The sequence below is a fragment of the Arthrobacter sp. 05N33_2 genome, from assembly GCF_056397425.1.
In genome coordinates this window covers 1-56,158 of record NZ_JBFTNJ010000011.1, presented here as the reverse complement: position 1 = coordinate 56,158, position 56,158 = coordinate 1, and the positions used below count along the sequence as shown (strand labels likewise).

General features: G+C 68.8%; 53 protein-coding genes, 2 tRNA genes and 1 pseudogene (1 of these 56 cut by a window edge). 31 read left to right on the top strand and 25 right to left on the bottom strand.

What is annotated here, in order from left to right:
- The 3 genes from AC1DHX_RS08225 to AC1DHX_RS08215 form a co-directional block, all read left to right on the top strand.
- Positions 1-1,318: the 3' portion of an MFS transporter gene (locus AC1DHX_RS08225; protein WP_223913762.1), read on the top strand. 44 nt of this gene lie to the left of the window's left edge; 1,318 of the gene's 1,362 nt are visible here — the last part of the coding sequence; the start codon falls outside the window, past its left edge; the stop codon is at positions 1,316-1,318.
- Positions 1,319-1,426: 108 nt separating this feature from the next.
- Positions 1,427-2,785, top strand: a complete 1,359-nt coding sequence (locus AC1DHX_RS08220) for a glycosyltransferase 87 family protein (RefSeq protein ID WP_476859373.1) — start codon at positions 1,427-1,429, stop codon at positions 2,783-2,785.
- Between the two features lie 82 nt (positions 2,786-2,867).
- On the top strand, positions 2,868-3,629 hold the full coding sequence (locus AC1DHX_RS08215) for an SDR family oxidoreductase (protein WP_476859374.1): 762 nt from the start codon (positions 2,868-2,870) through the stop codon (positions 3,627-3,629).
- Between the two features lie 90 nt (positions 3,630-3,719).
- Here AC1DHX_RS08215 and AC1DHX_RS08210 read toward each other — a convergent pair whose 3' ends face one another.
- The 5 genes from AC1DHX_RS08210 to AC1DHX_RS08190 all read right to left on the bottom strand — a co-directional run bounded on the left by AC1DHX_RS08210 (position 3,720) and on the right by AC1DHX_RS08190 (position 9,059).
- Positions 3,720-4,202, bottom strand: a complete 483-nt coding sequence (locus AC1DHX_RS08210; protein WP_476859375.1) for a hypothetical protein — start codon at positions 4,200-4,202, stop codon at positions 3,720-3,722.
- A gap of 296 nt (positions 4,203-4,498) precedes the next feature.
- Positions 4,499-5,707: an acyl-CoA dehydrogenase family protein gene (locus AC1DHX_RS08205; RefSeq protein ID WP_476859376.1), complete on the bottom strand. Its 1,209-nt coding sequence runs from the start codon at positions 5,705-5,707 to the stop codon at positions 4,499-4,501.
- A gap of 9 nt (positions 5,708-5,716) precedes the next feature.
- Positions 5,717-7,252, bottom strand: a complete 1,536-nt coding sequence (locus tag AC1DHX_RS08200; RefSeq protein ID WP_476859377.1) for an APC family permease — start codon at positions 7,250-7,252, stop codon at positions 5,717-5,719.
- Positions 7,249-8,460 carry a glutathionylspermidine synthase family protein gene (locus tag AC1DHX_RS08195; RefSeq protein WP_476859378.1) on the bottom strand — a complete coding sequence of 404 codons (1,212 nt, stop codon included), beginning with the start codon at positions 8,458-8,460 and terminating at the stop codon, positions 7,249-7,251. Before AC1DHX_RS08195 ends, AC1DHX_RS08200 begins: the two co-directional genes overlap by 4 nt.
- 2 nt (positions 8,461-8,462) lie before the next feature.
- Positions 8,463-9,059 (bottom strand): Tat pathway signal protein, encoded by a 597-nt coding sequence (locus AC1DHX_RS08190; RefSeq protein WP_476855657.1) that lies wholly within the window; start codon positions 9,057-9,059, stop codon positions 8,463-8,465.
- A gap of 187 nt (positions 9,060-9,246) precedes the next feature.
- Between AC1DHX_RS08190 and AC1DHX_RS08185 the strand changes: the two genes are divergently transcribed.
- From AC1DHX_RS08185 to AC1DHX_RS08170, 4 genes are all read left to right on the top strand, one after another.
- A complete protein-coding gene (locus AC1DHX_RS08185) occupies positions 9,247-9,900 on the top strand; it encodes an MOSC domain-containing protein (protein ID WP_459385436.1) in 654 nt (217 codons plus the stop codon).
- 390 nt (positions 9,901-10,290) lie between these two features.
- A complete protein-coding gene (locus AC1DHX_RS08180) occupies positions 10,291-12,408 on the top strand; it encodes a DEAD/DEAH box helicase (protein WP_476859379.1) in 2,118 nt (705 codons plus the stop codon).
- A gap of 233 nt (positions 12,409-12,641) precedes the next feature.
- Positions 12,642-12,713: transfer RNA gene (locus tag AC1DHX_RS08175), tRNA-Thr, on the top strand.
- Between the two features lie 62 nt (positions 12,714-12,775).
- A tRNA-Met gene (locus AC1DHX_RS08170) sits at positions 12,776-12,849 on the top strand.
- Between the two features lie 55 nt (positions 12,850-12,904).
- Here the strand turns inward: AC1DHX_RS08170 and AC1DHX_RS08165 are convergent.
- The gene (locus AC1DHX_RS08165; protein WP_476859380.1) at positions 12,905-13,312 is read right to left on the bottom strand and encodes a hypothetical protein; all 408 of its coding nucleotides are present in this window, start codon (positions 13,310-13,312) and stop codon (positions 12,905-12,907) included.
- Between the two features lie 132 nt (positions 13,313-13,444).
- Between AC1DHX_RS08165 and AC1DHX_RS08160 the strand changes: the two genes are divergently transcribed.
- The 5 genes from AC1DHX_RS08160 (at position 13,445) to AC1DHX_RS08140 (ending at position 18,788) form a co-directional block, all read left to right on the top strand.
- Complete coding sequence (locus AC1DHX_RS08160) at positions 13,445-14,128, top strand: response regulator transcription factor (RefSeq protein WP_476859381.1); 684 nt, start codon at positions 13,445-13,447, stop codon at positions 14,126-14,128.
- On the top strand, positions 14,125-15,528 hold the full coding sequence (locus AC1DHX_RS08155; RefSeq protein ID WP_476859382.1) for a sensor histidine kinase: 1,404 nt from the start codon (positions 14,125-14,127) through the stop codon (positions 15,526-15,528). The genes AC1DHX_RS08160 and AC1DHX_RS08155 overlap by 4 nt, the downstream gene beginning before the upstream one ends.
- Positions 15,529-15,674: 146 nt before the next feature.
- Positions 15,675-16,475, top strand: coding sequence for a membrane protein insertase YidC (gene yidC, locus AC1DHX_RS08150; RefSeq protein ID WP_476859383.1), 801 nt, complete (start codon positions 15,675-15,677; stop codon positions 16,473-16,475).
- Positions 16,472-17,131: an NAD(P)H-binding protein gene (locus AC1DHX_RS08145; RefSeq protein WP_476859384.1), complete on the top strand. Its 660-nt coding sequence runs from the start codon at positions 16,472-16,474 to the stop codon at positions 17,129-17,131. Before yidC ends, AC1DHX_RS08145 begins: the two co-directional genes overlap by 4 nt.
- Before the next feature lie 85 nt (positions 17,132-17,216).
- Positions 17,217-18,788 carry a Na+/H+ antiporter gene (locus AC1DHX_RS08140; RefSeq protein WP_476859385.1) on the top strand — a complete coding sequence of 524 codons (1,572 nt, stop codon included), beginning with the start codon at positions 17,217-17,219 and terminating at the stop codon, positions 18,786-18,788.
- Positions 18,789-18,803: 15 nt separating this feature from the next.
- Here the strand turns inward: AC1DHX_RS08140 and AC1DHX_RS08135 are convergent, their stop codons facing one another.
- A complete protein-coding gene (locus AC1DHX_RS08135; RefSeq protein ID WP_476859386.1) occupies positions 18,804-19,982 on the bottom strand; it encodes an ROK family transcriptional regulator in 1,179 nt (392 codons plus the stop codon).
- Positions 19,983-20,085: 103 nt separating this feature from the next.
- Here AC1DHX_RS08135 and AC1DHX_RS08130 point away from each other — a divergent pair, with 103 nt between their 5' ends.
- The 5 genes from AC1DHX_RS08130 to AC1DHX_RS08110 all read left to right on the top strand — a co-directional run bounded on the left by AC1DHX_RS08130 (position 20,086) and on the right by AC1DHX_RS08110 (position 25,134).
- Entirely contained in the window at positions 20,086-21,792 is a 1,707-nt protein-coding gene (locus AC1DHX_RS08130) for a glycoside hydrolase family 13 protein (protein ID WP_476859387.1), read from the top strand.
- The gene (locus AC1DHX_RS08125; protein WP_476859388.1) at positions 21,789-22,784 is read left to right on the top strand and encodes an aldo/keto reductase; all 996 of its coding nucleotides are present in this window, start codon (positions 21,789-21,791) and stop codon (positions 22,782-22,784) included. The genes AC1DHX_RS08130 and AC1DHX_RS08125 overlap by 4 nt, the downstream gene beginning before the upstream one ends.
- A 163-nt stretch (positions 22,785-22,947) precedes the next feature.
- Positions 22,948-23,811: an HpcH/HpaI aldolase/citrate lyase family protein gene (locus AC1DHX_RS08120; protein WP_223913776.1), complete on the top strand. Its 864-nt coding sequence runs from the start codon at positions 22,948-22,950 to the stop codon at positions 23,809-23,811.
- Between the two features lie 25 nt (positions 23,812-23,836).
- Complete coding sequence (locus AC1DHX_RS08115) at positions 23,837-24,781, top strand: DUF2797 domain-containing protein (protein WP_476859389.1); 945 nt, start codon at positions 23,837-23,839, stop codon at positions 24,779-24,781.
- A gap of 128 nt (positions 24,782-24,909) precedes the next feature.
- Positions 24,910-25,134: a DUF3188 domain-containing protein gene (locus tag AC1DHX_RS08110; RefSeq protein WP_223913778.1), complete on the top strand. Its 225-nt coding sequence runs from the start codon at positions 24,910-24,912 to the stop codon at positions 25,132-25,134.
- Here the strand turns inward: AC1DHX_RS08110 and AC1DHX_RS08105 are convergent.
- Both AC1DHX_RS08105 and AC1DHX_RS08100 read right to left on the bottom strand, forming a co-directional pair.
- Positions 25,124-26,821 (bottom strand): SulP family inorganic anion transporter, encoded by a 1,698-nt coding sequence (locus AC1DHX_RS08105; protein WP_476859390.1) that lies wholly within the window; start codon positions 26,819-26,821, stop codon positions 25,124-25,126. The genes AC1DHX_RS08110 and AC1DHX_RS08105 overlap by 11 nt on opposite strands.
- On the bottom strand, positions 26,818-27,231 hold the full coding sequence (locus tag AC1DHX_RS08100) for an ArsR/SmtB family transcription factor (RefSeq protein ID WP_476851331.1): 414 nt from the start codon (positions 27,229-27,231) through the stop codon (positions 26,818-26,820). Before AC1DHX_RS08100 ends, AC1DHX_RS08105 begins: the two co-directional genes overlap by 4 nt.
- 197 nt (positions 27,232-27,428) lie before the next feature.
- Here AC1DHX_RS08100 and AC1DHX_RS08095 point away from each other — a divergent pair, with 197 nt between their 5' ends.
- The 4 genes and pseudogenes from AC1DHX_RS08095 (at position 27,429) to AC1DHX_RS08080 (ending at position 30,813) form a co-directional block, all read left to right on the top strand.
- Positions 27,429-27,908, top strand: coding sequence for an FAS1-like dehydratase domain-containing protein (locus tag AC1DHX_RS08095; protein ID WP_476859391.1), 480 nt, complete (start codon positions 27,429-27,431; stop codon positions 27,906-27,908).
- Between the two features lie 2 nt (positions 27,909-27,910).
- Positions 27,911-28,348 (top strand): MaoC family dehydratase, encoded by a 438-nt coding sequence (locus tag AC1DHX_RS08090; RefSeq protein ID WP_476859392.1) that lies wholly within the window; start codon positions 27,911-27,913, stop codon positions 28,346-28,348.
- Positions 28,349-28,362: 14 nt separating this feature from the next.
- Positions 28,363-29,689 (top strand): annotated as a pseudogene (locus AC1DHX_RS08085) (MFS transporter).
- A 56-nt stretch (positions 29,690-29,745) separates the two neighbouring features.
- Positions 29,746-30,813: a UDP-N-acetylmuramate dehydrogenase gene (locus tag AC1DHX_RS08080; RefSeq protein WP_476859393.1), complete on the top strand. Its 1,068-nt coding sequence runs from the start codon at positions 29,746-29,748 to the stop codon at positions 30,811-30,813.
- Positions 30,814-30,893: 80 nt separating this feature from the next.
- Here AC1DHX_RS08080 and AC1DHX_RS08075 read toward each other — a convergent pair whose 3' ends face one another.
- Complete coding sequence (locus AC1DHX_RS08075) at positions 30,894-31,418, bottom strand: hypothetical protein (RefSeq protein WP_476859394.1); 525 nt, start codon at positions 31,416-31,418, stop codon at positions 30,894-30,896.
- Between the two features lie 89 nt (positions 31,419-31,507).
- Here AC1DHX_RS08075 and AC1DHX_RS08070 point away from each other — a divergent pair, with 89 nt between their 5' ends.
- Positions 31,508-32,614 (top strand): winged helix DNA-binding domain-containing protein, encoded by a 1,107-nt coding sequence (locus AC1DHX_RS08070; protein WP_476859395.1) that lies wholly within the window; start codon positions 31,508-31,510, stop codon positions 32,612-32,614.
- A 57-nt stretch (positions 32,615-32,671) separates the two neighbouring features.
- Here AC1DHX_RS08070 and asd read toward each other — a convergent pair whose 3' ends face one another.
- From asd to AC1DHX_RS08020, 10 genes are all read right to left on the bottom strand, one after another.
- Positions 32,672-33,814, bottom strand: a complete 1,143-nt coding sequence (gene asd / locus AC1DHX_RS08065) for an aspartate-semialdehyde dehydrogenase (RefSeq protein ID WP_476859396.1) — start codon at positions 33,812-33,814, stop codon at positions 32,672-32,674.
- Positions 33,815-33,859: 45 nt separating this feature from the next.
- Positions 33,860-34,087 carry an NF038396 family protein gene (locus AC1DHX_RS08060; RefSeq protein ID WP_028276519.1) on the bottom strand — a complete coding sequence of 76 codons (228 nt, stop codon included), beginning with the start codon at positions 34,085-34,087 and terminating at the stop codon, positions 33,860-33,862.
- Complete coding sequence (locus AC1DHX_RS08055) at positions 34,087-34,680, bottom strand: dihydrofolate reductase (RefSeq protein WP_476859397.1); 594 nt, start codon at positions 34,678-34,680, stop codon at positions 34,087-34,089. Before AC1DHX_RS08055 ends, AC1DHX_RS08060 begins: the two co-directional genes overlap by 1 nt.
- A complete protein-coding gene (locus tag AC1DHX_RS08050) occupies positions 34,677-35,480 on the bottom strand; it encodes a thymidylate synthase (protein WP_230007391.1) in 804 nt (267 codons plus the stop codon). Before AC1DHX_RS08050 ends, AC1DHX_RS08055 begins: the two co-directional genes overlap by 4 nt.
- Positions 35,481-35,513: 33 nt before the next feature.
- Entirely contained in the window at positions 35,514-35,915 is a 402-nt protein-coding gene (locus tag AC1DHX_RS08045) for a GntR family transcriptional regulator (RefSeq protein WP_476859398.1), read from the bottom strand.
- Positions 35,912-37,558 (bottom strand): hypothetical protein, encoded by a 1,647-nt coding sequence (locus AC1DHX_RS08040; RefSeq protein WP_476859399.1) that lies wholly within the window; start codon positions 37,556-37,558, stop codon positions 35,912-35,914. Before AC1DHX_RS08040 ends, AC1DHX_RS08045 begins: the two co-directional genes overlap by 4 nt.
- Before the next feature lie 78 nt (positions 37,559-37,636).
- Positions 37,637-38,614: an NUDIX hydrolase gene (locus tag AC1DHX_RS08035; protein ID WP_476855676.1), complete on the bottom strand. Its 978-nt coding sequence runs from the start codon at positions 38,612-38,614 to the stop codon at positions 37,637-37,639.
- An 11-nt stretch (positions 38,615-38,625) separates the two neighbouring features.
- Positions 38,626-40,890, bottom strand: coding sequence for an RNA degradosome polyphosphate kinase (locus tag AC1DHX_RS08030; protein WP_223913793.1), 2,265 nt, complete (start codon positions 40,888-40,890; stop codon positions 38,626-38,628).
- Between the two features lie 89 nt (positions 40,891-40,979).
- On the bottom strand, positions 40,980-42,002 hold the full coding sequence (mshD, locus tag AC1DHX_RS08025; protein ID WP_476855677.1) for a mycothiol synthase: 1,023 nt from the start codon (positions 42,000-42,002) through the stop codon (positions 40,980-40,982).
- Between the two features lie 335 nt (positions 42,003-42,337).
- A complete protein-coding gene (locus AC1DHX_RS08020; protein WP_277526303.1) occupies positions 42,338-43,036 on the bottom strand; it encodes a winged helix-turn-helix transcriptional regulator in 699 nt (232 codons plus the stop codon).
- Between the two features lie 243 nt (positions 43,037-43,279).
- On the opposite strand from AC1DHX_RS08020, the gene AC1DHX_RS08015 reads away from it, so the two are divergent.
- The 7 genes from AC1DHX_RS08015 to AC1DHX_RS07985 all read left to right on the top strand — a co-directional run bounded on the left by AC1DHX_RS08015 (position 43,280) and on the right by AC1DHX_RS07985 (position 49,541).
- Positions 43,280-44,014, top strand: coding sequence for a permease (locus AC1DHX_RS08015; RefSeq protein ID WP_223913795.1), 735 nt, complete (start codon positions 43,280-43,282; stop codon positions 44,012-44,014).
- 167 nt (positions 44,015-44,181) lie between these two features.
- Entirely contained in the window at positions 44,182-44,796 is a 615-nt protein-coding gene (locus AC1DHX_RS08010; protein ID WP_476851317.1) for a nitrobindin family protein, read from the top strand.
- Between the two features lie 53 nt (positions 44,797-44,849).
- Positions 44,850-45,599, top strand: coding sequence for a flavodoxin family protein (locus tag AC1DHX_RS08005; RefSeq protein ID WP_476851316.1), 750 nt, complete (start codon positions 44,850-44,852; stop codon positions 45,597-45,599).
- 101 nt (positions 45,600-45,700) lie between these two features.
- Positions 45,701-46,783: a CAF17-like 4Fe-4S cluster assembly/insertion protein YgfZ gene (gene ygfZ / locus AC1DHX_RS08000; RefSeq protein ID WP_476859400.1), complete on the top strand. Its 1,083-nt coding sequence runs from the start codon at positions 45,701-45,703 to the stop codon at positions 46,781-46,783.
- A gap of 14 nt (positions 46,784-46,797) precedes the next feature.
- Positions 46,798-47,193 (top strand): ankyrin repeat domain-containing protein, encoded by a 396-nt coding sequence (locus tag AC1DHX_RS07995; protein ID WP_028276529.1) that lies wholly within the window; start codon positions 46,798-46,800, stop codon positions 47,191-47,193.
- 139 nt (positions 47,194-47,332) lie between these two features.
- Positions 47,333-47,896 carry a PadR family transcriptional regulator gene (locus tag AC1DHX_RS07990; protein ID WP_230008175.1) on the top strand — a complete coding sequence of 188 codons (564 nt, stop codon included), beginning with the start codon at positions 47,333-47,335 and terminating at the stop codon, positions 47,894-47,896.
- 82 nt (positions 47,897-47,978) lie between these two features.
- A complete protein-coding gene (locus AC1DHX_RS07985) occupies positions 47,979-49,541 on the top strand; it encodes an MFS transporter (RefSeq protein WP_476859401.1) in 1,563 nt (520 codons plus the stop codon).
- A gap of 16 nt (positions 49,542-49,557) precedes the next feature.
- On the opposite strand, the gene AC1DHX_RS07980 is transcribed toward AC1DHX_RS07985, so the two are convergent.
- From AC1DHX_RS07980 to AC1DHX_RS07960, 5 genes are all read right to left on the bottom strand, one after another.
- Positions 49,558-50,268, bottom strand: a complete 711-nt coding sequence (locus AC1DHX_RS07980) for a GNAT family N-acetyltransferase (RefSeq protein ID WP_223913802.1) — start codon at positions 50,266-50,268, stop codon at positions 49,558-49,560.
- Between the two features lie 114 nt (positions 50,269-50,382).
- Positions 50,383-51,408, bottom strand: a complete 1,026-nt coding sequence (locus AC1DHX_RS07975; RefSeq protein WP_018773638.1) for a 6-phosphofructokinase — start codon at positions 51,406-51,408, stop codon at positions 50,383-50,385.
- 226 nt (positions 51,409-51,634) lie between these two features.
- The gene (locus AC1DHX_RS07970; RefSeq protein ID WP_476851311.1) at positions 51,635-51,889 is read right to left on the bottom strand and encodes a PspC domain-containing protein; all 255 of its coding nucleotides are present in this window, start codon (positions 51,887-51,889) and stop codon (positions 51,635-51,637) included.
- A gap of 3 nt (positions 51,890-51,892) precedes the next feature.
- A complete protein-coding gene (locus tag AC1DHX_RS07965; RefSeq protein ID WP_028276533.1) occupies positions 51,893-52,156 on the bottom strand; it encodes a hypothetical protein in 264 nt (87 codons plus the stop codon).
- Between the two features lies 1 nt (position 52,157).
- The gene (locus AC1DHX_RS07960) at positions 52,158-53,792 is read right to left on the bottom strand and encodes a PspC domain-containing protein (protein ID WP_476859402.1); all 1,635 of its coding nucleotides are present in this window, start codon (positions 53,790-53,792) and stop codon (positions 52,158-52,160) included.
- Positions 53,793-53,916: 124 nt separating this feature from the next.
- Here AC1DHX_RS07960 and AC1DHX_RS07955 point away from each other — a divergent pair, with 124 nt between their 5' ends.
- On the top strand, positions 53,917-55,296 hold the full coding sequence (locus AC1DHX_RS07955; protein ID WP_476859403.1) for an ATP-binding protein: 1,380 nt from the start codon (positions 53,917-53,919) through the stop codon (positions 55,294-55,296).
- A complete protein-coding gene (locus tag AC1DHX_RS07950; RefSeq protein WP_476859404.1) occupies positions 55,293-55,970 on the top strand; it encodes a LuxR C-terminal-related transcriptional regulator in 678 nt (225 codons plus the stop codon). Before AC1DHX_RS07955 ends, AC1DHX_RS07950 begins: the two co-directional genes overlap by 4 nt.
- Positions 55,971-56,158: the final 188 nt, after the last annotated feature.

The window sequence follows — 56,158 nt, the reverse complement described above, 5'->3', positions numbered from 1 at the left end:
CCGCATCCACCCGGCGTGGACCGTCGCCGCCGTGGCTTTCCTCGCGCTGGTCGGCGCGGCAGGGTTCCGGGCGGCCCCGGGTGTGCTGATGGTGCCGCTGCAGAACGAGTTCGGCTGGTCCACCACCGTGCTCTCCGCTGCGGTCAGCATCAACCTCGTGCTTTTCGGGCTCACGGCACCGTTCGCGGCAGCGCTCATGGAACGCTTCGGCATCCGCGCAGTCACGGCCGTGGCCCTGGTGCTGATCGGCGCCGGCAGCGCACTGACGGTCCTCGTGACCCAGTCCTGGCAGATCCTGCTGACGTGGGGGCTGCTGATCGGGCTCGGCACCGGGTCCATGGCGCTGGTCTTCGCCGCGACCATCGCCAACACCTGGTTCGCCAAGAGCCGCGGCCTGGTCATCGGCATCCTCACCGCCGGCAGCGCCGCCGGGCAGCTCGTGTTCCTGCCCTTCATCGCGGCCCTTGCCCAGGACCCGGGCTGGCGGCAGGCCTCGCTCCTCATCGGTGCCGGCGCGCTGGCCGTGGTGCCGCTCGTGCTGATGTTCCTGAAGAACTCACCGGCCGACGTCGGCGTGCTGCCCTACGGGGCGACGCCGCCGGCCCCCGGCCCGAACGCCGGCACGGAATCCAGCGGGCCCGAACCGACAGGACCGGCCGCCGGGCAGGAAGTGCAGGAGCCCCGCCGGAACGCCGCGGTCCGTGCCCTGCAGGTCCTCAAACGGGCCAGCAAAGTGCGTACCTTCTGGGCCCTGGTGGCCGGCTTCGCGATCTGCGGCGCGACCACCAACGGGCTGATCGGCACCCACTTCATCCCCTCCGCCCACGACCACGGCATGCCCGAAACCACCGCGGCGGGCCTGCTCGCCGTCGTCGGCCTCTTCGACATCATCGGCACCATCGCCTCCGGGTGGCTCACGGACCGCTTCAACCCCCGGATCCTGCTTGCCGTGTACTACCAGTTCCGCGGGATCGGGCTGCTGGTCCTGCCGCTGCTGCTCAGCGCCACCGTCCAGCCCAGCATGATCGTGTTCGTGGTCATCTACGGCCTGGACTGGGTCGCCACGGTGCCGCCGACCGCCGCGATCTGCCGCCAGGTGTTCGGTGCCGACGGGAGCGTCGTGTTCGGCTGGGTGTTCGCGGCCCACCAGCTCGGCGCGGCCGCCGCGGCCCTGGCAGCCGGGGCGGTCCGGGACGCCACCGGCCAGTACACCTACGCCTGGTTTGCGGCCGCTGCCATGTGCACCATCGCCGCCGTCATCAGCGCCACCATCCGCAAGGACGCCCGGAAGCCGGAGTCCGTCCCGGTCCCGGCGTAGCTGTTCTGTAGACTGACCCGACAGCGAGGGCGCGTTTGCGCCGCCCTGGACGGAACCGACCAAACGGCCAGCGTCTACATCAGCAGCCCGATGGGGGAGTACATGTCAGTGCCCGTTTCAGACCGCAGCCCGGCGCGGTATTCACCCGTCCCGCACCTGTTCCGGCTCTCCGTCATCCCGGCCATCGCCGCGGTGGGCTACTTCATCTGGATCTCGCTCGGAGTCTGGGGCCAGCACGGCCTGGACTTCAGCGTCTACTGGTACGGCGGCAAAATCCTCAACGACGCCGGCGCGGCACCCTCAGCCCTGTATGCGGGCAACGTGGACTGGGCCGGCGGACCGGCGCTAATGTTTACCTACCCGCCGTTCGCCGCCATCGTCTTCGGCCTCTTGGCCCGGCTGCCCCTGGCGGCGGCGCTGACCCTGTTCAACGCCGCCGGCGCCGGGGTGGCGATCCTGGCCGCGGTCCGAACGGTCCGGTACTGGAACGCGAGAGCCTCCTGGCGCGACACCTTCCGGGCACCGGGCAACGGCTGGGCCGCCGCCGTCCTGGTCCTGGCGGTGCTGAACCTGGGTCCCTGGCGCGAGACCCTGGTGTTCGGCCAAATCAACGCCCTGCTGATGGGCCTGATCGCCGTGGACCTGTTGGCCCGCAACCGGCGCTGGGCCCGCGGTTTCCCCGGCAGCGGCTTCCTGGTGGGCGTCGCCGCCGGCATCAAGCTGACGCCCCTGGTGTTCGGGCTCTACTTTCTGGTCCGCAGGGACTGGCGCGGGCTGGGCAACATGGCCACCGGCTTCACCGCCACCGTGGCGGCCGGCTGGCTGCTCCGGCCCGCCGAATCCCTGCAGTTCTGGCTCCAGATGCTGCCCGACACCTCCCGGATGGGGGGAGCGGGCTACGTGGACAACCTGTCCATTAAGGGCGCCCTGCTGCACTTCGGGGTCCCGGAAGCGCACGTCACCGTGCCATGGCTGCTGCTGAGCCTGGCGGTTGTGGCCGTGGGCGCCGCAGTGATCAAGGCCGCCAGCGATCAGGGTGCCCGCGTCGTGGCCGTATCGGCGACCGCGATCACCATGCTGCTGATCAGCCCGGTCTCGTGGTCCCACCACTGGGTGTGGGTCGCGGCGGTCTTTCCGGCTTTCGCCTGGACCCTGCGGGAAGCTCCGCGCCGGTACGTCGGGATGCGCTGGACCATGGGCGGCGTGCTGGGCCTGTCGATCCTCGTATTCCTGTTCTCGCCCAAGACCATCGGTACGGCCCTCGGCGCCGAAAACCTCGACATCCAGACGCCCGGGGTGTGGATCATGGCCTCCAGCGCCGGCGTCTTCTGCGCCCTGGCCCTGCTGGTGTGCTGGCTCGTGGCCCTGCGGCGGGACCCGCTGGGGCCGGAGCCGGACCTTGCACGCGGGCCGGCTGCCGAACGGGACGTCCCGGCCGCCGTCTCCACTTCCTCAGCCTCCTCGTAGGCACCGCTCGTGGCGGGCCGCGCACCTAGCGGGCCGCCACCTGGTAGGCGCCGCGCCGGCCGCCACCGCTAGGCTGGTCGGCATGAGCTCCCCCGACGGACGTAAGACGGCCCTTGTCACCGGTGTCGGCCGGCTCGCCGGAATCGGCGCAGGCATCGCACGCCGCCTCGCCGCGGACGGCTGGGACCTCGTGCTGACGTACTGGCAGGACTACGACGCGCGGATGCCGTGGGGAGTCCAGCCGGACGACGTCGAACGCCTCACCGCCGAGCTCGAGGCGATGGGCGCCGCCGTCGTGGCGCTGCCGGCGGATTTCCAGGACCCGCAGGCCGTGGACAGGCTGATGTCCGCCGCCGCGGCGGAGGCCGGAACCCTGCAGGGTCTGGTGCTCAGCCACGCCGAATCCGTGGACTCCTCCATCCTGGACACGTCGCTGGAGAGCTTCGAGAGGCACTTTGCGGTCAACACCCGGGCCAGCTGGCAGTTGATTGCCGCTTTCGCCCGGCAGGCCGGTCCCGAGGGCGGCGCCATCGTGGCCCTGACCAGCGACCACACCGCTTTCAACCTGCCCTACGGGGCATCAAAGGGCGCCCTGGACGGGATCGTGATCGCCGCCGCCCGCGAACTCGGCCCGCTCGGGATCAGCGCCAACGTCCTGAACCCGGGACCGGTGGATACCGGCTGGATGGATGAGCCGCTCCGTGACGAACTGGCCCGCCGGCAACCCGGCGGCCGGCTGGGCACACCGGCGGACGTGGCCGGCACCGTCGCGTTCCTGCTCTCGCCCGAGGGCCGCTGGATGTCCGGGCAGCTGGTCAAGGCCGACGGCGGATTCTCCGCCTGAGCCGCTGGGACCGCGGGAACGCTCTGATTCATGGAGCGTGTGTGGTGTTGGGGCAGCGTCCGGTGGTGGCCGGACCCGGTCAGCCGGCGCTCAGCCGGCGGTCAGCTGGGCGAGGGCGGTTGCCAGTTCGGTGGCGGCGCCTTGGAGGAGGCAGGCCGTCTCCCGTGCCCGGGTCTTGCGTCCGGACTGGAGGTCGGCATCGATGAGGTCGGCGATGAGTTCGAGCCGGCACGCACCGGCCTTGGATGCGGACCAGGACAGGCTTTGGGCGGCCAGGCGCGCGCCCTCCCAGTCCCCGCCGGCCAGGGCCTGGTGAATCTTTTCGACCCGGTGGGGAAGCATGAGCTGGAATGTGCTGACGAAGTCGTGGAACTTCCACGACTGGACCGTCCCCGTGCTCTCCTTAAGCCGGTCGCGGTCCAGGACGAGTGCCGCGCTGATGCGGGCCCGGTGCCGGTGGGGTCTCTGGCCGGAAGCGGACCTGTCCTGGCCGTCCCCGCCCGCGCCGGCAGTGGCGTGACGTGCCGGAAAGAAACGAAGTGTCCACGCGGCTGGCTTTGCGTTGAGACTCATGATGTCCCCCTTTACTTGGCAGCCTGTTCCACCCGTCGGGCAGGCAGGCAGGGTGCTCAGCTCCTGTGTCTGGGACGGGCGGGACGACGTCGGTTCGACCGGCCAGAGAAGAAGTGCCGTGGGCTATTTGGCTGCCTCTGCTCCGGTGGCGATGGCACCACTGTACGAATGCGCCCCCGGGAGAACACGAGTGTTGGCTACCCGAAAACCCGGCAGTCACCACTTGTATCACTGGCCTCATCCGTAGCGCGTGACGAGCGGACACGGAAACACTGCCGCGAAATACCCCGCGGCTCTCAGCGGAAGGCGGGGAGACCCGTAATGTGCTGGCCCAGGATCAGGGTGTGGACCTCGTCGGTGCCCTCGTAGGTCCGGACGGATTCCAGGTTGGCGGCGTGCCGCAGCGGGGAATAGTCCAGCGTGATGCCGTTGCCGCCCAGAATCGTGCGCGCCTCCCGGGCAATGCTGAGCGCCTCCCGCACGTTGTTCAGCTTGCCGAGTGAGATCTGCTCCGGACGCAGCCTGCCGGCGTCCTTGAGCCGGCCCAGGTGCAGGGCCAGGAGTGTGCCCTTCTGGATCTCCAGGACCATGTTCACCAGCTTCTCCTGCGTCAGCTGGTACCCGGCCAGCGGCTTGCCGAACTGCAGCCGCTCCTGGGAGTAGGCCAGCGCGGCCTCATAGGAATCCCGCGCGGCGCCCATAGCTCCCCACGCGATCCCGTACCTGGCCTCGTTGAGGCAGGAGAAGGGACCCCTCAGCCCACGCGCCGCGGGCAGCAGCGCCTCCGGGCCCAGCCGGACGGCGTCGAACGTGATGTCGCACTGGATGGAGGCGCGCATCGAGAGCTTCTGCCCGATCGGCGTCGCGGTGACGCCCGCGGTGCCGGCAGGGACGAGGAAGCCGCGCACGCCGTCGTCGGTCATGGCCCACACCACCAGCACGCCCGCCACGGAGGCGAGCCCGATCCAGCGTTTCGCGCCGTCCAGGATCCAGCCCGCGTCATCGCCGGAGCCGTCGCGGCGGGCGAAGGTCTTCATCGAGGCAGGGTCCGAGCCGGCCGTGGGCTCGGTCAGGGCAAACGCGCCGATCAGTTCGCCGGCGGCCATCCGGGGGAGCCACTCCTGCTTTTGGTCCTCGGAGCCCCACTTGTGGATGGCCGTCATGGCGAGGGAGCCCTGCACGGAGACGAACGTGCGGACGCCCGAATCGCCGGCCTCGAGTTCCATCGCCGCGAGGCCATATTCGACGGCGGAACGGCCCGGGCAGCCGTAGCCCTCCAGGTGCATGCCGAGCACGCCGAGCTCGCCAAGTTCCGGGGCGAGCTCGAGGGGGAACACGGCGTCCTCGTACCAGCCGGCGATGCCCGGCCGGATCCGCTGGTTCGTGAAATCGCGGACGCGCTCGCGCACGCTGCGCTCCTCCGCGCTCAGCAGGGAATCGATGGCCAGGACATCGGAGACGTCGGAAAGGTTGGCCTCATTGTTCATGCCAGCTTCGTTGCTCATGCCAGCATCCTACGGCCGCACCTGCAGGGGCGCGCCGGCGTCGGGCTGGTGCTGCAGGAAGTAGCCCCGCGTGGACGGCGCGAAACGGCAGGCGGCGGCCAGCGCCACGCCCAGCCCCAGGAGCAGCACGCCGCTGATGAAGGCCCCGCCGACGCCGAAGATCTGCGTATCACCGTAGTCCGGATCCCACATCTGCACCGCCGAGACGAAGAATGCCGCAGTCAGCATAAGGGCGCCGAGCAGGGGCATGACGCCGCGGAACCAGAAGTTCCGGGCCGAGCCGCGCAGGCTCGCGCGGAAGTACCAGACGCACGCGAAGCCGGTCAGGGCGTAGTAGAACGCGATGAACAAGCTGATCGAAGTGATGGAGTCGGCGAGCAGGTTCTCGCTCAGGAGACTCATCAGGACGTAATAGGCGACGGCAGCGGCACCCATGACCTGGGTGGAATACCCCGGCGTCTGGTTGCGCGGGTGGACCTCGCCGAACCTGCGCGGCACGGCTCCGTGCACGCCCATGGACAAGGTGCCGCGGGCCGTGGGAAGGATGGTGGTCTGGGTCGAGGACAGCACCGAGGCCAGGACGGCGACGACGATCAGCCAGCCCCAGGGGCCCAGCACCACGTCCTTCATGGCCAGGAAGACATCGTTCTGGTTGGCCTCGTTGCCCAGCCCAATCCCATCCGTGCCCACCGTGGCATACATCATCACCAGCAGGGCCACAGAGACGTAGATCGCCACGAGGACAAGCGCGGAAATGACGGCGCCTCGGCCGGGCGTGGTGGCAGGGTTTTCGGTCTCCTCGTTCACCGCGAGGCAGGTATCCCAGCCCCAGTAGATGAACAGGGCCAGCAGGGCTCCGTGCACCACCGCGCCCGGATCGGCGAACGCACCGGCGGGGTTGAACCACTCAAGGTCGAAGGCTTGGCCAGTGGCCGCGCCGGGCACCGCGCCCGCGATCCGGAAGATGATGGCCATCGCGAAGATGCCCAGTGAGAGGTACTGCACGTAGGTCAGGACCCGCTGGACATGTTCCCCGAGGCGGATGCCGCGGTAGTTCACGAGGGTCATGAACACGATGAACAGCACGCCGGTGGCGGTGACCACGAGGCTGTTCCCGGCCAGCGAACCGTCGCCGATCAGCAGCCACAGGTACTGCCCGGCGACCTGGGCGAGGTTGGCCAGGACCACGACGCCGGCCAGGGCCACGCCCCATCCGCCCAGCCAGCCGGCCCAGGGACCGAACGCCCGGCGGGCCCAGATGAAGGTGGTCCCGCAGTCCGGCATGGCGCTGTTGAGCTCACGGAAGGCGAAGGCGATGAAGAGCACGGGCACGAAGCCCAGCAGCAGGATCAACGGGGTGTAGTTGCCGTTCACCGCCACGATCAGTCCCAGGGTCGCCGCCAGCGAATAGACCGGCGCGGTGGAGGCCAGCCCCAACATGACGGAGTCTCCGAGATCCAGGATCCCGGCGCGCAGTCCCTTGGCCGGAACTGCCGCGGGACCCCCGGGGCCGCCGGCCGTCGTCGTCGTGGTTCCGGTGCTCATAGGGCAATACCTGCCTTGCTGGAGTGGGCCTGGTTCGAGGCCGGGGCGGGCGCGTCAATCGTGTTGGGCACGAAGCGGCAGAAGTAGTCGGTGATGGGCCCGTCCGACTCGCGGATGCCGCAGCCGACCGATTCGCCGTCGACCACCCAGAGGCCGAGCACAGGGCGGTTGCCGTCGAAATCGGGAAGGGCATGGAACTGCTGGTAACACCAGCCTTCCCGGCCATAGTCGCCGGGCTGTTCGAGGTCGATGCCGGCGGCGTGGATCCTGATGTTGTCCCCTTCCCGGCCATGCAGCGGCTTGGCCACCCACTCCGTGAGCGGCCCGGGACCGTCAAGATAGGCCGGAAGCAGGTTGGGGTGGTCCGGGTAGAGGTGCCAGAGCGCCGCGAGCAGGGCCTTGTTGGACAGGAGCATCTTCCAGGCCGGCTCCACCCAGCGCGGATTGTGGGCGCGCTGCAGCAGCCGCTGCCCGAACGGCTCCTTCATCATCAGTTCCCAGGGGTAGAGCTTGAACATGGTGCTGATCATGAAGTTGTCCAGGTCCACGAAGCGGTTGAGGTTCGGATCCCAGCCGATGTCGGACATGTTGATGCCGATGGTGGTCCAGCCGGCCTGGCTCGCGACGTCCCGCATGTAGGCTGCCGTCATCCAGTCCTCCCCGGATTCTTCCGCCTCGGAGTGGGCGACGTGGAGCGTGCTCATGCCGGTGCGGTACTGCAGCCTCTTCCATTGCCGGATGAGGGCTTCATGGATGCCGTTCCACTGGTCCTTTTCGGGAAGGACGTCCTGCAGCCAGAACCACTGGGCGACGGCTGCCTCAATGAGTCCGGTAGGGGTGTCCGCGTTGTACTCCAGCATCTTGGCCGGGCCGCCCCGGCCGTCGTAGACGAAGTCGAAGCGGCCGTAGACGTCCACATCGCCGGCCTGCAGCGATGCAGCCGCCAGTTCCAGGGCCTGCGGCCCGATCCCGATGTTGCCCATGGCGCCGGTGGCGAGGAACTTCGCGGCCTCGAGGCACATGCGGTGCATGTCCTCGGCGGCCTGTTCGAGGGTCTCCACTTCGTCCATGGTGAATTCGTAGTAGGCGCCTTCGTGCCAGTACTCGACGTTCGTGCCGTCCGGCAGGGCCGTGGTGGAGAAAACCAGGCCTTGTGCTTCAATCCGCGCTTTCCAGTCCGGCCGCGGCGCGGATCCCAGTCGTTTCATCCCTAGCCTCCCGTGCTTCCGCCCTTGGCGCTGCCGCCGAAGCCGCCCCTGCTGACCGTGCCGCCCTTGGCGCTGTACCCCGTGGACGCCTTGGCCCCGGTGGGAACTGTCCTGCTGTAGCTGGGGTAGCCCGACCGGTTCTGGCCCAACCCGGGCACGCTGGCGCCGCGGGAGTAGAAGTACCAGGCGTAGATGCCGGAGCTGCGGCCGTCCGTGCTGCTGTTGTTGCACTGCGCATCGTCGACCCGCTCGCCGGTGTCGTCGTTGAAGCACACCTGGGCGTAGTCGGCCTCGTCCTCGTTGCTGGCCACCATGGCGGTGATCGTGCCGGCCAGGAGCGCCGTGACGCCCAGCCCGACGACGGCGGTACGGCGCTGCGAACGCTTCTTCCGCGCCGCCGCGGCCGCCAGGCCGCGCTCGCGTTCCAGGGCGAAGGGGTCAACCACGGCGGGGGCAGTGGGGTCAGCCGGAAGTCCCGGCGGCGCGGGCTGGCCGGGCTGGTTCTGCAGCTCGGGCCGGAGCTCCGGCTGTGGAATCTGCCACGGAGGCTGCTTCCGGTCCTGCCGTGGACTGTCCGGGTGCTCGTCGTTTCGGCCCAAATGTGTCCCCTCACGTCTGGCCGCAGGGTATCCCGCGGAAGGCTTGCGTGCTTTTCCCGACGCCAGCCTAACCGGCCTCCGGATCCCGGGCGATGGAAAGGGCGTGCCGTGTCTGCGGCGGGCGCGTGGGAAGCGTGCCGGCGCTGAGTCCGGGGCCGCGGGCACGCCGCAGGCCTACACTGGTGCCATGGAAACCGCATCCGTGCTTGCTGTCTGCAGGGTTCACCAGCTGCTCGATGATCCCGGCAGCGTCGGGGTCACCGCGATCGACAAGCGCCCCGTGGACGGACCGGTGAAAGTCCACAAACTTGGCCTGCGCGGTGATATCCAGGCGAGCAGGATCCACCACGGCGGCGAGGACCAGGCACTCTACGCGTACTCGCAGGACGACGCCGACTACTGGGCCGGCGAACTCGGCCGGGACATGCCAGCGGGCATCTTCGGCGAAAACCTGCGGATCACGGGCCTCAACGCCTCCAACGCCGTGATCGGCGAACGGTGGAAGGTCGGACTGGACGTCGAGGTGGAAGTCACCTCCCCGCGCATCCCCTGCGCCACCTTCCAGCGGCGGATGGGCGAGCCGCACTGGGTCCAGCGGTTCACCGAGGCCGGCAGGGTGGGCACCTACCTCCGCGTGGTCCGGACCGGCAGCATCGAGGCCGGAGACCACATCCACCGGCTCTTTGTCCCTGCCCACGGCGTGACAATCGCCAAGTGGTTCACCGATCCCACCCTGGAGGACATGGAGGCCCTGCGCGACGCCGACGCCGACGGCCAGATCCGCCTGCAGCCCGAGTACCACCAGAGGTTCGAACAGCTGCAGCGCCGTCTCGGGGTCTAGGCGTGGGGAGCCGGTGTGCGCAAGCTCACCAGCCCCCGTCGGCCCCTCAATTACCACTGTTCCGCTCCATGCCCTACACTTGAAATATCCCCCACTCCGGAAATCCCTTATTCCTGCCCAATTCTTGAGGCAGGACTGGCAAGTGTTGGGGCCCGCAAATGTGATGCGGGCATTTTCATAGGGAGAGCCGGCAAAAGAAAACGCTGTACAGACTGCTGGGATAGCAGCCAAGAGATGCAGCGGGAAGTCCTGCCACGGGATTGCGAAAGCGCCGGACTTCTATGTGACCCGCCGGTCAACCGTACGCCCGGCAATTCGTGTCACGCGTACTGCGGCTCCGCTCACCTCGGGTTGTGCCGCTTGGCCCCTATGGATGAGGAAATTTCACCTATGCCCGAAAATCAGAACAACTCCGTCGACACCGAACTCGCCACCGAGAACACCCAGGCCGACGTCGAGACTTCTGAAACGGCTGCCCCCGCAGCCGGCTCCGCCCCGGAATTCACCGAGGCTCCTGCGAACGTTGTAGCACCGGCGGCCGAAGCTGCCCCGCAGGCTGACACCAAGACCGAGGCCACTTCCGCCCCGGCCAAGGACGAGGACGCCGAGGAAGAAGGCGTCAAGTTCGTAGACCTCGGCATCGATGGCCGTGTCCTGGCCGCCCTGCAGGACGTCGGCTACGAGAAGCCGTCCCCGATCCAGGCAGCAACCATCCCGCTGCTGCTCGAAGGCCGCGACGTCGTGGGCCTGGCCCAGACGGGTACCGGTAAGACTGCAGCATTCGCAGTACCGGCACTGTCCCGCCTGGCCGAGCTCCACGACCTCAACGGCCCGTCCCGCAAGACCCAGGCCCTGGTGCTGGCCCCCACCCGTGAGCTCGCGCTCCAGGTTGCCGAGGCCTTCACCTCCTACGCCAAGCACATCGACGACTTCACCGTCCTGCCGGTGTACGGCGGCTCCGCCTACGGCCCCCAGCTCGCCGGCCTGCGCCGCGGCGCGCAGGTTGTTGTCGGTACCCCCGGCCGCGTCATCGACCACATCGCCAAGGGTTCCCTGGACCTGTCCGAACTCCAGTACCTCGTGCTGGATGAGGCCGACGAGATGCTCCGCATGGGCTTCGCCGAAGACGTGGAGCAGATCTTCCAGCAGACCCCCGCGGGCCGCCAGGTTGCGCTGTTCTCCGCCACGATGCCGAGCCAGATCCGCCGGCTCTCCAAGCAGTACCTGAACAACCCGGCCGAGGTGCAGGTCAAGTCCAAGACCACCACGGGCGCCAACACCCGCCAGCGCTACCTGCAGGTCATGGGCCCGCACAAGCTCGATGCGCTGACCCGCATCCTCGAGGTCGAGGAGTTCGAAGGCGTCATCGCCTTCGTCCGCACCAAGATGGCCACCGAGGACCTCGCCGACAAGCTGCGCTCGCGCGGCTTCCAGGCTGCCGCCATCAACGGCGACATCCCGCAGCAGCAGCGTGAGCGCACGGTCGAGGCCCTGCGCGACGGCAAGATCGACATCCTGGTCGCCACCGACGTCGCCGCCCGCGGCCTGGACGTCGAGCGTGTCAGCCACGTGGTCAACTACGACATCCCGCACGACACCGAGTCCTACGTCCACCGCATCGGCCGCACCGGCCGCGCAGGCCGTTCCGGCGACGCGATCCTGTTCATGACCCCGCGCGAGAAGTACCTGCTGCGTTCCATCGAGAAGGCAACCCGCCAGCCGGTGGAGCAGATGCACCTGCCCACGGCCGAGACCGTCAACACGCTGCGCCTGGGCAAGTTCGCCGAGCGCATCACGGAGACCCTCGCGTCCGAGGACGTTGCCGCGTTCCGCGACCTGATCTCCTCCTACGAGGAAGAGCACAACGTGCCGGCCTCGGAAATCGCCGCCGCACTGGCCGTCATGGCCCAGGGCGGACAGCCGCTGCTGGTCAAGGAACTGCCGGCAGCGCCCGAGTTCCAGAAGCGCGAGCGCTCCAAGGACGGCTTCGGCTCACGCGGCCCGACCCGCACCCTGACCGAGGGCAACGCCACCTACCGGATCGCCGTCGGACGCCGCCAGCGCGTCATGCCGGGTTCCATCGTTGGCGCCATCGCCAACGAAGGCGGTATCTCCTCGGCCCAGATCGGCGGCATCGACATCCGCTCGGACCACTCCCTCGTGGAGCTCCCGGCGGACCTGAGCGCCGATCAGCTCAAGGCACTGTCCCGCACCCGGATCGGCGGCGAGCTGATCCACCTGGAGCTCGACAACGGCCGTAAGCCGGCCGGCGACCGCGGCTCCTACCAGGGCAACCGTGGCGGAGACCGTGGCGGCTACTCCGGCGGCAGCGGCAACTTCAAGGGCAACGGCGGCTTCAAGCGCGAATTCCGCAAGGGCGACGGCGAGCGGTCCTCCGCTGACCGTGGCGGCCGCTCCTTCAGCGAGCGTTCCGAGCAGCGCACCTTCGGCGCGGACACCCGCAAGCCCCGCACCGAAGGCGGCTTCAAGCCCCGCAACAAGTGGTAACCACTAGCACCATCTGAGAACGGGCCGGCTCCCTGAGCCGGTCCGTTCTTGTTTAAGCATTCCGGCCCCGTGTTCGCTTCGTCACAGCCGCGGCCGCCGATTGGTCCCGGGAGCCGATCCGGGCCCCCAAAACCGCGCCGGGAGCCCGGATTTCCGCTGTTTCCGGCCGGTCCGGCGTCGTACGGCCGCCGATTTGTTGGTGGGCGAATCTTCCGGTAGAGTATTTACTCGTTGCCCCCCTAGCTCAGTGGTAGAGCGCGTTCTTGGTAAGAACGAGGTCACCGGATCGATTCCGGTGGGGGGCTCTGAATGAGGGCCTGTGTCAAGGCGGTTTTTGACCGGCTTAGCGCAGGTTTTCCTCATTTACGGCGGTGTAGCTCAGTTGGTTAGAGCGCACGACTCATAATCGTGAGGTCGGGAGATCGAGCCTCCCCACCGCTACAGACAAAACCCCCGGAATCATTGAGATTCCGGGGGTTTTTCTGTCTTCCCACTGTCAGTCATCGCTTCCCTTGTGCTTGTCGTCGCCGGGCTCGTTTTCGCCGTGTCCGCCGTGGTCGTCGCCCGGTTCGCTGGAGCCGGCAGGTGCCGGGGCGGGAACCGCGGTCCGGTCCTCGCCCGGTTCGCTGGAGCCGGCAGGTGCTGGGGCGGGGACCTCGTCCTCGGTGGCGGAGGGACTCGGCGAGGAGGCCGGGCTGCGGTCCTCGGTTCCGGACGTGCTGCCCGTGGATGTGGGGGAGCCGGAAGCGGCGGTGGTGGCGTTTTGCGGCAGGAGGACGGTATTGGCGGAGTTCGTTGTTCCGGCCGGTGAGCCGTTCAAGGTCTGGGCGTTGACTGCAAGGGCCGCGGATCCGGTGAGCAGGACACCGGCTGCCGTGAGGACGAGGACTGTTTTAGTTTTCATGTCTCCACCCTAGGAATCCGTGGGAAAGGACGGGTCTTGGGGAAATCCAAGAGTTGTCCAAGTTTGCGCCCCCGATCAGCCAACTCACGCGGATTGCGGCAGAATTCGCGGCAGGCAGGAACATAATCAGGTATGCAGATCCTGGTAGTGGAGGATGACGAATCAGTTGCCACCGGAGTCCTTGACGGACTGGGCCGGGCCGGCTTCGGGGCCAGCCACGTCGGAACTGGCGGCCAGGCCCTGGAGGTGGTCCGCGCGTCCAGTCCCGATTTTGTCCTTCTGGACCTGGGGCTGCCGGACATGGACGGCACCGATGTGTGCCGCGCCATTCGGGCGCTGACCTCGATTCCGATCATCGTGGTCAGTGCCCGGGATGAAGAGATTGACCGGGTCCTGGCGCTGGAACTGGGCGCCGATGACTATCTGGTCAAGCCGTTCGGGATGCGGGAACTCATCGCGAGAATCCGGGCGGTGGCGCGCCGCTCCGAAGAACGGCTCCCGGATGGCCGGCCCGGGACGGAGCTCAGCAGGAACATCGGCGGCCTGAGTATTGACCAGCGCTCGCGCCGCGTGCTCCTGGACGGAGCCGAGGTTTATCTGACGGCCAAGGAGTTCGAACTCCTGTATTTCCTGGCCGCCGACCCCGGCGCGGTGTTCGAGCGCCGGGAAATCCTGCGAGCGGTCTGGGACGGCGACTGGTACGGCACCACGAAGACCGTGGATGCCCACATTGCCGGAATCCGCAAAAAGCTCGGTGACCCCCGCTGGATCGAGGCCGTCCGCGGCGTCGGGTTCAGGCTCGGGGTGCCTGGATGAGATGGCGGCTGATCGGCGCCTTCATGCTCATCACCTTGCTGGTGGTCCTGGTCCAGGACATTCCGCTGGGAAACTATCTGGTCCGTGTGGAACGGGAGCGCCTCACCACGTCCCTTGAACGCGACGCTTTTCTCCTGGCCGGCCGGGCCGGCGAAGCATTGAAAGCCGGCGGTCCACTGCCTCCGGAAGTCACGGCCGACGTGCGCCGGTACGGGGAGGCGGGCGGGGCCCGTGTGGTGATCGTCGACGCCGTCGGGACGGCCGTGGCGACCTCGGACGACGATCAGGCGGCCACCGGATCGCCCTACAGTTCGCGGCCCGAGATCGCCTCCGCGCTGACCGGTCAGATCAACGCGGGCCAACGGTATTCCCAGACACTGGGCCTGGACCTGCTCTACGTCGCCGTTCCCGTCCTCAGCGGTGAGAAAATTTCCGGAGTCGTCCGGCTGACGTATCCGGCGTCGGTCGTGGCCGAACAGGTGAACGGCCAGCTGCGTACCATCTGGACCGTCGCCGGAACCACGGTACTGCTCGCCGGCATCCTGGCCTACGTCATGGCCGGCGCCGTGACCCGGAGACTCCAGCGGCTGCGGGACGCCACGGAACTGCTCGCCGACGGAAACCTGGACACCCGAACCGACGAAGGGGGCGCCCCCGAGATCAAAGCCCTCGCGGGTTCCTTCAACCGCATGGCGGACCGGATGAAACACCTGCTCGAGCAACAACGCGGCTTCGCTTCCGACGCCTCCCACCAGCTCCGCACCCCGCTGACGGGGCTGCGGCTCAGGCTCGAGAACGCCCACGACACGATCCCCGCCGACCCGGAAGCGGGCCGGACCATGGTGGCCGCCTCGCTGGAGGAGACGTACCGGCTGCAGCTCATCATCGACGGGCTGCTGTTGCTCAGCAAGGCCGAAGGCAGCCCGGCCGTGCCGGTCACCACCGACCTCGTCGAGGCAGCGAAGGCCCGCAAGGAACAATGGGAGGCCCTCGCCGAGGAGACCGGTGTGCGCCTGAGCCTGGACGGCCCGCCGGCGGCGGACATCCTGGTCCTGCCCGGGGCCGCCGAGCAAATCATCGACAACCTGATCGACAACGCCCTCGCCGTCGCCCCGCCGGGGTCACTGATCCAGCTCGTGGTCTCCCACGGTGAACAGCCAGGCACCATCGAACTGCACATCCTGGACGAGGGCCCCGGGCTTTCCCCGGAAGACTGCGAACGGGCATTTGGCCGTTTCTGGCGCGGCACCCAGGGCGGCGAGGGCAGCGGCCTCGGTTTGTCCATCGTGCACCAACTGGCCCGGGCCAGCGGGGCAGAAGCAACACTCAGGCCCAGGGCCCCCGGGCCGGCACCGGGCACCACCGGCCTGGACGCCTGCGTGCAATTCAGATCAGCCTAAAAATCAACGCCATCAGCGCAGCGCGGGCACGCCCGGACACCGGCTGAATCGTCTCCTGGTCAGCGGTGTGCCCTCCAACCACGCGAGCCCGTGACAAGCGGGACGTTTCGCCGTAGCTTTGCAGCATCTGACGGTTGGGGATATCAGTGGACCTTCTTGGCACCATCATGGCCCCGTTCAAATGGCTGGTCTCAGCCATGATGGCGGGCTTCCATGACGGACTCAGCGCCATCGGCATGCCGGCGGCCAGCGGCTGGACGTGGACGCTGTCCATCATCGGGCTCGTGCTGGTGATCCGCGCCGCCCTGATCCCGGTGTTCCTCAAACAGGTCAACGTCCAGCAGCGCATGAGGCGGTTGCAGCCGGACCTGAAGAAGCTCCAGGACAAATACAAAGGCAAGACCGATCCGCTCTCCCGCCAGGCCATGGCGCAGGAACAGATGGCCCTCTACAAGGCGCACGGCACCAACCCGTTCTCCGCCTGCCTGCCACTGCTGATCCAGATGCCCTTCTTCTTCGCGCTGTTCCAGATGCTGTCCGGCATCAGCGCCGCGGCCGGCCAGGGCGAAGCCATCGGGGCCATGAGCCCCGAACAGGTCGCGCAGTTCGACGAGTCCACGATTTTCGGCGCCCCGCTCTCGGCCTCGCTGCTGCACGGCGTCGGCGGCAGTCAGCTCTCGGTGTGGATCCTCACCATTGCGATGATCCTGGCCATGACGGCCTCGCAGCTCATCACGCAGCGGCAGATCATGGCCAGGAGCTTGTCCGGCGAGGCCGTGGCGCCTCCGTTCATGGGCCCGCAAAAGGTGCTGCTGTACAGCCTGCCGGTCGTCTTCGGTGTGGGCGGGATCTTGTTCCCCATCGGCGTCCTGATCTACTGGACCACCACCAACTTGTGGACCATGGGGCAGCAGTTCGCTGTCCGGTGGGACAGAATGGGACCATGACGCGCATCGCAATTATCGGCGGCCACGGCAAGGTGGCTTTGGAACTGTCCAGGATCCTCGCGGAGGAAGGGCACGGGGTGACCTCCTTTATCCGCAACCCGGACCATGCGGCCGACGTCACGGACACCGGCGCCACACCGGCGCTGCTGGATGTGGAGCACGCGACGACGGCGCAGATCGCCGGAGCCCTCCGCGGACACGACGCCCTGGTGTGGTCGGCCGGAGCCGGCGGCGGCAGCCCCGAACGGACCTACGCCGTGGACCGCGACGCCGCGATCCGTTCCATGGACGCCGCGGCGGAAGCCGGCGTCAGCAGGTACGTCATGGTGTCCTATTTCGGGGCCGGGCCGGACCACGGAGTCCCCGCGGACAACGGCTTCTTCGCCTATGCCGAAGCCAAGGCCGCGGCGGATGAGTACCTGCGCGGTTCAGGCCTTGACTGGACCGTCCTGGGCCCCGGAACGCTGACCGCGGGACCCGGCAACGGGATGATCGACGTCGACCCCGCCGACACGTCCGACGGCACCGAAACCGCCCGGGCGAACGTCGCCCTGGTGGCGGCGGCGGTCCTCGGGCTGCCGGCCACGATCGGGCGCACCATCGAGTTCCGGGACGGCACGCTCCCGCTCGCGGCAGCGCTGGAAACGTTGGGCTAGCCCAGGACTCTTCCCGATAGGGTGGTGGGGGCGGTCCGCGCATCCACCCGGGATGCCCCGGCCCGCCTCCGGGGAAAGCGGGCACATGGATCAGTTGGCACTCATCGTTGGACTTCTGCTGGCTACGGTGGGCGCTGTCGGTCTCGGAGAGAAGCTGCGGCTGCCCTACCCGGTGCTGATGCTGATCCTGGCCGTTGCCCTGACGTTCATCCCCGGCTTCCCGGAGATCCAGATCCCGCCCGAGCTGATCCTGCCCATTTTCCTGCCCCCGCTGCTCTTCGCGACCGCGCAGCGCAGTTCGTGGGCTGTTTTCCGGGTCCGCTGGCGCACGTTGCTGATGCTTGCCGTCGCGCTCGTGGTGGTCTCGACGGCGGTGGTCGCGGGCGCGGCCTGGCTCATGATCCCGGGTATCGGCATACCGGCCGCGATCGCCCTGGGCGCCATGGTGGCCCCGCCCGATCCCGTGGCCGTGGACTCCATCGCCAGCCGGGTCCACATGCCGCGGCGGCTCATCAACGTGCTCCAGAGCGAGGGCCTGTTCAACGACGCCGCCGCCATCGTCATCTTCCAGGCGGCCGTGGCCGCGGCCGTCGCCGGCACCAAGATCGCCTCGGACGTTGTCCTCCAGTTTGTCCTGGGAGCTGCGATCGCGGTGGTTGTGGGGATCGGCATGGGCTGGCTCACGAGCCTGATCACCCGCCTGGTGACCTCCATGGTGGCCCGGAGCGCCGTCACCCTGGTGGTGCCGTTTGCCGCCTACATCTTGGCCGAGGAGGTGCACGCCTCCGGGGTGATCGCCGTCGTCGTCACCGCGCTGGAAATGCAGCGCCACTCCCGGCCCGGGGAGGCCGCGGAGAGGGTCACCCGCACCGCGTTCTGGGACGTCGTGGAACTGCTGGTCACCGGCCTGGCGTTCGGTCTGGTGGGGCTGGAAGTACGGCAAGTCATCCACGACGAAGGCAGCGGCGTTTTCGGCATGGTCGGGACGGCCGCGGTGGTGTGCGTCCTGGTGTTCGCCGCACGCTTCGCCTGGCTGGCCATGATGTCCGGCCTCTCCCGGGCGAGGAAGGATGTTCTGCGCCCTACTTCGGCCAAGGACGTGCTGATACTCACGTGGTGCGGCATGCGCGGCCTGGCCACCTTGGCGCTGGCCCTGGCTCTTCCGCTAACCGTTGCGGACGGCACGCCGTTCCCGGCCCGCAGCGAGCTGCTGGTGATCGCCTGCGCTGTGCTGCTGGCCACCCTGGTGCTGCCCGGGCTGACGCTGCCGTGGCTCATGCGGGTCCTGAAGGCGTCCGAGGACGGTTCCGAAGAACGCGACGCCGCCCGCGTGTTGGCAAGCCGGGCGCAACAGGCAGCGATCGCGGCCCTGAAGGACAACGAGCTCATGAAGGAGCTGCCGGCGGATAAGATGGCGCTCGTGAAGGAGAAAATGACCCGGCTGCACGCCGAGCTGCTGGACGGGAGCCTGCGGAATGAAAGCGCGGGGGAGCAGCGCAAGCGCGGCCGGGAACTGGCGATCGCGGTGCAGACGATCGCCCTCGATGCGGCCCGCCGGGAAGTCGTAGCGGCCCGTAACGAGCCGGGCATGGACCCGGAAGTCGCGGACCGGGTGCTGCGGCAGCTGGACCTGCGCACCATGATCATGCCGGACTAAGGCAACGGATCCGGGTCAGCCCCGCGCGGGGAGGGCCAGCTCCAAGGCATTCGCCTCGACGTAGTCCAGGGCGTGCCGGACCGCGCCCGCCGTGACGATCGCGTCGCCCAGGGGTGAGACTGTCACCCGCGGGGGAGTCGCGGTGAAGCGGGGAAGCAGCGCTGTGATGCCGGGCAGGAGCGCCCCGGCGGACTCGGCGACGGCGCCGCCGATCACCACCTGCTCGGGGTTGATCAGGCTCGCGATCGAGGCGATGACCCGGGCCATGCGCTCCGAAATCCGGTCCAGGATGGCCAGGGCCGCCGGGTCTCCCGCGGCCGCGTCCGCGAAGACGGGCGGCGCACTGGCAGGGCCGCCCGCGGAGGGCCCGCCGCCGGCCGCCGACCACTGCCGCACCAGGGCGGCGATGCCGTCGCTGGAGCCAACACCCTCCACCATGTCCAGATAGCCCATCTCGCCGGCGGCCCCGCCGCGGCCGTGGAGCAGGCGGCCGGATTCCATCACGCCGGCGCCGAGGCGTTCGCCGGCCAGGAGCACCACCAGATCATCCACGCCCACGCCGGACCCGCGCCAGCGCTCACCGAGCGCAGCCAGGTTGGCGTCGTTCTCCAGGAGCACGGTCCAACCGTGCAGCTCCTTCAGCGCGGAGCGGAGCCCGACGTCGAACAGGCTCCAAAACCGCTGCGTCACCAGAACGTTGCCGTCGCGGTCCACCGGCGCTGCGATCCCGGCGCCGACGGCCAGGACCCTGCCCGGGTCAGCTCCCGCCGCTTCCAGCGCCTCGCGGCAGGCGAGATCGACGACGCCGATCCGCTCCTGCGCGGGGATGTCCGCCGCGCGGAAGCTCCCGCTGGAACGGCCGATCACCGTGCCGCGGAGGTCGGCCACGGCGGCGGTGGTGGTCGCGGCACCAATGTCCAGACCCAGCACGAAACCCGCTTCCCGGTTGAAGGCAAAGCGCCGGGCCGGCCGGCCCTTCCGCGGACTGGCAGGGTCTGCCGGCTGGTCCTGCTCCACTATCCAGCCCCGGCCGATCAGGTCCTCGCAGACGGCAATCACCGAGGCCCGTGTCAGCCCGGTCAGGGCCATCAGCTCGGTTCCGGTGGCCACATCGGCGCCGCGGATGTGGCGCAGCACTGCCTGGGCGTTGACGCGGCGCAGCAGCTGCGGCGTGGCGGCGGCTGCGTGCGGCATCACTTCTTGACCTCTTCTGTCCCCGGACCCATAATTGTTCAGGCAATATATTTAGCTTGTATCTAAATTACCAGAAGCCCTCCCAGACCCGAAGGAATCTCCTTTGACCAACACCGCCACGCTGGCAACCCTGTCCGGTTCCGATCTCGCCGCCGACCCCAACTGGTGGCGCCAGGCATCGGTGTACCAGATCTACCCACGGAGCTTTTCGGACTCCAACGGTGACGGCCTGGGCGACATCAAGGGCATCACCGCCAAGGTCCCGTACCTGAAGGAACTCGGGATCGACGCCGTCTGGCTCTCCCCGTTCTACCCCTCGGCGCTCGCCGACGGAGGCTACGACGTCGACGACTACCGCGACGTGGACCCCAAGCTCGGCACCCTGGCGGACTTCGACGAGATGTCCGCCGCGCTGCACGCCGCCGGCATCAAGCTCATCGCCGACATCGTCCCCAACCACTCCTCGAACCGGCACGAGTGGTTCCAGGAGGCCCTGGCCTCCCCGCGCGGCTCCGCCGCCCGCGAGCGCTACATCTTCCGCGACGGCCTCGGCGAAAACGGCGAACTCGCGCCGTCGGACTGGGAATCCGTCTTCGGCGGCCCCGCCTGGGAGCGCATCACCGAGCCCGACGGCACGCCCGGGCAGTGGTACATGCACATCTTCGCCAAGGAACAGCCGGACCTGAACTGGGCCAGCCGGGAAATCCGCGACGACTTCCTCAAGACGCTCCGCTTCTGGTCCGACCGCGGCGTGGACGGCTTCCGCGTCGACGTCGCCCACGCGCTGACCAAGGACCTCACCGAGCCGCTGATCTCCAAAGTGGAGCTCAGTGCCGCCAACACCGGAACGGACGGCTTCCCGGACGGCTCGCACCCGTTCTGGGACCGCGATGAAGTCCACGAGATCTACGCCGAATGGCGCGAGGTGTTCAACGAGTACAACCCGCCGCGCACCGCCGTCGCCGAGGCTTGGGTGCACGCCACCCGCCGCGCCCGTTACGCCAGCCCGGAGGGCCTGGGCCAGGCGTTCAACTTCGACCTCCTGCAGGCCGACTTCGCCGCAGGCGAGTTCCGCGAAATCATCGCCCGGAACCTCGCCGAGGCCACCGAGTCCGGGGCCTCCTCCACCTGGGTTTTCTCCAACCACGACGTCGTCCGCCACGCCACCCGCTACGGCCTGCCCCAGGGCGGCGGCAAGCACGCCCAGGGCCAGGACGGCAAGGGCTGGCTGCTGGCCGGCGCCCCCGTCGAGGAGCTCGACGTCGAACTCGGCCTGCGCCGGGCCCGCGCCGCGACCTTGCTGATGCTGGCCCTGCCGGGATCGGCCTACCTGTACCAGGGCGAGGAACTGGGCCTGCAGGAAGTCACGGAGATCCCCGACGCCGAGCGCCAGGACCCCACCTTCTTCCGGAACAAGGGCGTGGAGATTGGCCGCGACGGCTGCCGCGTGCCCCTGCCCTGGGCCCCGGAGGGCACCTCGTTCGGCTTTGGCGCCGGCGGGGCACACCTGCCGCAGCCGGCCTGGTTCAGCCGCTACGCGGTGGCAGCCCAGGACGGCGTGGAAGGGTCCACCCTCGAGCTCTACCGCACGGCCCTGAAGCTGCGCCGCGAACTGCAGACCTCGGAGGAACTGCAGTGGCAGGAATCCGGCAGCGCCGACGTCCTGCGCTTCAGCCGTCCCGGCGGCTGGCAGACGGTGACCAACTTCGGCGACGCGCCGGTTGACCTGCCGGCCGGCGAGGTGCTGGTCAGCAGCGGCCCGCTGGATGGCGGGCAGCTGCCGGCCAACACCACCGTCTGGCTGCGGTGAGCCCCGCACCGCAGGCTTCGCCCGGCACGCCCGCCGGCGCCGGGAACCTTCCCCAGGAACTCGTCTACGGCTGCATGGGCCTGGGCGGCGACTGGTCGGCCGAGCCGTACTCGTCCGCGCACGTGGACGAGGCGGCCGCGGCCGTCGAAGCCGCCCTGAACGCGGGCATCACACTGTTCGACCACGCGGACATCTACACCAACGGCAAGGCCGAAGCCGTCTTCGGCGAGGTCCTGGCCCGCACCGCCGGGCTGCGGGAGAAAATCCGGCTGCAGACCAAGTGCGGCATCCGGCTCAACGAGCAGGGCCTGGAGGCCTACTACGACCTCAGCCGGGACGGCATCCTGGAGCGGGTCAACGAAAGCCTGGCCCGGCTCCGGACGGACTACGTCGACGTGCTCATGCTGCACCGCCCGGATCCCCTGATGGATCCGGCGGAGGTGGCCTCCGCCGTCGGGCAGCTCATGGCCGAAGGCAAGGTGCGGGCCGTGGGCGTGTCCAACATGTCGGGCCCGCAGATCGAGATGCTGCAGGACCGGCTCGAGGTTCCCGTGGTGGGCAACCAGCTCGAAATGAGCCTGCTGAAACGGGCGTGGCTGGAAAGCACAGTGCTCGTCAACCATGCCGAGGGCACGGACTACAGCTTCCCGCACGGGACCGTCGAGCACTGCGTCCGGAACGGCATCCGTCTGCAGGCATACGGGTCGCTGGCCCGCGGCCTCTACACCGGGGCGCCGGCGGCCGCTCGGACGCCGGCCGAGGAGGCCGCCACCTCCCTCGTGGCCGCCCTGGCCGCCGAGAAGGGGACCACGGGGGAAGCGATCGTGCTCGGCTGGCTCATGAGGCACCCTGCAGGGATTGCGCCCGTGATCGGCACCGCGAACCCGGACCGGATCCTCGCCTGCGCCGGAGCCGCCGAGGCCGCCGCGGCGATGACCCGCGCCGAGTGGTACGGGCTCTGGGTCGCGGCCCGGGGAAGCAACATCCCCTAGCCTGTCCGTCCCACCCAACTGGCCGGCAGCCGAGGCCGTTGGGAGCCCGAAAACGGCTTCTGCTGCCGGCCAGCTGGGTGTGGACGTGATTTTGGTCGTAATGGTCGCCGCTGAGGGCCGGATCGCTTAGCGGCAAGTGCCCCCGGGCGACTAGCGTAGATGCATGACCTCTACCACCACCGCCGAATCACTTCGGCCCCAACGCAACATCCCGGCCGACATCGCCCGCTCCTGGCTGCTGGTTAACGCGATGAAGACCGATCTCTTCGACCAGTCCGCCGTCTCCCGGGCCGATGCGATCATCCTCGACATCGAAGACGCGGTGGACCCCTCGCAGAAGGACGCCGCCCGCGCCAACGTCGTGAACTGGCTGACCGCCGGCGGCAGCGCGTGGGTCCGGATCAACGACGCCACCAGCCCGTTCTGGGCCGACGACCTCGCCGGCCTGCGCGGCACCCCCGGCCTGCTGGGCATCATGCTGGCCAAAACCGAATCGGCCGACCAGGTCACGGAGAGCTTCCACCGGATGGACGGCAAGACCCCGGTGATCCCCCTGGTCGAGTCCGCCGTCGGCATCGAGGAAGCCAACAACATCGCCAAGGCCCAGGGCGCCTTCCGCCTGGCCTTCGGCTCGGGCGACTTCCGCCGCGACACCGGCATGGCGGCCACCGCGGAAGCCATGGCCTACCCCCGCGCCAAGCTCGTTGTGGCCAGCCGCGTGGGCAACCTCCCCGGCCCCATCGACGGCCCCACCGTCGGCACGAACCACCCGATCCTGCGCGAACAGACCGGCATCACGGTGATGATGGGGATGACTGGGAAGCTCTGCCTCGCAATCGACCAGACCCCGGTCATCAACGAGGTCATCAGCCCCACGCCGTCCGACGTCGCCTGGGCCACCGACTTCATGGCCGACTTCGAAGCCAACGGCCGCGTCATCCGGGACGGCTCCGACCTGCCGCGCCTGGGCCGGGCCGAGAAGATCATGAAGCTCGCGGTAGCCTTTGGCGTGCAGCCGGCCCTGTAGCCGCCACACCACTCGAGGAGACCCCGTGACCGATACCCGCTATCTGGTGCACGGGGTCTTTTGGGATGGTCCGGCGCCCGGGCCCGCCGCAGCGTCCGGCGGCAGGCCGCCGGCGATGCGCCTGCAGGACCCTGGCGGCGCCCTCACCGCAGTGACGCTCGACGCCGGCACCCGCCTCGGTTTCCGGCTCGCCGCCGCGGGGAAACAGTGCCTTGGGCATCACTTGGTGCACGGACCCGCCGACCGGGACCACGTCCTGTGCCCGGACCGGGCTCCCGCCGCCAGGGGCAGCCAGTGCGGGCGGTGCTTCGTCCTGGATGAATTCCGGCTGATCCATGACTTCCACCGCGGCGGCCGGGTCCCGCCGGGCCTGCGCGCGTACCTGATGCAGCCGCACTGGCTCTACGTCGCCACCTTCGCCAACGGGGCCAGCAAGGTCGGCACCGCGTCCCACCGGCGCAAATGGAACCGGCTCGCCGAGCAGGGCGCCGTCGTCGCCCGGTACGTCGCCCGTGCCGAGGACGGCCGCGTGGTCCGCCTCCTTGAAGACATGATCACGCGCGAGGCCGGGCTGCCGCAGCAGGTCCGCGCTGCCGCCAAGGCCGCTGCGCTGCTCGCCCCGGAAGCCGCCGTCGACCTCGACGCCCTGAACGGACGGCTGGCAGGGGAGGCCCGGACCCTGATTGCCGGTGCCGGCGGGGAGGGCTTCGCGGTGGTGGATGAGCGGTGGGACCGGCCGGAACTCTCCGCGAAGGCCTGCGCCCCGGCCGCCCGGCATGCTTATCCGCACGACCTGGCGGCCGGAGCGCATGGGTTCCGGATCGACGCGCTGAGCGGCAGCATTGCCCTCGCGGCGCTGGATGGCAGCGGACTGGAATTCGTGGTGAACCTGGGCCAGCTCAAGGCCCGGGTGATCGAACTCGGTGACCACGGCTCGGATGTCCCGGCCGTGCAGGAAGCCTTGTTCTGACGCTGGAATTGCCCCGCGGCGCGCAAATTACCGGGCGCGCCCGTATTCCCGCGTCGGCAGGCAATTTGAGTGTCGCCAGGAATTTTGCGGCTCGCGGTGTCGTCCGGCCGTCCCGGTAGACTGGCACGGTGCTGAATGAATTCTGGGCCACCGCGTCAACCACCTACAAGGTGATCGTCTTCAGCGCCATGGGCCTGATCGCCCTCGGCATCATCCTCAGCGTGGTGGGCAACAGCACCGGCAACCAGCCCCTTGCCCTCGCCTCACTGGCAGTGATCGGACTCGGCCTGATCCTGCACATTGCCGGGCTTGTGGTCCGCGGCCAGGCGATCCGGAAAAACCTCAAGCGCTAGCGGCCGCGTTCCGCACCACATGGCTCCGGGCATGCTCCACCGCGTCCGGGAGGGATGTGAACAGGTGCTTGTGATGCCGCAGTGAGCGGATGACCCCCACATTGGTCACGAGCTCCAGATGCTGCGGCTGGACCCCCTTCAGCAGGACCGTGACCCCGCGCAGCTCCAGCGCGGAGACCACCTCAACGAGCATGTGGGCGCCCGTGGCGTCCAGCATCCGCAGCTGGGAGAGCCGGATGACGGCCACCTGGATGTCCCTGACCTGGCTGATCTCCTGCAGGACCCGCTCCGCTGCACCGAAGAACATGGCCCCGTCCAGACGGAAGATGGCGATGTGCTCATCGCCCGGAACCGGCGGCCCCGGGATGACCTCGCGCCGGACCCCGCTCAGGGAAGCGAATGTCCGCAGCGTGAACACGGCGGCCGCGGCGAGTCCGATCTGGATGGCCACAATGAGGTCGAATGCGACGGTAATGAGGGCTGTGACCACGAAGACCGCGGCGTCGGCCCGGGTGGAGCGCAAAATCGCCGTCACGGTGTGCCGCGAGACCATGCGGACGGCCGTGACCATGAGGATGCCGGCCAGCGCCGCCAGCGGGATCCTGCCGACGAGCCCCGCCGCCAGGTAGATGATGGCCAGCAGCACCAGGGCGTGCACCACCGCGGAGAGCCGGGTCTTGGCCCCGGAACGGACGTTCACGGCGGTCCGGGCGATCGCGCCCGTGGCGGGCATGCCGCCGAAGAATCCGGCAGCGATCGAGGCCAGCCCCTGGCCGGTGAGCTCCCGGTCCGGGCTGTACGCGCCGGACGGACGGCCGTCGGGGCCGACCATGCCGGCGGCCACCCGGGCTGAGAGCAGGGATTCGATGGCGGCGAGCGTCGCGATGGACACGGCCGGCATCAGCAGGCCTCCCAGCGCGGCCGGATCGACAGAGGGCATCGAGGGCGCCGGCAGGGAGTGCGGAAGCGCGCCGATCCGGGGTATGTCCAGCGCCAGCATCTCCGCCGCCGCGGTGGTGAGCAGCACCGCGATCAGGCTCGCGGGCAGGGCCTTATTCAGCCTGGGCAGCAGGTACATCACGGCCGCGACGCATGCCACCACCGCGAGCGTCTCCAGCACGGTCGGCATGGTGGCCTGCGACGCACTCTCGACGGCGGCCAGGAGGGTGTTGTGGCCCGGCGTTCCCTCGGTGCCCGTGGCCAAGGGAACCTGCTGGAGGAAAATGATGGCGGCGATGCCGAGCGTGAAACCCTCCACGACCGGCCACGGGATGAACGCGACGGCCCGGCCCAGCCCGCTGGCGCCCAGGACCACGACCAGCAGCCCGGCCAGTACAGAGACCAGGGCAATGCTGCCGACGCCGTGGACGGCGACCACCGGGGCCAGGACCACCACCATGGCGCCGGTCGGGCCGGAGACCTGGACGTTGGATCCGCCCATGACGGCGGCGACAAGTCCTGCCACCACCGCGGTGATGAGTCCGGCCTCCGCCCCGACCCCGGAACTGACCCCGAAGGCCAGGGCCAGGGGGAGCGCCACAATGCCCACCGTGATGCCGGCGAACAGATCCGTCTTCCAGGCGGACCTCAAGAGCTCGTAGTCGCGGCGGGACGGCACAAACCGGGCGAAGCGTCCCCGGGCCGTGGCAGATGTCGTCGCCGGGTCTGCTGCCTGGGCCGCGCTCACGTTGCCGCGGCGTCGAGGTGGCCGGTACTGTCGGCGTCGCCCGCGCGGTCGAGGTGGCCTGCCGGCAGCTCCTGCGCTATCCGGAGCTGTTCGCTGGAACCGGCCAGGGTGTCCAGCAGGAAGACCCGGGCGATCGCGAGCAGCTCCTTGATCTTGGGATGAGCCAGCCGGTAGGTCACGACATTCGCCGTCCGGACCGATGTCACCACACCGTGCCGGCGCAGCGTGCCCAGATGCTGGGACAGGTGCGAGGGCTCCAGCCCCGTCTCGGCGAGCAGGTAACTGACCGGTGCCGTATTGTCCGGCGCGGCCGCCAGAAGCTCGAGGATCCGGATTCGGGCCGGGTGCGCCAGGGCTTTGAACAGGTTGGCCTTGATTTCATACAGGGGGGTCTGAGCGGCGGAGATCATGGCGGGGAAACACTTTCTCGCATCCGTTCGCGGCCGGGGTCCGGCGGCGCCCTCGGCGATACGGATTGATGGATTGATGTTTTCATCATATCGCGCCGGTCAAGACCCGCCGGAGCGCCCGTCAGTGCCCGTCCGGTCCCCGGCGCGCACCCTGTCACGAAGCCGGACGGCTCCGGGCGTGGCGATAGGCTGGAACCATGACTATCAATCCGGACCTGCAGGGGCGCAGCTACCCTGCCGCAGAGGTGTATGACGTCGGCCGCGAGAAGATCCGCGAGTTCGCGCGCGCGGTCAAGGCCACCCACCCCGCCCACTTCGATGTTGCCGCCGCCGAGGCGCTGGGTCACAGGGACCTCGTGGCGCCGCCGACCTTCGCCATTATCGTCGCGCAGCGAGCCGACGCGCAGCTGATCGAGGATCCGGAATCCGGGATCGACTTCTCCCGCGTGGTCCACGCCGACCAGCGGTTCACGCACCACCGCCCGATCATCGCGGGGGACCGGTTGGTCGCCGAACTGCACGTCGACGGCGTCCGCGCCATGGGCGGCGGAGCCATGATCACCACCCGCTCGGAAATCTTCGCGCTGGCCCCCGGCGATGCCACCGATGCCACCGGTGTCCGGGAGCCGGTCGCCACCACCACCTCGTCCATCCTGGTCCGCGGAGAGGGACAGTAGCCATGAGCATCGACATCGCAGCACTCACGGTCGGCCAGGACATTGGCAGCCGCAGCATTACCGTCACCCGCACCGACCTCGTCAAGTACGCCGGCGCATCCGGTGACTTCAACCCGATCCACTGGAACGAGGCCTTCGCCACGGGCGTCGGCCTGCCCGGCGTGATTGCCCACGGCATGTTCACCATGGGCGCCGCCGTCCAGCTTGTGACCGACTGGGCCGGCGATCCCGCCGCCGTCGTCGACTTCCAGACCCGCTTCACCAAGCCGGTGCCGGTCGATGACACGACGGGGACCCCGGAGGCCGGTGCCGTGATCGAGGTCAGCGGCGCCATCGGAGCGATCGACGCCGACGCCGGCACCGCCCGCGTCGACCTCACGGTCGTCTCGGCCGCCCAGAAGGTCCTCGTCAAGGCCCAGGCCGTCGTCAGGCTGGCCTAGCCCATGGCGCTGCTGTGACCCGCGCTGCTTTAACCAAGAAAGGTTTCGTTCCGGCCCCCGAGATCACGCACTGGCGAAACGCCGTGGTGGTGGCCTACGCCGCGAGCGGAATCGCTTTTTCCACCTGGGTGTCCCGGCTGCCGGCCATCCGCGACGGTCTGGACCTGACCCCGGGCACGATCGGGCTGCTCCTGCTCTGCATGACGGCGGGATCCTTCGTGTCCGTGTCCGCCTCGGGCCCTGATTGTCCTTCGCCTTGGCTCCAAGCGCACCATCCGGATCGGCAGCATCATGGTCGGATTCGGGCTGGCGCTGGCAGGCTTCGGCACCTCGGTGCTCGCCAGCCCGGTGGCGGTTGCCGCGGGTCTGGCAATCATCGGGCTGGGCACCGCCAGCTGGAACACCGCGTCCAACGTCGAAGGGGCGGCGGTGGAACGCGCCGTCCGGCGGCACATCATGCCCCGGCTGCACGGCTCCTTCAGCCTGGGCACTGTTGCGGGCGCCGGGCTGGGCGCCTGGGCTGCCGCCGCCGGGATCCCCGTCTTCCTGCACCTGGCCGTGGTGGGCCTGCTGGTGGCCGGCTCGGTGACCACCGCGGCGGCCTGGTTCCGGGCGGACATCACGCCCCTCGAGGCAGAGCGGCCCTTCAAGGCGTCCGGGACAGACACCTTCGAGGATCCTTCCACCGGGCCCATCCCGATCGTCCGGCAGGCGGACGCGGTCCCGGAGCCGCCGCTGGACAACAAACGCCTCATTGCCCAGGCCTGGCGTGACAGGCGCACCCTGCTGCTGGGCGTGCTGGTCCTCGGGCTGGCCCTGGCCGAAGGAGCGGCGGGGGACTGGGTGGCGCTGGCGCTGGCCGACGGCCACGGTCAAACCGACGCCGCCGGAGCTGCCGGGTACGGGCTGTTCGTCACCTTCATGACCATCGGCCGCTTCGCCGGCACCCTGGTCCTGGACCGCTTCGGCCGGGTCCCGGTGATGCGCTGGTGCGCCGCGCTGGCGGTTCTGGGCCTCGGCCTGTTCGTCTTCGCCCCGGTACCGTGGCTGGCCTACGTGGCCCTGGCCATCTGGGGACTCGGCGCGTCCCTGGGCTTCCCGGTCGGCATGTCCGCCGCGGCCGACGACCCCGTCAAGGCCGCCGCGCGGGTGTCCGTGGTGTCCACGATCGGCTACGGAGCGTTCCTGTGCGGGCCGCCGCTGCTGGGCCTGCTGGCCGAGCACGTCGGCATTCTCCACTCGCTGCTGGGCGTCATGGTGATGCTGATCGTCAGTTTCCTGCTCTCCCCGGTGGCCCGCAAACTCGCCGCGCCCGTACCCGTGCCGGGACAGTACAGCTAGCCAGGTGCCGCCAGTACCGGCTTAGCCGGGCGGATGATCCCGGCTAGGCTGGTCAGGTGACCCAGATCCAGCTCTCCGCCCTGACCACCTCCGCCGTCGGCGGCCCCGCCGGCAGCTATATCGAGGCCCGCACCGAGGCCGAGATCATCGACGCCGTGCGCACCGCGGACGCCGCCGGCCAGTCCCTGCTGATCATCGGCGGCGGCTCCAACCTGTTGGTGTCCGACGCCGGGTTCCCCGGCACGGTGCTGAAGATCGCCTCGGAGGGGTTCACCGTCGACGCCGAGGACTCCTGCGGCGGCGTGGCGGTGGTGGTCCAGGCCGGCCACAACTGGGACGCCTTCGTTGAACACGCCGTGAAGCATGCCTGGTCCGGCGTCGAAGCACTCTCCGGGATCCCCGGTGCCACGGGCGCCACCCCCGTGCAGAACGTCGGCGCCTACGGGGCCGACGTCTCCCAGACGATCGCCGTCGTGCGCACCTGGGACCGGGAACGCAACGCGGTGAAGACCTTCACGAATTCCGAACTCAAGTTCGGCTACCGGGACTCCATCCTGAAGCAGACCACCGTCAACGGCTCACCGCGCTATGTGGTGCTCACCGTGGAGTTCCAGCTCCCGCTCGGCCGGAAGAGCGCCCCGGTCCGCTACGCCGAACTCGCCCGGGTGCTCGGCGTCGAGCAGGGCCAGCGCGCCTACTCCACCGACGTCCGGCGCGAGGTGCTGCGGCTCCGGGCGTCCAAGGGCATGGTCTGGGACGCGGACGACCGTGACACCTACTCCACGGGATCCTTTTTCACGAACCCGATCGTGGCCGAGGACGTCGCGGCACGGCTGCCGCAGGAGGCCCCGCGGTACCCCGCCGGTGCGGACGGGCTGACCAAGCTCTCGGCGGCGTGGCTGATCGACCAGGCCGGGTTCGCCAAGGGCTTCGGCCTGGACCCGGACAGCGTCTCGGGCGGCCGGGCCTCGCTGTCCACCAAGCACACCCTTGCCATCACCAACCGGGGAGGGGCGAGCGCGGCGGACATACTGGCCGTTGCGCGCGAGGTCCGCCACGGCGTCGTCGAACGTTTCGGCATTGAACTGCACCCGGAGCCGCTGCTGATCGGCGTCGATCTTTAGGGAAAGTCCGGCCCAGGGAAAGGGCCGCCGCCCGGGCAGGGCCGGGGGGCAGCGCCGGCCCGGGCGCCCCCGCGCCCCGGCTACGGTTCCGTGTGGCGGGGTGCCACCTTGCTGAAAAGCATGAAGGTGAAACCGGAGGCCGCGGCCCCGAGCAGGAAGACCTGGCAGAACGCCACGGACTGGACGCTGGGCCCGCTTTGCAGCACCAGTCCGGCGCACGCAAACGCCACGGCGCCGGCGAGGAACGCCAGGGAGCCGAGCAGGAAGGCCTGTACGGTGGCCGGAAATTCGCCGCCATAGTCGAGCTGGAGCTCCCGGCCCTGCGGGGCGATGCTTCCGTGCTTCACGGCCGCCTGCACCCGTGCCTGAGACCGTGACCGTGCCCGCGGCTGCAACGCCGCGGCCGTGACGAAGCTGGCCACGGACACCGCCATGGACGAGGCGGCCACCAGCTGCAGGGTGCTCATCATGGGCGAGAGCCGGGTACCGCTGGCGATGGCGACGGCGAGCCCGGCAGCCATGCCGGCGGCGCTGGACGCCCAGCCCAGCAGGGCCAGCTTCCGGCACAGGGGCCGCAGTAGCGGCCACACCTCACTCATAGTCATGATTCAAGGGTAGGGAAGCCTGCTGGATGGCGGCTGGGAACAGCCGGGCAACAACCCGACAGGCAGCACACGCGACTTACCATGGTTCCATGGCAGCAGTGACGGGCGTCCGCCGGCTTGGCCCCGGAATCATCGGCAGGCTGCGGCTCGCCGCCCAGGGACTGCTGGGACCGGGGTTTCAGTCCGTCCCCGACGCCGTCCGCGGCATGACTGCGATGCAGGCCCAGGACCTGCAGGCCGTGCTCTGGGCCGTCGGCCAGCGCGTGCCGGGTTCCCGCGCCGAAGACGTACGCGGGGCGCTGGACCGGGCGGAGATCGTCCGTTCCTGGCCAATGCGCGGCACCTTGCACGTGCTGGCGCCCGAGGACTTGAAATGGATGCTGGCCATCACCTCCGACCGGCTGATCCAGGGCCTGGCCCGGCGCCACCGGGAGCTCGAGATCACGGCCGCGGACGTCGACGCCGCCGCGGCAACTGCCCTGCAGCTGGTCTCCGGAGGAGCTGCCAGCCGGGCGGAGCTGTTCCAGGCCTTCGAACGGGCGGGCCAGTCCACGGCGGGCCAGCGCGGCATCCATCTGCTCGGGATCCTGTGCCAGCGGGGGTTGCTGGTGCAGGGTCCGCTGGCCGGCAACCAGCAGCTGGTCGTGGCCTTCGGCGACTGGATCACCGAGTCGCGGACCCTGGACCGTTCCGACGGCATCGCCGAGTGGCTGCTGCGCTACCTTCGCAGTCACGGCCCCGCCACGGAACGTGATTTTGCCTGGTGGGCCGGCATTCCGCTGACGGAAACCCGGGCCGCCCTGGCCCGGGTGTCGGACCAGCTGGCGGAACTGGAGTTTGAGGGGACCAGCTACTGGCTCTCTGCAGAGACAGCCGCGCTGCTCGACGACGGCGTCCCCGGTCAGCGCACGGTGCTGGCGCTGCCGGGGTTCGACGAATTCCTGCTCGGCTACGCGGACCGGTCCCTCGTGCTGCCGCCGGAGCACGCCGACAAGATCGTCCCCGGCGGCAACGGCGTGTTCAAGAAGACCATTGTGGCCGGCGGCGGCGTGATCGGCACCTGGGCCGGGCCGCCGGGCCGCAGGGGAGCCGGCGTCGTGCCTGAACCCTTCGACGCCGTTAACGGGCTGCGGCCTGCAGCCCAAAAGTCTTTTGGGCTGCAGGCCGCCAAATACCGCAGATTCCTTGGCGCCTGAACAGGCGCCGGAACAGGTGCCTGAACGGCCGCCTGAAGGGGTGTCCCGGAAGTGCTCCTACAGGTTTCCGGTGGCGATGCGGAGCATGCGCCGCAGCGGCTCCGCGGCGCCCCACAGCAGCTGGTCGCCCACCGTGAACGCGCTGATGTACTGCGGACCCATCTCGAGCTTGCGGATCCGGCCCACCGGAATGTCCAGGGTGCCGGACGCCGCCACGGGCGTGAGCTCGGCCATTGAGGCTTCCTTGGTGTTTGGCACCACGCGGGCCCACTGGTTGTCCGTGTCCACGAGCTTCTCGATCTCGGCGACCGGGAGGTCCTCGCGCAGCTTCAGTGTCAGGGCCTGGGAGTGGGAGCGCATCGCACCGATCCGGATGCACAGGCCGTCCATGACGACGCGGTTCGCGGCGGAGGTGCCAAGGATCTTGTTCGTCTCCACCCCGGCCTTCCATTCCTCCTTGGACTGGCCGTTGCCGAGGTCCGCGTCGATCCAGGGGATCAGCGAACCGGCCAGCGGAACGCCGAACTGTGTGGCGTCGATGCCGGCGCGCTGGTGTGCCAGGACCTTGCGGTCGATCTCGAGGATCGCCGACGCCGGGTCGTCCAGTTCGGTGCTGACCTCGGCGTTGAGGCTGCCGAACTGGTTCAGCAGTTCACGCATGTGGCGCGCCCCGCCGCCGGAGGCCGCCTGGTACGTCATGGACGTGCCCCATTCGACCAGGTCGTTCTTGAACAGCCCGCCCAGGCCCATCAGCATGCAGGACACGGTGCAGTTGCCGCCGACGTAGTCCTTCACCCCGCCGGAGAGGCCGGCGTCGATGACGTCCCGGTTGATGGGGTCCAGCACGATGATGGAATCCTCATTCATGCGCAGCGTGGAGGCGGCATCGATCCAGAGGCCGTCCCAGCCGCGGCTGCGGAGCTCGCCGTGGACCTGCTTGGTGTAGTCCCCGCCCTGGGCGGTGACAATAATGGGCAGCTTCGCCAGGGTCTCGAGGTCGAACGCGTCCTCAAGCTTGCCGGCGGCGCCCGCAGCGGCGCCGGCCAGGGCCGGGGCGGCACCGCCCGCGTTCGAGGTGGAGAAGAAGACCGGGTTGATGTTGGCGAAGTCGCCCTCATCCTGCATGCGCTGCATGAGGACGGAACCGACCATGCCACGCCAACCAACCAGGCCGACGGACGGGGTAGCTGCTGTAGTCATGGGCCCAGTTTAGACTTCACGGCCCGCCCGGCGCAGTCGGTTACGTCACGCGTTATAGTCGCCGCGGGGCTCTTCCAGCAGTGCCGCCTTGCGCCGGCGCAGCGCGAAAACCGCCCCGAACGTGAAGACCTGGGTCACCACCACCAGTACGATCGCCCCGAGGATCTTGTTGCCGCCCAGGATCATGGTCAGCCCCACGACCGCGGAGAGCAGTGCGAGCAGGGGCAGGAGCATGTACCCCAGGACAAAGAGTGTTTCTGGCTTCCTCAGCATTACTTGGCCTCCGTCCGGCGCCACAGCGTGATCCGGTAGCGGGTGCCGTTGGCGGAGGTCAGCCAGCCGTTGGGCGGGAGGCTGGCCGAGGCGGTCCAGTCGTAGCCGAGTTCCGGAGCGAAGGTGTCCCCTTCGGCGTTGGTGTCGATGGTGGTGACGACGGCGACGTCGGCAAGGTCCAGGGACTGGGCAAAGATTTCGCCGCCGCCGATGATCCACACGGTCTCATGGCCGGCCACGAACTGGGATTCGAGCAAGGCGTCATCGAGCGACGCGACGGCGACGGCGCCTTCCGCGCCCGGGGTGTCCTGCCAGGTGGCCTGGCGGGTGATGACGATGTTCGTCCGGCCGGGCAGGGGGCGGTACTTGTCCGGGAATGATTCCCAGGTCTTGCGTCCCATGATGACCGGGTGGCCGGTGGTGAGGCGGCTGAAGTGCGACATGTCCTCGGGCAGGTGCCACGGCATGTCACCGGCCTTGCCGATCACCCCGGTGCTGGTCTGGGCCCAGACGAGCCCGAGGCCAGTGGTGGACGCCCGGAGTTGTTCCGTGAAATCGCCGGGCTGCACGCCCGCGGTGTTGTCGTTGCTCATACGGCTATCGGGGCCTTAATCGTCGGGTGGTGCTGGTAGCCGACCACCTCGAAGTCCTCGAGGGTGTAGTCGAAGATGGAGTCCGGCTTTCGGGTGATGTTCAGCTGGGGGTAGTCGTAGGGCTCGCGGGCGAGCTGCTTGAGGACCTGGTCCATGTGGTTGTCGTAGATGTGGACATCCCCGCCGGTCCAGACGAATTCGCCCGGTTCCAGGCCGGTCTGCTGCGCGATCATGCGTGTCAGCAGGGCGTAGGACGCGATGTTGAAGGGCACGCCCAGGAAGGTGTCCGCCGACCGCTGGTACAGCTGGCACGAAAGCTTGCCGTCCGCCACGTAGAACTGGAAGAACGCGTGGCACGGGGGCAGGGCCATGTCCTTGAGTTCGGAGACGTTCCAGGCCGAGACGATGTGCCGGCGCGAATCCGGGTTGGACTTCAGGTTCTCGATGAGCTCGGCGATCTGGTCGATGTGGCCGCCGTCGGGCGTGGGCCAGGAACGCCACTGGACCCCGTAAACGGGACCGAGTTCGCCGTCGGCGTCGGCCCATTCGTCCCAGATGGTGACGCCCTGGTCCTGCATCCATTTGACGTTCGTGTCGCCGCGGAGGAACCAGAGCAGCTCCACCGCTACGGACTTGAAATGCACCCGCTTGGTGGTGATCAGCGGGAAGCTCGTGCTCAAGTCAAAGCGGAGCTGGCGGCCAAAAACGCTCAGGGTGCCGGTGCCGGTGCGGTCCGATTTGTGCGTGCCGTGCTCGAGGACGTCGCGCAGGAGGTCTTCATAGGGCGTAGGGATGCTCACCGTTCCAGTCTACTGAGAACTCGCCGGCTCTCCTTATTTGTGTGACCCTCCCTGCCTCGCCCGCAGGATCGCCAGCAGTGCCGCGTCGTCGAGCCCGGCAGTGCGGCCTTCCGCAATGCAGCGGTCGACGGCGGCGATCACCTCCACCGGGACCGTGCCCGGCGGAGTCGCGGGCGGGGTCAGGATCGGCTGGCTGCCGGCGACCACCGTGCCGTTGCGCCGCCGGGTTTCGACCAGTCCGGCCAGTTCGAGTTCCTTGTAGGCCCGCGCGACTGTCCCGGCCGCGAGGCCCAAGTCCGACGCGAGGCTGCGGACGGTCGGCAGCCGGGTTCCCGCGGCCAGCGTCCCGGCGCTGATGAGGGAGGCGATCTGCGTCCGGATCTGCTCGAAGGGGGGAACTGGCGAACGCAGGTTGATGGCGATGCCCGCCGTCACGCGGCGACTTCCTTCCGCGGCAGGGGAGCGGGGGTCTTCCGGGCCAGGCCGCCCACGGGGATGACGGCGATGACCACGGCACTGGCGGCCAGGACAGCGCCGGCGAGGGTCGCCGGCCACCACGATCCGGCGGCCGGATCGACGGCGTCGCCGAACGCGTCCGGCCCGAACACCGCCGCCCAGGCATTGGTCTGGGTCAGCAGCAGGACACCGGCCTGGGCCGTGAGGGTTGCTGCGAGGGTCCGCACGACGCGGTGGACAGTGATGGCGCGCAGCGCGGCGTCCAGACCGCGCGGGGCGTCGCGGACGCCCTGGCGGGACCGGGCCCGGAGGAACGCCGGCAGGGCGGCAACGCAGGTCCCGGCGGTGAGCAGTGCAACCGGAACCCAGCCGGGATCTTCGGCCAGCAGGGCCTGTTCCGCGGCGGTGACGGCGAGGGCTGCCAGGAAGACCAGCAGCGCCAGGACCGCCGTGGTCAGCAGGGCGGGGCTGACCGGCTGCCGGGGCCAGGTGCGCGGCGCCTCCGGCGTTCCGTAGTTGCGCTGCAGGACCAGCTCGCCTCCGGCGATGACCAGCAGGACGCAGGTGCCCATCACGGCCACGAGTCCCGCAAGTCCGTAGCCGGCGGCCGCCATGATCACGGGGGCGAGGAAGGCTCCGGCGACCAGCGGCACGGCGGCCGCGAGGCCCAGGAGCGCTCCAAGTGAGGAAACCAGCCTGGCGGCCGGGTGCCGGCGGCCGGCGGCGATCCCTGATTCCGGCCGGTTCCGGACGCCCAGCCCGGCGGAAGCAAGCCGAGGCGGCCGCCACCACCACATCACGAGCAGGACCACGGTCGCCGCGAGGCCGGCGAAGTTCGTCCACGATCCCGTTTGCTGGGCCGGATCAGGACGGGCCGCGAAGTTCCCCGCGATGACCGCCAAGCCGGCAGCCACTGTGGACACTGTGCGCAGCAGCCGGTTCATCGCGATGGTCCGCAGTACAGCGTTGTCCGCCGCGTCAAGGGCCTCCAGCTGCCGGCGGCGGGCGATCAGCCACAAAACCAGCCACGTGCCGACGGCCAGCACCAGCAGGGCACCGCCGAGCCAGGCGGCCACCTCCGGTCCGGGGATACGGCCGTCGCCGCCGCTGTTGTAGTAGCCGTACGCGCCGTCGCTGACCGTAGTGGGAGCCACGGCCGCGAACCCGGGCAGCGTGGCAGTCCGGGCGATGGCCGCGGCAGCCGAGACGAAGATCGCAGCCGTGGTCAATGCCAGCCTGCGGGGCAGGAAGTCTTTGATGCGCCGCACGGACAGCACGGCCTGCCGCCGCATTCGCCGCGGACCCGGGTACGTGACCTGTCCCAGGGCATGCACGCCCAGACAGCCCAGGACCGGCCATGCCAGCGCCGGGATCATCGAGTCGGCGCCCACCACGGCGGACGCTGACGGATTGGCCGGGATGATGCCCAGGGTCATGGCGCCCTGGAGTGAGCTCGCGAGCCAGCCAATCACACCTACCCACAGCCCGTGCTCCGATACTGTCTGCGGCGACGTTCCGGTCCCCGGGGCCCAGATCACCCACCGCAGGACGGCATACACCAGCAGGGCGGCGATCGCCGGGCCGAGCAACAGCATCGGCGGCACGTTCAACAGGACCGGCACGGAATCCCCCAAGATTCAGCAGTAATGTATCAAGCTATTGATACAAACTAGGCTTAGGGCCCCCCGGGGTCAAGGACCTCAGTCATCGAACGGCTTGAACCGCTCCACCGCGACCACTTTTTTCTTGCTGCCGCGGGCGACGTGGCAGACCACGATCTCGCCCGGCGCCAGGAACGGGTCCGAGGACGGCAGCAGGTCCCGCAGCCGGGAGTTCATGTGCTTCGCGAGTTGCTTCAGGACCGTGGGCAGGGCCGGACGGTGCGTGCACAGCGCCACGGCCCGCTGCTTGTCGAACAATCCCTCGACGACGGCCGCCGTCTTGTGCGGGCTGCGGCTGTGCCGGTGCTCGGTGAGGGCCTCGTTGAGCTTGACCTTGGCGTCGGCCGCCTTGGCGTAGGGTGCGATGGTGGCCACGCACCGCAACCACGGGCTTGAAACGATCCGCGCGGGCTTCCACGCCTGCAGGAGCCGCCCCACCGACTGCGCCTGCCGCATGCCGGTGGCGGCCAGCGGGCGGTCGCCCTCGGCCTTGGACCAGGACGAGCGGGGCTTGGCCTTCGCATGGCGCACGATCAGCAGCGGCCAGGTCGCCAGCTCCCCGCGGTCGTGGGCGTTCACCAGGTGCTGCAGCGGCTCGATGTCGCTCGGGTTGCTCAGGAGGCGGGCGGCCTTCTCGGGCGGGCACCACATGACGCTGTCGACTTCCGTGCCGTCCGGGATCAAGACGGCGCCGTCGACGTCGACCGCCCAGTAGTGGACCACCTTCAGCCCGGCCGCCACGTGGTAGTGGATGGGCGGGAGCGGGATCCCCAGCGGAGCGGTGAGCCCGATCTCCTCCTCCACCTCGCGCACGGCGCACTCCGGGATGGTCTCGCCTGCGTCGATTTTGCCCTTCGGCCAGGACCAGTCGTCATACCGCGGACGGTGGATCAGCAGGACCTCGAGCTGGTCCTTGTTTACCGAATTGAGGCGCCAGGGGATGGCGCCCGCCGCCGTGACGGAAACCTCTTCGCCGGGTTGGTCAGCCTGGTCCGCAACCAGTGCATCGCTGCTCACACTCACGATCCCTACCGCAGGCTGGTCGAGCGCTGGCGCGAGCGGGAGGCGAGCAGCCAGGACTGCACGTCCTTGAGGTCCTGGCCGTCTTCCGCCAGGTGGTGGCGGGTCCATTCACCCTGCTTGTCCAAATGCCAACTCGCGGTTTCGGGCACCATGTAGCGGTTGAGCAAGTCCAGGACGTAGCTCGTGTCGTCGCCGCTCGTCAGCTGCACGAGGGCTTCCACGCGGCGGTCGAGGTTGCGGTGCATCATGTCGGCCGAGCCGATGTAAACCACCGGGTCGCCGGCATTGGCGAAAGCGAAGACGCGGGAGTGTTCCAGGAAGCGGCCCAGCACGGAGCGGACCGTGATGTTCTCGCTCAGGCCCGGAACGCCGGGCCGCAGGGAGCAGATGCCGCGGACAATGACATCCACCTGCACCCCGGCCTGGGACGCGCGGTACAGGGAATCGATAATGGCTTCGTCCACCATCGAATTGACCTTGATCTGGACGCGGGCGGGGATGCCGGCCCGGGCGTTCCTGATCTCGGTCTCGATCCTGTCGATCAGCCCGGAACGGACCGAGCGCGGCGCCACGAGCAGCCTCTTGAACGTGGACTTCGGCGCGTAGCCGGAGAGCTGGTTGAACAGCTTCGACAGGTCTTCGCCGACCTGTTCGTTCGCCGTCAGCAGGCCCAGATCCTCGTAGTAGCGGGCCGTGCGGGGGTGGTAGTTGCCGGTGCCGATGTGGCAGTAGCGGCGCAGGCCGTCCACTTCCTGGCGGACCACGAGGGAGAGCTTGCAGTGGGTCTTGAGCCCCACGATGCCGTACACCACATGGACGCCGGCCTGTTCCAGTTTCCGGGCCCAGGAGATGTTCGCCTGCTCGTCAAAGCGCGCTTTGATCTCCACGAGCGCCAGGACCTGCTTGCCGGCCTCGGCGGCGTCGATCAGGGCATCGACAATCGGGGAGTCACCGGAAGTGCGGTACAGGGTCTGCTTGATGGCCTGGACTTTGGGGTCCGCAGCTGCCTGTTCCAGGAACGCCTGGACCGACGTGGAGAAGGAGTCGTACGGGTGGTGCAGGAGGATGTCCCGTCGCCGCATGGCGGCAAAGACGTTGGCCGCCTTGGACGTTTCCGATTCGTTGAGGTAGCGCGAGGTGTGCGGGACGTGCTTGGGGTAGTGCAGGTCCGCCCGGTCGATCCCGGCAATCACCGAGAGCCCGCGCAGGTCCAGCGGCGCCGGCACGGAGTAGACCTCGGATTCCTCGACGCCGAGCTCGCGGATCAGCAGGGCACGGATGTTCGGGTTGATGTCATTGGTGACCTCAAGGCGGACGGGCGGGCCGAACCGGCGGCGCAGGAGTTCCTTCTCCAAGGCCTGCAGCAGGTTTTCGGCGTCGTCCTCTTCGACCTCGACGTCCTCGTTGCGGGTCACGCGGAAGATGTGGTGTTCCAGGACCTCCATGCCGGCGAACAGCTGGTCCAGGTGCACGGCGATCACTTCTTCGAGCGCTATGAACCGTGCCACCCGTCCCGGGACGGAGCCGGCGCGGGCGCCGTCGATGGAGATCAGGCGCGGGAGCTGGTCAGGGACCTTGACACGGGCGAAGAGCTCCTTGTCGCTGACCGGGTTGCGGACCACCACGGCGAGGTTCAGGGACAGCCCGGAGATGTAGGGGAACGGGTGCGCCGGGTCCACGGCCAGCGGCGTCAGGATCGGGAAAACCTTTTCCGCGAACATGGCGCTGAGCTGGTCCTTGGCCTGCGAGTCGAGCTCCTCCCAGTGCATCAGGTGGATGTGCTCATAGGCCAGCGCCGGACGGATCTGTTCGGCGTAGACCCGGGCGTGGCGCTGCTGCAGCCGGTGGGCCTCCTCGCCGATCTGCTCCAGGACCTGCATGGGGCTCAGCCCGGCAGGGGAGGGGACGGCGAGCCCCGTGGCGATCCGCCGCTTCAGCCCGGCCACCCGGACCATGAAGAACTCGTCCAGGTTGGAGGCGAAGATGGACAGGAAGCTGACCCGCTCCAGCAGGTACAGGTTGGGGTCCTCGGCCAATTCCAGGACCCGCGCGTTGAACGCAAGCCAGCTCAGTTCCCGGTCCAGGAACCGGTCGGGGCGGATGTCGCCTTCCGGTTCCAGGTTAGGCGCGAACTCCGGAATGTCGATCCGGTCCTGCGTGGCGCGCGAGGCCGGCACTTCGGAGGAGCCAAAGCGGGCACGTACCGGACGCGCCCCCTTTTCCGGCGTTGCTGGTTCAGACGTGGATGTCCGGGCGGTATCCCGTGGCATGGTGTCTCCTCAATGCTGGCGCGATGTAGCTTCAACCTTACAAGCAATCATGGCCGGATGACCCCAGGTTTCGGCCCGGGCCGGGACGGTTATCCGCCGACTTGACTAACGCCGTCCGGCGCGGGAGCGGCGGCCGGTGATGGCTGCTGCGGCAGCGGCGCGTACATCACGTCGACATCCCAGCGGGTGAATCCGAGCCGGCGGTAGAGGGCGACGGCGGGGGTGTTGTCGGCATCGACGTAGAGCATGACGGCGCGGAGCCCCAGGTCCTGAAGATGCCTGATGCCGGCGACCGTGAGGGCCTTGCCCAGCCCGGACCCCTGGGCGTCGGGGGTCACGCCCACCACGTAGACCTCGCCCATTGCGGGGTGGTCGCCGTGCCGGGGGTGCACCTTGGTCCAATGGAATCCCAGGAGCCGGTCCGCCGGGTCGGCGGCCAGCAGGAAGCCCGCGGGATCAAACCACGGTTCGGCCATCCGGGCGTCCAGATCGGCCCGCGTCATGTTGCCTTGCTCCGGGTGGTGGGCGAAGGCGGCCTTGTTTGCGGCCAGCCAGGCGTCCTCGTCCCGGCCGGGCACGAAGGCGCGGAGCTGTACGCCGTCCGGGAGTTGGACCTCCGGCAGGGCCGCCGCCGCCGTCATCAACCGCATCTTCCACAGCTCACGCACGGCGCCGTAGCCGTAGCGGGCCGCGAGGTCGGCCGCGGCCTCGTGGTTTCCGTGGGACCAGGCTTTCAGGCCGGCGAAGCCGCGGACGGTCTTCAGTTCGCCCAGCAGGCGGTCACCCACGCCCTGGTTGCGGTAGCTGGGATGGACGGCGACCTCGAGGATGCCGGTGCCGTCCGGTTCCTCGATGACGACGGCGACGCCGGCCAGGTCCTGCGCCGTCGCGGGATCCAACTTGTCGTCCGGGGCATAGAGGGCCAGGGCAAGCACCGAGTGCTCGCCCGCATCGCCGGCGCGCAGTGTGACAAGGGTCTGTTCGGACAACGGCGGATTGCCGTCGGACTCTTCCGCCGCGGCGACAAGGGCGGCGACGTCCCGCAGCAGCGCGGCGTCCACGGTTCCTTTTTCAGTGTGTACGGGCCAGTTTTCCGGGTGCGCAGGGCTCATGGTGCAAGGTTATCGGGTGCATGGGGGTCAGCGGCCGATTTTGTCGAACTGCGGACGGCCGCGTATAGTCGTTATCTCGTCCGGCGTTGAGCCAGATGCGAGGGGGATCCACCACTGGGGTGGCCTCGATACGTTCGACCCGTATGTCCTCCACTGATAAATACTGAGAAGTACTGCTAGATACTGAGAAGTTTGTGCCGATGGTTTGGTGCACCAAGAAGGCCCCGGACTCTGGATTCCAGAGTCCGGGGCCTTCTGCGTTCAGTGCCTGCGTTCAGTACTTGTGTACAGTGCCTGCGTACCGGCGCCGCCGCGCTGTGGCGGCCGTGGCGCGCTCAGGCCTCGGTCAGTTCGTCCTCGGGCTGGCGGACCAGGGTCAGGCGGTAGCCGACGTTGCGGACCGTGCTGATCAGGTTCTCGTGGTCGGCGCCCAGTTTGGCCCGGAGCCGCCGGACGTGGACATCCACGGTGCGCGTGCCGCCGTAGTAGTCGTAGCCCCAGACTTCGGTCAGCAGCTGCTGGCGGGTGAACACCCGGCCGGGGTGCTGGGCCAGGTATTTCAGCAGTTCAAATTCCTTGAAGGTCAGGTTGAGCGCGGCGCCGTTGACCCGTGCGGTGTAGCTGGCCTCGTCAATCACGACGCCGGCGGCCCGGATTTCGGTCGGCACGTCTTCCTTGTCCGGAACGGCGCGCGCGACGCCGAGCCGGATCCTGGCCTCGACTTCTGCCGGGCCCGCGGATTCCAGGAGGATGTCGTCCACGGCCCACGCCGAGGAGACCGCGGCCATGCCGCCCTCGGTGAGGATCAGCATCAACGGGGCGCTGAGGCCGGTGGCCTTGAGCAGCTGGGTGAGGGAACGTGCGCCGACCAGGTCCTTGCGGGCATCGAGCAGGACGATGTCGCAGGGGTCGGTCTCGAGCAGGGCAGTGGGCTCGGCCGGAAGGATATGCACCCGGTGGTTCAGCAGTTCCAGAGCAGGCAGGACGTCCACGGATGTTCCCGTGCTGTTCGTCAATAGCAGGATGTGCGACATTGTTCCTCCAAGGGGTGTCCGCGCATCGTTGGGCGTCTTGTTGCTGATGTTGAGTATACCTAAAGGCCCCATTCCGGCCATGGTCCCGTCACCTCCGGCGCCTCCTTTTGCGACACATACCGTTCACATAGGGCAGGATTGAACCGTCAGGGCCCGCGGCCCGTCGAAATTGAGCCGAGTCGAATTGGGGTCCGCAGTGAGCGAAGGTCTGGCCATGCTGGGTCTGCCGATGGCGAGCAGACAGTGAAGCCGTGGAGCGTCGGGATCATCGGCCTGGCCGGTCTCGCGGCGATTGTCGCCGGAGCCTATGCCTCGCCTGAGGTCCTCCTGGCCGTCGCGGCGCTCGCCGCCGCCGGCATCGGTATCGGCTGGCCCTACTTTCTCGGCATCCCCGCCAAGAAGACCCTCGCGGTCTTGATTGGCCTGCCCGGCGTCGGGTCGGCAGTGGCTGCGACCTATCTCCCGGCTCCGGGCTTCCTGGACTGGACGCCGTCATTCCTGGCCGTCGGGGTCATGGCGATCTTCGTCATGCAGCTGATCCGGGGCACCGGTCAGGCCCAGCGCCTCGAATCCACCCTGGGCTCGTGCGCGGGTGTCCTGCTCTCCTGCCTCGGCGCCGGCTGGATTGCGAGTTCGCGCTTCAACGGGGTCCGCGAAATGATCCTCGTGGCGGCCATCAGCTCGGCGATCGCGCTGCTGGCGGGGCTGATCCGCTGGCCGGACCGGATCGTGGCGCCGCTGGGCATCGTGAGCGCCGGCCTTGCCGGGCCGCTCGCCGGCCTGGTGTTCTCCGACATCGCCGTGCTGCCGGCGGCCCTCGTCGGCGTCGTCGTGGGGGCGGTGCTGGTGAGTTTCCGCCGCCTCGTCATCCTCAACGGTGAAGGCCTTAATGTTTTGGCGGCCGTGGGCATGGGGCTCGGGCCGGTTTCTGCTGTCGGTTCCCTGGCCTACTTCATAGACAAACTACTCATCTACTAAGCGTTAGGATGGCATCATGTCCGTACTTGCATATGAGATCTTTTTCCTTGTCCTGCTTGGCGTGGCCAGCCTGTCCATGGCGTGGTTTGCCGGCTTTGTCGTGTACCGCCTCTTCAAAGGCCAGAAGTAACACGTTCCAGACCCCGTAGCTTCCAGAGGTAGATGCTGTGCCGATTGAAATCCCTACTGATCTGACCCCCGAAATCGTTCCGCTGTCCTGGCTCATTGGTGAGTGGGAGGGCAGCGGCCGGCTGGGGGCTGGAGACGAGGACTCCGAGCACTTCCTGCAACACGTCTCGTTTACGCACAACGGCCTGCCGTACCTGCAGTACCGCGCCGAGAGCTGGCTGACCGACGACGAGGGCACGAAGCTGCGTCCCCTCACTGTCGAGACCGGCTTCTGGGCGCTGGAGCGTAAGCAGCGCGAGGAGGACGGCGGCCCCGGCCTGATCCCGGCGGACATCGTCCCGGTGCTCAAGAGCGCCGACGAGGTGGAGGCCCTGCGCAACAGCGACGGCGGCTTCGACATCTCGGTCTCCATCGCCCACCCCGGCGGGATCTCGGAGCTGTACTACGGCCAGATCAAGGGCCCCCAGATCCAGCTCAGCACCGACATGGTGATGCGCGGCAGCCACTCCAAGGAGTACACGGCGGCCACCCGGATCTTCGGGCTGGTGGAAGGAAACCTGCTGTGGCGCTGGGACGTGGCCACCGGCAAGAATTCGACGGCGGGCGGCGGCCTGGAGGCCCACGCATCGGCCATCCTCGCCAAAGCAGGCTAATTACGCGGTCTCACTGATTTTTCCGTTGTCACCATCGACCCAGGAGAAATACCGTGAATGACACAGTCACCAGCTCAGCCGGCAGCACAGCACCCGGCAGCGCCAGCTACGCCGACCTCAAGGCCGTGTTCTTCAACGGCACGCTCAAGAAGTCCCCGGACGTGTCCAACACGCAGGGCCTGATCGAGGTCAGCCGCCGGATCATGGAGAAGCAGGGCGTCAGCACCCGCGTGATCCGCACGGTGGACCACGACATCGCCAGCGGGGTCTACCCGGACATGCGCGAACACGGCTGGGCCACCGATGAGTGGCCGGAACTCTACCCGGCCGTCCAGGAAGCGGACATCGTCGTCGTCGCGGGGCCCATCTGGCTGGGGGACAACTCCTCGCAGACGAAGAAGCTCATCGAGCGCCTCTACGCCCACTCCGGGCAGCTGAACGCGAAGGGCCAGTGGGCCTACTACCCGAAGGTGGGCGGCTGCCTCATCACCGGCAATGAGGACGGCATCAAGCATTGCGCCATGAACGTCCTGTACAGCCTCCAGCACGTCGGCTTCACCATCCCGCCGCAGGCCGATGCCGGCTGGATCGGTCCCGTCGGGCCGGGACCGAGCTACCTTGACCAGGGGTCCGGGGGGCCGGAGAGCGATTTCACCAACCGCAACACCACCTTCATGACCTGGAACATGCTGCACCTGGCGCGCATGCTCAAGGACGCGGGCGGCATTCCCGCATACGGAAACCTGCCCGACGCCTGGAAAGCGGGCACCCGCTTCGACTTTGAAAATCCGGAATACCGCTAGGACCGGCCTGCCCCACAGTCCGGCGGAGCCAGATTGTCCCTGCCGGGGCCGGAACCTGCCGAGGCCGGAATACGCACAGAGCTAAGGACGTTCCTTTCAATATGACTATCAAAAGCCCCCTGTTGTCGCGCCCGGCCGCGGTTGAGGCCGGCGGCGCCGATGCCGGCGTCGCCGCCCACTACGGCGAGCCGCTCCGGGAGCAGCGGGCGCTGGCCGCCGGCACCGCCGTCGTCGATCTCTCACACCGCGGCGTGGTGACGGTCAGCGGGCCGGACCGCCTGAGCTGGCTCAACACGCTGTCCTCCCAGCAGCTCACTTCCCTGGCCCCTGGCCAGTCCACCGAACTGCTGTTGCTGAGCGTGCAGGGCCGGATCGAATTTGACGCCAGGGTGGTGGATGACGGCGCCACGACCTGGCTGATCGTCGAGGCAGCCGAGGCGGCCCCGCTCGCCGAATGGCTCAACAAGATGAAATTCATGCTCCGGGTCGAAATCGCGGACGTCTCCGCCGACTGGGCCGTACTCGGCTCCACGCACCGCATCCCGGAATGGGACGCGCTGCAGGCGTGGGAAGACCCGTGGCCGCACGTCGGCGCCGGCGGCTACTCCTACGCTGTGGTGGGCGAGGACGCCCATCCAGGACTGGAACGGCCGTGGTTCGAGTACCTGGTCCCCGCGGACCAACTGGTCGCGACCGTGGGCGACCGTGCCCTCGCCGGCACCATGGCCTCCGAAGCGCTGCGGATTGCGGCGTGGCGGCCCCGGTGGGGCGCGGAAACGGACGACAAGACCATCCCGCATGAGCTCGACCTCCTCCGCACTGCCGTGCACCTGGCCAAGGGCTGCTACAAGGGCCAGGAGACGATCGCGCGCGTCCACAACCTGGGCCACCCGCCGCGCCGTCTCGTGTTCCTCCAGCTCGACGGTTCCCAGCACACCCTGCCCGCGGCCGGCAGCGAGGTGCGTGCGGGCGAGCGCAAGGTGGGCACCGTGACCTCCGTGGCGCAGCACTACGAGATGGGCCCCGTCGCCCTGGCCGTGATCAAACGCTCCGTCGCCCCGGACGAGGTCCTGACCGTCGTGGACGGGGACGAGCCGTACTCCGCGGCCCAGGAAGTCATTGTGGCCCCCGACGCCGGCCAGGTGGTGGGCCGCCAGACCGGCTTCCTGCGGGGCACCCGATGAACGGCGGGTCCAAAGTGAACGAGCCGGGCGCCGCGCCCGACGACGAGACACTCGCGCTGGCGCACGCGCTCTTCGACGCCGCCCGCGAGGGCAACTCCGCGCTGCTGGGCAGCTACCTGGCCGCCGGCGCCCCGGCCACGCTGACCACTTCCTCCGGCGACTCGCTGGTGATGCTGGCGGCCTACCACGGCCACGCCGGCACTGTCCGGCTGATCCTGGACCACGGCGGCGACGCCAACACGCCGAACGACCGCGGCCAGACCCCGCTGGCCGGTGCTGTCTTCAAGGGCTACACGGACGTGGCCCGGGAACTGCTGGACGCCGGGGCCGACCCGGACGCCGGCACCCCCACCGCGCGGGCCGCCGCGCAGATGTTCGCCCGGACGGACATCCTGGCCCTCCTCGGCTGACCAATCGCGCCTGGGGCCGGGGCGCGGCCGGCCCGGGTTGGGCAGGATTGCCCTCAAATACTCCACGTGGAATAATCTTTAGTGGAGTAACTGCCGTTTAGGCCGAAGAGAACACTGCTAAACCGAGAAGGACTGCACCATGGCCCGGGCAACCGCATTGACACCCCTGGGTGTCGCCGCACTTTCCCTGCTCGTGGAAGAACCGATGCATCCCTACGAGATGTACCAGCTCCTGATCGCGCGGCACGAGGACCGGCTGGTCAAGGTGCGGCCAGGAACGCTTTATCACGCCGTCGGGCGGCTCGAGGATCGGGGGCTGGTCACAGCCACGGGAACGGACCGGGGAGGCAACCGTCCGGAGCGCACCACCTACACGATCTCGGCTGCCGGCCGCGAAGCGTTCACGGCGTGGCTGCAGGACATGCTCGCCGCCCCGGTCAACGAATACCCGGCTTTCCCGCTGGCCGTCTCCGAGGCCTACAACCTGCCCGCCGGCGTCGTCGTCGAACTCCTCGACCGGCGCCTTCAGGCGTTGGAGGAGCAACTCGGCTTCCTGGTCTCCGGCGAGGAACTGCTCGCGAAGAAGGGCGTGGAGCGCAAGTACTGGATCGATGTCCAGTTCCAGCAGAGCACGCTGCGCGCCGAAATCGCCTGGATCCGCAGCCTTCAGGACCAGCTCCGCTCCGGCGAACTGCCGTGGTGAACCCCGCGCAGGACCGCGGCCGGGACCCGGCCGCCCCACACACAGCCCATCCACCGTTTCACACCAGCCCCTAAGGAACCGCATGGAAAACGTAGCCCGGCCATGGCCGGCACTCTGGTCCCTGGTGATCGGCTTCTTCATGATCCTGATCGACACCACCATCGTCTCGGTGGCCAACCCCAGCATCATGGAGGGCCTCAACACTGACATTAACTCGGTGATCTGGGTCACCAGCGCCTACCTGCTCGCCTATGCCGTGCCGCTGCTGATCACGGGCCGGCTCGGGGACCGTTTCGGTCCGAAAAAGCTCTACCTCTCCGGACTCGTCGTCTTCACCGTGGCATCGCTGTGGTGCGGCCTCTCCGGCAGCGTCGAGATCCTCATCGCGGCCCGTGTGGTCCAGGGCCTCGGCGCGGCCATGATGTCGCCGCAGACCATGGCCGTCATTACCCGGATCTTCCCCCCGGACCGCCGCGGAGCGGCCATGGGCATCTGGGGAGCCACGGCCGGCGTCGCCACGCTGGTTGGCCCGATCCTCGGCGGCGTGCTGGTGGACGGTCTCGGCTGGGAATGGATCTTCTTCATCAACGTTCCCGTCGGGATTGTCGGCTTCATCCTCGCCCAGCGTTTCGTGCCCTCGCTGACCACCCACCCGCACAAGTTCGATATTCCCGGCGTGCTGCTCAGCGCCCTCGGCCTGTTCCTCCTGGTCTTCGGCATCCAGGAGGGCGCGACGTACGACTGGGGCACCATCGCCGGCCCCATCACCGTCTGGGGCCTGATCATCAGCGGCATCGCCGTGCTGGTGGTCTTCGTCCTGTGGCAGAAGTTCAACACGGGGGAACCGCTGCTGCCCCTGTCCCTTTTCAAGGACCGGAACTTCTCGCTCGCCAACATTGCGATCACCACGGTGGGCTTCACCGTCACCGCGTTCAGCCTGCCGCTGATCTTCTACTACCAGATCGTCCGCGGACTGACCCCGACCCAGTCGGCGCTCATGATGGTGCCGATGGCGCTGATCTCGGGCGGGCTCGCCCCCGTCGTCGGCCGGATCATCGACAAGGTCAACCCGAAATTCATCACCGCGACCGGCCTGGTCCTGATGTCCGTGGCGCTGTTCTGGAATGCCCTGCTCATGCACCCGGACACCCCCATCTGGCTGTTCCTGCTGCCGAGCGCAGTGCTGGGCTTCGCCAATGCAGGCATCTGGGCGCCGTTGAGTTCCACCGTCACACGCAACCTGCCGCCGCGGCAGGCCGGAGCCGGCTCAGGCGTCTACAACACGACCCGCCAGATCGGCGCCGTACTCGGCAGCGCCGCCATCGCCGTCCTGATCCAGTCGCGGCTGGCGGCCGAGCTCCCCGCCCGGCCCGGAGCAGGCGCAGACGCCAGCCCGATGGGCTTCGGCGGGGCCCTGCCGGCGGAGCTTCATGAGGGGTTCTCGACGGCGATGGGCCAGTCCATCCTGCTGCCGGCGGCGGTCATCCTGCTCGGCGCTGCCGTGGCGCTGTTCTTCGCCAAGCCCAAGCCGGTCCAGGGCTGGGGCGAACCAGATGCTGCCGCAGCCACAGCCGCAGCAGCGGACACGGGTAAGGCAGACACCGACAGGGCAGACACGGACAGGGCCGCCGCGGAGCGCGGCTAGCCTGGCGGCATCCGGATCAGCCCAGCAGCACGCTGGTCTGGATGCCGCCCGCGGAAAATCCCAGGCTCCGGGCCAGCGCCAGCGACCCCTTGTTGCTGACTTCTGAACGCCACTGCAGCGTCAGTCCGGCTGCGAGGGCCTCGTGGGCGGCTACTGAGGCGGCCAGCTTGCCCAGGCCGTGGCGCCGCCATTCGGGCGCGACCAGAACGCCCATATGGGCCAGGAGCCCTTCCCATTCGGCATACGCCCCGCAGGCCACGGGCGTCCGCCGCCCGTCTTCCAGATGCAGGACGGTGAAGCGGTGTTCCAGGTCGGCGAGGCCCACCTCGTTGACGTCGTCGGGCGGGCAGAAGGTCTCCAGCTCGATCGCTTCCGGGTTCCCGTGCGAGACCGTCAGCTCCCCGGCAGGCTGCTGCAGGGGGAGGTCGTCGGCGAAGAAGAGTGCCGCGGCGCCGAGCCCGTGGCCGCCGTGCCCGCGGGTGATGGTCAGCAGCGTCACGTGCTGGGCCAGTTCCTCGTCCGAGAGACCCTCGGCGGCGTCCAGCGCCCACTGCGGGCCCACCAGGGCGGAGTTGCCGAACAGGCGGACGAACTGCAGGGACCGGGCTGTCTCATCCGCCCGGGTGAGCCTCACGCCGGCGGCAGCCGCGAAGGCGCCGTCGTCGAACCCCAGGCGGCGCGCCCATGCGAGCTGGACAATTTCTGCGGAACCGGGCTCAAGAGTCATGAATCAACCCTACCCATCGCGGCCGCGCGCCCGGCTCTTCCCTGCCTGGCTGCGGCGTTGCCCGCCCGCTTCTTCCCTGCGGGCCGTCCCCGAGCCGGACCCGCCGGTGTCCGCTTAGCCGAAGAGGACTGCGGCCTCGTCGTAGCGGCTCTGCGGTACGGACTTGAGGTTGCCGAGTGCGGCGTCGAAACCGACGTGCACAATATCCGTGCCGTGCAGCGACACCATGGTGCCCCAGCGCTTTTCCACTACCGAATCGATGGCGGCCATGCCCAGGCGGGTGGCCAGGACCCGGTCGAACGCCGTCGGGACGCCACCGCGCTGGATGTGGCCAAGGACCGTCGCGCGGGTCTCGATGCCGGTGCGTGCCTCCAGTTCGGGGGCAAGCATTTCGGCGATGCCGCCGAGGCGGGGCCGGCCAAAGGTGTCGAGGCCGCGCTCCGAATGCGGGGACTCCTGGCCTTCGGGCACAAACCCCTCGGCGACGACAAGCAGCGGGGCGCGGCCACGGTCGTGGGCGGAGACGACCCATTCGGCGATCTGTTCCATGGAGGCCTTCTGCTCCGGGATCAGGATGGCGTGGGCGCCCGAGGCCATGCCGGCGTGCAAGGCGATCCAGCCCACATGCCGTCCCATGACTTCGGCAATCATGCAGCGGTGGTGGGACTCTCCGGTGGTGCGCAGCCGGTCGATTGCCTCGGTGGCGATTTCCACGGCCGTGTCGAAGCCGAAGGTGTAGTCCGTGGCGTCGAGGTCGTTATCGACCGTCTTGGGCACGCCCACGATTTTGAGGCCGGCGTCGGTGAGCCGCTTTGCGGCGGCCAGCGTGCCCTCGCCGCCGATGGCGATGATGGCGTCGATCCCGAGCCGGTCCATGTTGGCTTTGATGACCTCGGGACCGCCGCCGTTCTCAAACGGGTTGGTGCGGGACGTGCCCAGGATGGTGCCGCCCTGCTTGGCGATGCCGCGGACCATGGTGCGGGGAATTTCCACGATGTCGCCCTCGACAACGCCGCGCCAGCCATCCTTGAATCCTACGAACTGCTGGCCGTGGACCGCGATTCCTTTGAGGACGGCGCCACGGATGACGGCGTTCAGGCCGGGGCAGTCTCCGCCGCTGGTGAGGATTCCAATTTTCATGTCTTGGCTCAAATCCTGGTTTGAAGGGGTACAGGCAGAGCGCCACGCTGAGCTCACCCTAGAGTCTAGTGGCGGGTGTGGGGCAGGACACAAACGGTTACAAAAGGTGCCCCCGCCATGATGGCGGGGGCACCTTTTCGTGGTGCGGCGCAGCTACCGGGGAAGGTTGCCGCCGGGCCGGGCCGCGGGGCCGGGCCGGCCTGTGACGGATGGCCTGTGATGGATGTCAGGGCCGGGAGGAACGCTTCGAGAGGAAGCTTTCGAGGACGATTGCGTTGCGCTGGTCCGGGAGGAGGAGCCAGGCCGCGAGGTAGACCACGAACGCCGGGCCAGGGAGCAGGCTCAGGAGCAGGTAGGCGATCCGGACATAGGCCACATCAACGTTCAGTTTGGCGGCAACCCCGCCGCAGACGCCGCCAACCCAGCGCTGCGGACCACGTTTCAGGCCGAGGCCCCGGATGGTGTCAAAGAATTTATCCATGGGTCAAGACTTCCCTGTAGTTGACTTATTGTCACGCCTGCGTGCCGAGACCAGGCCGCCCACGACCAGGGCACCCCCGGCCCCGATCATCAGGCCGATCAGCACATAGGTGCCGTTGAGGGCCACGAGGCCGAGCCGGGAAATGATGATCAGTGCAGCCAATGCCACCACTGTCAGTCCCCAGACCACTGTGCCCACCCGGGCGGGCGAACCCGCTTCGGGGTCGTGCCCGGCATCGGCCAGCGGCGAGTCGTCATAGCTGCTCATGTCAGTTGCCTTCCTTGATGGTCACGTTGCTGACGGTGCCGGAGATCTCCAGGACCAGCCGGGCGCCCGGTTTCGCGGTGTTGTAGTCGCTTTGCTGCGTCGTCATGCCGCCGCGGTCCTGGTTGCCGTCGTGGAGGTTGCCCATGGTCATGTCCGCCTGGACGTGCACCGGAACGGTGGCGGGGATGACGACGGTGAGGTTGCTGGCCGTCGCGTCGATCGGAACTACGACGTCGGAGCCCAGGGGCGGATTCAGCGCCAGCTTGGTCAGGTCCGCGGTTCCGGCGCCGCCGGTGATCTCGAAGCCGCCTTGGGCCTGCTGAATGCTCGCCGGCGTCCAGTCGGCGTTCTGGAAGCGGAACCGGTCCCCGTGCGGGACCACGCTGAAGATGGCGCCGATCAGCAGGGCCACGACCGCGAAGAAGCCCAGGATCCCGGAGGTCCGGCCCCGCAGCCCTGCGAACAGGATCCCGAGGCCCAGGATGGCCGCGCCGAAGGCCCAGACCAGCGCGTTGCCGGCATCGCCGAGATCGATCACGTTGGCGGCGTCGAGGGCCTTGATGCCCCCGCCCACCAGGAGGGCGGAGCCGACGGTGATGGCGACCGCCGGAGCGCCCGGGCCAAGGTTGCGCGCGGCCGGTGCAGGCGGTGTGGCGCCGGACCCCGGTCCGTAGCCGCCTGGGGGAACAGGACCGGGCGGGACGGGGCCGGACGCAATGGGTCCCGACGGCGGAGGCGGACCCCAGCCCGGGCCGGTGCCGGTGACTCGAGAGCTGTCAGCCGGGTCGCCATACGTCCGGCCGCCGCCCTGCGGGAAGCTGCCTGCTGATTGCGGCCCGGCGGCGGTGCGGGGGCCAGCCGCAAAAGCCGCGGCGCCGGCCGGGCTGCCTGAGTCGTAACGCGAAGGCATGCCAGTGGCTCCGTCCCGGATCTTGTTGCGTTGGGTCAGGTAGTAGACGAGGTAGATGGCACCGCCCACCCAGAAGACGGTCCAGACGAAGGCGCCGAAGCCGAAGCGGTCCCAGCCCCAGACCCCGGTGCCCAGGCTGGGGAAACCGATGACCGAGGTGATGAGCGCGCCGGTCATGCCGGCTGTCCACCGCCCTGCGGCGGCCTCCTGGACGTGAATGCGGCCGTCGGGTTCGGGCAGCAACGCCCAGGCCAGGCCGTAGGCGAGAACGCCAATTCCGGCGAAGACGGTCAGGACGATCAGGACGCCGCGGATAATCAGCGGATCGACGCCGAGCCGGTGGGCTATGCCGCTGGCCACGCCGCCGATCCAGCGGTCGCGTCCGCGGTAAATGCCCTGGCTGCGGATCCAGTCGAAGAAATTCTGGGTTTGCCGGCCGGGCAACGGCCCATTCGGGTCGCCGGGCGGGTAAAGCCGCGGCGGCTCCGGCGGCGCGCCGCCCGGCCCGGAGAAGGCCGGAGCGGGCTGGCCCGTGCCTGGAAGTTCGGGGTCGGGACGTTCCGTATGCGGAAGGTCCGTGACGGAACGCTCAGTGTGCGGAAGATCCGTGGCGGGAGGTTCCGGTTCTGGAAGTTCCGATTCTGGAAGTTCGGGGTGGGATCGATCCGTGGCCGGCCGGTCTGCGGAGGCCGGGCCTTCATCGGGGTGCGGAGTGTGCGGGTTCATACTTCGATCCTTCCCGTTCCCGGCGCCGGCCTCTACTGGGGAACACCCTGAACGGTCCCTGAGTGGCCCCCGGTTGGGCCCTCAAACGCGTCCGGGAAACCCCGATCCGTGCTTGGATTGAGGCATGACAACCGCGCCCGCCCGCCCGCCGCTGGTCCGCAGCAGCGACCGCGTGATTGCCGGCGTGTGCGCGGGCCTCGCCAACCACCTGGGCTGGCCGGTGCGCATGGTCAGGATCGGCATGGCAGTGGCTGCGCTCGCCGGCGGGGCCGGGGTGGCCTTCTACGCCTGGCTTTGGATCATGGTCCCCACTGCGGATGAAAACGCCCGGCGCCACGCCCGCCGCCCGGCGTCGCCCATCGCTCCGGCAGTGAGCGTCCCGGACACCCCGGGCGTCGCAAACCTGCCCGACGCCCCCGGCATGCCTGGAGCCCCCGGAACCAGTGGAACGCCAACGACGGCGGCGCCGGGGTCCTGGCGGTCCAAAGTTTCCGGCATGCCCTTCGGCAAGGAGATCCTGCTGGGCGCGGGCCTGTTGCTGGCCGCCGGGATCCTGATCGCCCGGCTCCTGGGGGTCGACGTGCCGCTGGGTACCCTGATCCCGGTCGCGGCGATCCTGGGCGGTGCCGCGATCGCCTGGATGCAACTGGACGAGACCCGCCGGGCGGGGCTCGTGGACAAGACCAAAGCGGACCAGGCCGGCGGCTGGGCCCGCCTCGCGGCCGGGCTCGCCCTCGTCGTGGCCGGCGTGCTGGTCATGGTGTCCGGCTCGGGGTCCTGGGAACAGACCTGGCTCGCCCTCCTGGCCTCGGTGGCCGTGCTCGGCGGCGTGGCCCTGGTGCTTCTGCCATGGGGGCTGAAGTTCTGGCGCGAGCTGGAAACAGAGCGCGCGGGGCGGGTCCGCGCCACCGAGCGTGCCGAGATCGCCGCCCACCTCCATGACTCCGTGCTGCAGACCCTCGCCCTGATCCAACGCCGGGCCGGCAACGAGCACGATGTCATCAGGCTGGCCCGCGCGCAGGAGCGCGAGCTGCGTGGCTGGCTGTACCGGGACGCCGACAAGGAATCCGGCCAGCTGTCCGACGGCATCAAGGCCGCCGCAGCCGAGGTCGAGGACGCCCTGGGGAACGCCGTCGAGGTGGTCAGCGTGGGGGACTGCGCCATGACCCAACGCCATGAGGCCCTCGTCCAGGCATCCCGAGAGGCCATGCTGAACGCCGCCCGGCACGGCGGCGGCGCCGTGTCCGTCTACCTGGAAGTCACCGACGCCGCCGCGGAAGTTTTCGTCAAGGACAGGGGCCCGGGCTTCGATCCGGATTCCGTTCCCCCGGACCGGCTCGGCGTCAGAGAATCGATCATCGGCCGGATGAACCGCCACGGCGGCACCGCCGCGATCACCAGCAGCCCGGACGGCACCGAAGTGCGGCTCCGGCTGCCCGTCGCCGCCTCTGCCGGAACTGCCGCGGCCGCCGCCAACAACGCCAACGGAGAGGCCAACCCGTGACCAGCCCAGCATCAGCATCAGGAAGCCCCGCACCGATTCGCGTGGTGATCGTGGACGACCACGCCATCTTCCGCTCCGGGTTGAAGGCGGACCTGGACCCGGACATCGTCGTCGCGGGGGAGGCCGGAACGGTGGAGGAGGCAATCGCCGTCATCGCACTCCAGCGCCCCGACGTCGTGCTCCTTGACGTCCATCTTCCCGGCGGCCGGGGTGGCGGCGGACGCGAGGTCCTGGCCGGCTCGGCGCCCCTGCTGGGCACCACGCGGTTCCTGGCGCTGAGCGTCTCCGACGCGGCAGAAGATGTGGTGTCCGTGATCCGGGCCGGCGCGCGCGGCTATGTCACCAAGACCATTTCCGGCGCGGAGATCAGCGGCGCCGTCCGCCGCGTGGCAGGCGGCGACGCCGTCTTCTCACCCCGGCTGGCGGGCTTCGTCCTGGACGCGTTCGGCACGGCCCCCGCGGACATCGCCGACGACGAGCTCGACAAGCTCTCGGCGCGGGAGCTCGAAGTGATGCGCCTTATCGCCCGCGGCTACAGCTATAAGGAGGTGGCCAAAGAACTGTTCATCTCGATCAAGACCGTTGAAACCCACGTCTCGGCCGTGCTGCGCAAGCTTCAGCTCTCCAGCCGCCACGAGCTGACCCGCTGGGCCGCCGAGCGCCGCCTGCTTTAACCCAAGGATGCGCTATCACTTAGGGTCCTTATCGCACTGTGTGCTGTCTCACCTCATCGTTGACACTTCATGTCTCAACTGATCGTGGACGGTTCATGTCTCAGGACTTCGTGGACGGTTGCCTGCCCGTGCCGTTGAGGCCGATGTAGACGGTTCCTTTGGGCGGGCGCGGGTGGCTGATGATTTCG

Bases quoted from the DNA above. Each gene is read 5' to 3' on its own strand.
- AC1DHX_RS07980 (WP_223913802.1), bottom strand. From the start codon at position 50,268: ATGACTCTTGAGCCCGGTTCCGCAGAAATTGTCCAGCTCGCATGGGCG.
- AC1DHX_RS08075 (WP_476859394.1), bottom strand. From the start codon at position 31,418: ATGACTATGAGTGAGGTGTGGCCGCTACTGCGGCCCCTGTGCCGGAAG.
- AC1DHX_RS08135 (WP_476859386.1), bottom strand. From the start codon at position 19,982: ATGCCGCACGCAGCCGCCGCCACGCCGCAGCTGCTGCGCCGCGTCAAC.
- AC1DHX_RS07955 (WP_476859403.1), top strand. From the start codon at position 53,917: ATGACAACCGCGCCCGCCCGCCCGCCGCTGGTCCGCAGCAGCGACCGC.
- AC1DHX_RS07970 (WP_476851311.1), bottom strand. From the start codon at position 51,889: ATGGATAAATTCTTTGACACCATCCGGGGCCTCGGCCTGAAACGTGGT.
- AC1DHX_RS08210 (WP_476859375.1), bottom strand. From the start codon at position 4,202: ATGAGTCTCAACGCAAAGCCAGCCGCGTGGACACTTCGTTTCTTTCCG.
- AC1DHX_RS07985 (WP_476859401.1), top strand. From the start codon at position 47,979: ATGGAAAACGTAGCCCGGCCATGGCCGGCACTCTGGTCCCTGGTGATC.
- AC1DHX_RS08140 (WP_476859385.1), top strand. From the start codon at position 17,217: ATGGATCAGTTGGCACTCATCGTTGGACTTCTGCTGGCTACGGTGGGC.
- AC1DHX_RS07975 (WP_018773638.1), bottom strand. From the start codon at position 51,408: ATGAAAATTGGAATCCTCACCAGCGGCGGAGACTGCCCCGGCCTGAAC.
- AC1DHX_RS07960 (WP_476859402.1), bottom strand. From the start codon at position 53,792: ATGAACCCGCACACTCCGCACCCCGATGAAGGCCCGGCCTCCGCAGAC.
- AC1DHX_RS08060 (WP_028276519.1), bottom strand. From the start codon at position 34,087: ATGCTGAGGAAGCCAGAAACACTCTTTGTCCTGGGGTACATGCTCCTG.
- asd (WP_476859396.1), bottom strand. From the start codon at position 33,814: ATGACTACAGCAGCTACCCCGTCCGTCGGCCTGGTTGGTTGGCGTGGC.
- AC1DHX_RS08070 (WP_476859395.1), top strand. From the start codon at position 31,508: ATGGCAGCAGTGACGGGCGTCCGCCGGCTTGGCCCCGGAATCATCGGC.
- AC1DHX_RS07990 (WP_230008175.1), top strand. From the start codon at position 47,333: ATGGCCCGGGCAACCGCATTGACACCCCTGGGTGTCGCCGCACTTTCC.
- AC1DHX_RS08215 (WP_476859374.1), top strand. From the start codon at position 2,868: ATGAGCTCCCCCGACGGACGTAAGACGGCCCTTGTCACCGGTGTCGGC.
- AC1DHX_RS07965 (WP_028276533.1), bottom strand. From the start codon at position 52,156: ATGAGCAGCTATGACGACTCGCCGCTGGCCGATGCCGGGCACGACCCC.
- AC1DHX_RS08100 (WP_476851331.1), bottom strand. From the start codon at position 27,231: ATGATCTCCGCCGCTCAGACCCCCCTGTATGAAATCAAGGCCAACCTG.
- AC1DHX_RS08180 (WP_476859379.1), top strand. From the start codon at position 10,291: ATGCCCGAAAATCAGAACAACTCCGTCGACACCGAACTCGCCACCGAG.
- AC1DHX_RS08120 (WP_223913776.1), top strand. From the start codon at position 22,948: ATGACCTCTACCACCACCGCCGAATCACTTCGGCCCCAACGCAACATC.
- AC1DHX_RS08200 (WP_476859377.1), bottom strand. From the start codon at position 7,252: ATGAGCACCGGAACCACGACGACGACGGCCGGCGGCCCCGGGGGTCCC.
- ygfZ (WP_476859400.1), top strand. From the start codon at position 45,701: ATGACTATCAAAAGCCCCCTGTTGTCGCGCCCGGCCGCGGTTGAGGCC.
- AC1DHX_RS08160 (WP_476859381.1), top strand. From the start codon at position 13,445: ATGCAGATCCTGGTAGTGGAGGATGACGAATCAGTTGCCACCGGAGTC.
- AC1DHX_RS08205 (WP_476859376.1), bottom strand. From the start codon at position 5,707: ATGAGCAACGAAGCTGGCATGAACAATGAGGCCAACCTTTCCGACGTC.
- AC1DHX_RS08165 (WP_476859380.1), bottom strand. From the start codon at position 13,312: ATGAAAACTAAAACAGTCCTCGTCCTCACGGCAGCCGGTGTCCTGCTC.
- AC1DHX_RS08195 (WP_476859378.1), bottom strand. From the start codon at position 8,460: ATGAAACGACTGGGATCCGCGCCGCGGCCGGACTGGAAAGCGCGGATT.
- AC1DHX_RS08145 (WP_476859384.1), top strand. From the start codon at position 16,472: ATGACGCGCATCGCAATTATCGGCGGCCACGGCAAGGTGGCTTTGGAA.
- AC1DHX_RS08055 (WP_476859397.1), bottom strand. From the start codon at position 34,680: ATGAGCAACGACAACACCGCGGGCGTGCAGCCCGGCGATTTCACGGAA.
- mshD (WP_476855677.1), bottom strand. From the start codon at position 42,002: ATGAGCCCTGCGCACCCGGAAAACTGGCCCGTACACACTGAAAAAGGA.
- AC1DHX_RS08155 (WP_476859382.1), top strand. From the start codon at position 14,125: ATGAGATGGCGGCTGATCGGCGCCTTCATGCTCATCACCTTGCTGGTG.
- AC1DHX_RS08020 (WP_277526303.1), bottom strand. From the start codon at position 43,036: ATGTCGCACATCCTGCTATTGACGAACAGCACGGGAACATCCGTGGAC.
- AC1DHX_RS08030 (WP_223913793.1), bottom strand. From the start codon at position 40,890: ATGCCACGGGATACCGCCCGGACATCCACGTCTGAACCAGCAACGCCG.
- AC1DHX_RS08185 (WP_459385436.1), top strand. From the start codon at position 9,247: ATGGAAACCGCATCCGTGCTTGCTGTCTGCAGGGTTCACCAGCTGCTC.
- AC1DHX_RS08095 (WP_476859391.1), top strand. From the start codon at position 27,429: ATGACTATCAATCCGGACCTGCAGGGGCGCAGCTACCCTGCCGCAGAG.
- AC1DHX_RS08090 (WP_476859392.1), top strand. From the start codon at position 27,911: ATGAGCATCGACATCGCAGCACTCACGGTCGGCCAGGACATTGGCAGC.